This window comes from Paenibacillus sabuli, from assembly GCF_014705605.1.
GTDB lineage: Bacteria > Bacillota > Bacilli > Paenibacillales > Paenibacillaceae > Paenibacillus_D > Paenibacillus_D sabuli.
In genome coordinates, this window is the sequence record NZ_JACXIZ010000026.1 from 115343 (window position 1) to 157135 (window position 41793).

Sequence of the window (41793 nt, forward strand, 5' to 3'; positions counted from 1 at the left end):
AGACAAGCGACGTGCGCGTCAAGGACGGCGTCCCGCCTCGCGCCAGACAGGAGGCATGCGCCCGGTCTGACGGCGATTGTCCGTCATGCCGGGACACGCTCGCCGCGATGCGGTCGGGACGCTGGAAATTCGGGCCTTCTGATTCCGGCGCACTTGTGGTATGGTGTACAGGAGCAATCTACTGATGGAACGAAAGAGGAGACTTCATGACATTCGAAGAACTGGCGCTTAAGCCCGCCATTTTAAAAGCTCTTCGCGAAGAGCAGTATGTAACCCCGACCCCGATTCAGGAGCAGTCGATTCCCGCCGTGCTGGCGGGCAAGGATCTGCTCGGCTGTGCCCAGACGGGCACGGGCAAGACGGCGGCCTTCTCGCTGCCGATCGTACAGCTGCTCGGCGAGCGGCAAGGACGCAAGGGCGGCAAACGGCCGATCCGCGCGCTCATCCTGACCCCGACCCGGGAGCTGGCGATCCAGATCTATGACAACATCGAGGCCTATGCCCGTCACACGCCGTTGCGCAGCACGGTCATCGTCGGCGGCGTGCCGCAGCGGCCGCAGGAGCGCGCGCTGGCGATCGGCGCGGATATCCTGATCGCGACGCCCGGCCGGCTGCTCGACCTGATCAACCAGCAGTACGCCGACCTGCGGCAGGTCGAAATGCTCGTGCTCGACGAGGCCGACCGGATGCTGGACATGGGCTTCATCCACGACGTCAAGCGGATCATCGCCAAGGTGCCGGTGAAGCGGCAGACGCTGTTCTTCTCCGCGACGATGCCGTCGGAGATCGCCAAGCTGGCGCAGACGCTGCTCGTCGACCCGGTCAAGGTGGAGATCACGCCCGTGTCCTCGACGGCGGAGCGGATCGAGCAGTCGGTCTATCTGGTGGACAAGCCCAACAAGCAGAAGCTGCTCGGCGACCTGCTGAAGCAGGACGCGACGATCGTCTCGGCGCTCGTCTTCACCCGCACCAAGCACGGCGCGGACCGCGTGGCGCGGCTGCTCGGCCGCGTCGGCGTCACGGCGCAGGCGATCCACGGCAACAAGTCGCAGAATGCCCGGCAAGCGGCGCTCGCGAACTTCAAGAGCGGCAAGACGCGCGTGCTGGTGGCGACCGATATCGCCGCCCGCGGCATCGACATCGACGAGCTGTCGCATGTCATTAACTTCAATCTGCCCAACGTCCCGGAGACGTACGTGCATCGGATCGGCCGCACCGGCCGGGCCGGACTGAGCGGGATCGCGATCTCGTTCTGCGAGGCGGAGGAGCTGCCGTATCTCAAGGACATCGAGAAGCTGATCGGCAAAAAAGTCCCGCGTGTCGAGGACCATCCGTACCCGATGCAGTACCTCGGCGAAGCCCAGGAGGCGAAGATCGCGTCCAAGCAGCCGGAGGGACGCAGCCGGGGCGGCGCGGGCGGAGCGGCGCGCAGCGACGGGCAACCGCGCCGCCCGCGCTCGCGCCGCAAGCACTAATCGCCTGGCAAGCTCCCGGTGCCGGGACTCGGCATCACGGCGCAAGCCTGAGCAGCACGAATACGAGCGGCAACCGCTTCGGAATCGCGTATTCCGAGGCGGTTTTTTTGCTTTTGATTTTGTCCAGTCCAATTCAGCTGCGCGAATTCGACATGGTTTATGTTCAGAAAATGTCGAGAGCTTGCCGATAATATAAAATAAGCCATAAAATTCGACAAAATCTGGGAGATGGATGATGTGCAAGTAAAAATCGGGTCGCTTCAGGTCAAGCTAACGGGATTGATTGTCGTGTTGATGTTTTTGATTATTATGCTGCGTACCTTCGCGCTGGAGTTCGCGAAAAATTACGTCAGCGACATCATGTGGACGAACCTGATCTCCGGGGGCGTCAGCGTGCTGCTCAGCGCAGTCGGGGCTTATGTCCTGATTCGGCTGTTCATCAAAAAGCCGCTGAACGAGCTGCGTGCGCTGGCCGAGGCGTTCAAAGCGAATGACTTCACCAAGCGTACGCATCTTCGCACGCGGGACGAGTTCCAGCAGCTGGGCGAGTCGTATAATGAGCTAGCCGTGAAGATCGAAGGGCTGATGGGCCAAATCGAGCATTCGAGCCGGACGATCCTCGAGCAGTCGCAGGATGTGAAGCGGGCTTCCGCCGAAAGCGAGCAGACCTCCGCTCAAGTGATGGCAAGCATGCAGGAGATGGCCAGCGGCAGCGAGCAAATGCAGCACGAAATCAGCGCGATCGTCGAAACGGCAAATGCAATGGCGGCGGCCAGCACGCAGGCGGCCGCGCATGCGCAGACGATTCGGGCGGCGACCGGCGATGTGGTCGGGCTGGTGGACCGCGCCGGCGAGTCTGCGACCGTCACGACGCGCCATGCCGAAGACGTGAAGGTGCAGGCGGGGGAGATGGACGAGCAGATTCGTCTGTTGCTGCTCAAGTCCGGAGAGGTCGAGGAGATCACCGAGATGATCAATGGATTGGCGGAGCAGACCGGCCTGCTGGCGCTCAACGCTTCGATCGAAGCCGCGCGCGCGGGCGAGCACGGCCGCGGCTTCGGCGTCGTCGCGGGCGAGGTGAAGAAGCTGGCCGCTCAGTCGCGCGAGCGCGCGGAGTCGGTGCGCGCGCTCATCGTGGATGTGCAGGAGCAGGTCGGACGGATCTCGGCAGGCATGCAGGACAATCGCGCGACGGTCGAGCGCATGAGCGGCCTGGTGAGCGAGACGGAGCAGGCGGTGGCAGGCATCCGCGCCTCGACGCTGACGATGCAGGGACGCATCGAGGAGATCGGTGAATCGACCCACGCGCTGGCGACGGGCAACAGCGAGGTGCTCGATTCGACGACGAATATCGCCGGGGTGATCGAAGAGCTCACCGCCGGGATTAACCAGGTCAGCACGTCGGCGACGCAGCAGAATGCGATGATGCAGCAGATGATCGGACTCGCCGGCGCGCTGCGCGACGTGGCGGGCGACTTGGACGAGACGATGAGCGGGCTGCGACGCGGCAGCGCCGGGGCCCCGGCAGCCGCCGCGGCCGCCGCGGCCAAGCGGACAGGCAAGCCCGCGATGGCGTAGGCAGAGGGGCGGTGCCCATATGCTGACCGTGCGTGCTGCGAGAGCGCGGCATGGCGCAGCAAGTAGGCGCATGGATGCGGCATGAACGCGGCATGGTGTAGCATGAATGCATATGGATGTGGCATGAACGCGGCATGGCGCAGCATGAACGGTTGCAGACGCGGGCTGGCGGAGTGAGCTGGCGACGAGAGTGAGCTGTAACGGACAAGGGAGCCGCTTAGCGCTGTTTTTTGGCTCCCTTCAACTTTTAATGGACAAGAGAGACGCTTAGCGGGGATTTTGGTCCTTCTAGCTGGCGCAAATGACCGCTAAGCGTCGCTGGTGTCCGTTAGAGCCGCGCGGGTATCCAATTGATGCGCTAAGCGTCGCTGGTGACCGTTAGAGATCCCGCCCCCCGTTGGGGCCCTTTGCTCCGTCACCCTCCCTTGCCTCGCCGCCCCTTGCCTCGCCGCCCCTTGCCTTGCCGTCCCGCGCCTCGTCGTCCTGCGCCTCACCGTCCTGCGCCTCGCCTCACCGTCCCTTGCCTCGCCGTCTCGTCGTTTTTGTCCGCCTCGCTGTCTCGTCACCACGCGGTCCGTCAGCTCGCGTCCCCCTGCAGGTCTACGGCATCTTTGTTACAATAAGATGAATAACTTGCAACCATCAGGGAGGTAGAGAATGGAGCGAATTCCGCCATATCTTCACCGCGCGGAGGGCGAGCTATGGCTCACCGAGGACGAGCGGGACAATTTGAAAATGACGTATCGCATCAAGACTGTGCTGTTCGAGGAGCAGAGCGCCTTTCAGCATGTGATGGTGCTGGACTCGTATGATTTCGGCCCAATGCTCGTGCTGGACGGCGTCGTGCAGACGACGTCCAAGGACGGCTATATCTATAATGAAATGATCGCCCACGTGCCGCTCGCGCTGCATCCGGCGCCGCGCAAGGTGCTGATTATCGGCGGCGGCGACTGCGGCGTCGCCTGCGAGGCGGTCAAGTATGCGGAAATCACGCGTATCGACATGGTGGAGATCGACGAGACCGTCGTGCGGGCGAGCCGGCTGCACTTGCCCGAGGTGTCGGGCAGACTGTCGGATCCGCGGGTGCGCTACTGCTACGAGGACGGCGTGGCTTTCGCTGCGCGGGCCAAAGGCGAATACGACGTCATCATCGTCGATTCGTCCGATCCGATCGGACCGGCGGAGCAGTTGTTCGAGCTGCCCTTCTATCACAGTCTCCACGAGGCGCTGCGCAAGGACGGCCTCATGGTGTGTCAGAGCCAATCGCCGATCTTCCACAGCGAGATCATGCTGAAGACGTATCGCCGCGTCGGCAGCCTGTTCCCGCACATCCGGCTCTACACGGCCGTTGTGCCGACCTACCCGGGCGGTCTGTGGAGCTTCACACTGGGCGCGAAGCAGGAGCTGCCGGACCCGGATGAGATCCGTTTCGACAAGCAGGCCGGCTATGCCAACGAAGCCGTCCTGCGCCGCTGCTTCGCGCTGCCGGAGTTCTTGAGCGAGCTGCTGGAGGGCGCGGATCGGGAGGCGAGCCGGGACGGCGGACGTTGAGTTTTCGATGAGATCGCCATGCTATACTGGGTTCAAGATTAGCGGCAAGGGGAAGTGGGGGCGTGCGGCATAACGATCGACTGCGGGAGACGGTGGCAACCGGGTTGATTTTGTTGTTTTTTGCGGTGCTGGTAGCGGGGATTTTTTATCCTGCGACGGCTCGTCCGCAGACCCTGGCGGCGCAGCGCGGCGTGCTGGACTTGCGCGGCTGGGATTTTGCCCGGCAGGGATCGGTCCAGCTCAACGGCGAATGGACCTTCTATCAGGGGCAGATGCGCACAACGCTCGAAGAAGGCGGCGGCTCGGTTGCGGAGCAGCCGATCTATACGGAGGTGCCCGGCACATGGAACGGCGGCAGCGGAGCGGGGGATTTGCCAAGCAAGGGCAGCGGCACCTACCGCTTGCTGGTCCGACTGCCGGAGAGCGGACTCGAGCTGGGCCTGCAGGTGCCGAGCATTCGCATGGCTCATCGCCTGTACGTCAACGGACGGCTTGAGGGCGGCAGCGGCGTGCCGGCGACCGGACCGGATGCCTTCGAGCCGGGCAATACCCCGTACGATGCCTACTTTTACGCGCGCGAGGACCAGCTCGAGGTCGTCGTGCAGGTGGCGAATTACAACTTCATGAATGGCGGCATCGTGGGCGGGTTGACGCTCGGACTGACCGAGCGGATAGCCGAGCAGACGAATTGGCGGCTCGGCCTTGATATCGGATTGCTGCTGCTGCTGATTCTTTTCGGCATCTACCAGCTCGGGCTGTACGTGCTCGATCGCAACGACAAGGGGGATCTGTACAGCGGGCTGTTCATGCTGCTGCTCGCGCTCTATCACGCGCTCTATCATGAGAAGGTCGCGCAGCGCTTGTTGCCGGAGGCGCCATTCGAGCTGATGTACAAGCTCATGGAGGCGAGCCAGTTCGGCAGCCAGATCGTCTATATGCTCTTCATCGCGGCGGTAGCGCCGGCAGTTATGCCGCGGCGGCTAGTGCAACTGCTGCTGCTGCCGTTCTACGGGTATCTGGCGACGGTCCTGATCCTCCCCTATGGTATGCATACAGCCTTCAAATATCCGTTCGTCGCGTATCAGATGCTGCTATCGCTCGTCATGCTGGGTCGGATGGTGGAGCAGTTGGTGCGCGCCCCTCGTGCGAAGATAGACGAGACCGGGCGGCGGCGCGAGCAGCAGGAGCTGATCCTGCTGCTCGGGGCCGCGACCGCTCTGCTGGTCTATCTCGTGAATACGTCGATGTACTCGGAGAATCTGCTGCATTCCCAGCTCGGCACCCGGGTCGGGATCGTCGGCTTCGTCGCTTGTGCAGTGATCCTGCTGGCGCGGCGTCACTTCCACGCCTATGCCGAGGCCAGACGACTCTCCGCAGCGCTCATGCAGGCCAATGAGCTCAAGGACGAGCTGCTGCTGCGCACCTCGCACGAGCTCAAGACGCCGCTGCACGGCATGACCAATATGGCGTCCGCCATGCTGCAGGACGAGACCGGCGAGCTGTCTGCCCGGCAGCGCCAACGTCTGTGGCTGATCCAGGATACGTCGACGAAGCTGTCCATGCTGGTGCGCGACCTGATCGATCTGGCCCGGCTCAAGCACGACGATCTGCAGCTCCATTCGACTGCAGTCGATGCCGCCGTGGCGGCGGACATCGTGCTGGAGCTGCTGCGCTTCGAGCTCAGCGGCAAGCCGGTGCGCTTGCACAATGCGATTGCGCCGGGGACGCATGTGCAGGCCGACGAGAACCGGCTGCGTCAGATCCTGTACAACCTCGTGCACAATGCGATCAAGCACACGCGCGAGGGCAGTGTCGTCCTGCGCGCCGCCGACCGGGACGGTCGGATCACCTTGTACGTGGCCGATACCGGCGAGGGGATCGCGCCGGGGCGCCGCGAGGCGGTGTTCGCGTATCTCGAGCGCGAGCACGGGCATCGGGCCGCCGACGGCTACCCGGGGATGGGCGTCGGGCTGTATATTAGCCGGATGCTCGCCCAGCGCATGCACGGGTCGCTCGCGGTAGAGTGGTCGGAGCCGGGCATCGGGACGCGCATGGCGCTCACGCTCCCCGGCGCGGCTGTGGCCGCGTCGCCCCCCAAGGTCGAGCTCTTCCGGCCAAGACGACAGGCGCGCGAGCACCCGTTGCCGCTTGAGCTGGTCGAAGGCGAAGAAGCGGCTACGATCCTGGTGGTCGATGACGAGCCGTCGAACCTCTACGTCCTGCTGGCGCTGCTCCATGCCCAGCCGTACAACGTCGTGACGGCCTTGTCCGTCCGAGAGGCCATGGCGAAGCTGAAGACTTCGGGGCGGATCGACCTGGTCATTGTCGATGTGATGATGCCGGACGGCTCGGGGCTGGACTTGTGCCGCAGCCTGCGGCAGCAGTATTCTCTGGTCGACCTGCCGATTCTGATCGCCACAGTGAAGGATGCGCCGGAGGACATTGCGCTCGGCTTCCGGGCCGGAGCCAACGACTACGTGACCAAGCCATTTCAGGGAGAAGCGCTGCTGGCGCGCATCCACAATTTGTTGGAGCTGCAGGCGCATTTCCGGGATGCGGTGCGCCATGAGCTGGCCTTTCATCAGGCCCAGATCAAGCCGCATTTTTTGTACAATGCGCTAAGCAGCGTCATTTCGTTTTGCTACACCGACGGGGACAAGGCGGCCTATTTGCTGACGATGCTGAGCCAGTATTTGCGGTACTTGCTGGAGGTCGATCATACAGAGGCGGTCGCGACGTTGGAGCGGGAGCTCCTGCTGATCGAAGCCTATGTCGAGATCGAGCAGGCCCGCTTCGGAGACCGCATCGATTATTGGTCGGATATCGAATCCGGCCTGGAAGGGGCGCTCGTCCCGCCGTTATGCCTGCAGCCGTTCGTCGAGAATGCGATTCGGCACGGCTTGTTCGACAAGGAAGGGGCCGGTACGGTATCGCTGGTCATTCGCAAGCGGGGGGCGGAGATGGAAGTGAAGATTGCCGACGACGGGGCGGGTATTCCGCCATCGCGCCTGCAGCGGATACTGGCCGGCGAGCGGGACGCGGGCAGCCTGGGGATCGCCAATATTCGCAAGCGTCTGGAGACGCTGCCCGGGTCTTCGCTGTCGATTCGATCCGAGCTCGGCAGGGGGACGACGGTGACCTTGATGATTCCGTTGGAGAAGGGCATGGGGGGGCTGAGGGTTGTATAGAGCATGCATTGTCGAGGACGAGCAGCCGATCAACGATCTGATGAAGGTGCTGCTGGTCCGCAGCGGCGAATACGAGATTGTCGGAAGCTTCACGAGCCCGATCGAGGCGCTGAGCGCCATGGCGCAGCTGAAGCCGGATGTTGTGTTCGTCGATGTGGAGATGCCGCGGATGAGCGGACTGGAGCTGGCTCGGCGTCTGCAGGGCGAATCGCACCATTCGGAGATCGTATTCACGACCGCCCACGCGCAATATGCGCTCGGGGCCTTCGATGTCGCTGCGCTCGATTATATTCTGAAGCCGGTGACGCCGCAGGAGATCCGCCGCGTCACGGAGCGTCTGGGGAAGCGACGCAGCCGTCCGAGCGAAGCGGCTGCGCCGGCGCAGCCGCGCATTCGCTGCTTCGGCCCGTTCGAGGTGCGCAGCTCCAAGGGGGCGCTGGTCCGCTTTCGCACGCGCAAGGTGGAGGAAATGTTCGCTTATCTGCTCTGTCATCCGAATCGGACGATTCGAAAATGGGTCCTGATTGAGCTGCTCTGGCCGGAAGCGGACGAAGAGAAAGGCTCGCAGAGCTTGTATAACACCATCTACTTGCTCAAAAAGACGCTCAAAAGCAATGAGCTGGGGATGGAGCTGACGAAGCTCAACGACGGCTATGCGCTGGTGACCGGCGATGTGCGCTATGACGCGCTGGAATTGCAGCAAGGCGAGACGGGGCCGCTCGATGAGGAACAGGCGGAGCGGACCTGCGCGCTCTATCGGGGGCCTTTGTTCGAGGGCAAGCCATATCCGTGGAAGCTGGCGGCCGATCAGGCGTACAGCAACCGCTATGAAGAGCTGATGCAGGAGCAGATCGTCAGGCGCCTCGAGCGGGAGGATTGGAAGCGGGCGGCAGATCTGCTGGAAGCTTATCTGGCGCGGTTTCCGCTCGATGAGGAGCAGGCGGAGCGGCTCATCGACGTATATCTTGCCCAGGGCAGCCCGGACAAGGCCGCCGGGTACTATGCGCGGTTTTGCAGGCTGTATCGCCAGGAGCTCGAGCTGGAGCCGCCCGAGACGATTCGCCGCAAGGCGGCGTCCTCGCTTTAGCCGGCCCCTTCGCCAATGATTCTCATTGACAGGATCCATACAATGTTCATTTGTCAGCGCAGCCCTTCTAGAATATAATAATTATAAAGAAGGAATGAATATAAATGGTGAACTTCATGAGAGGAGGCGGCAGCTGTGAGGAATCGGGAACGGACGCACGGACCGGCGGCTCGCGCCAAAGCGGCCGAGGATTATCATCATGTCACGCATCGCAAGGAGCAGCGGACGTCGAAGAAGACGCTGTGGATTACGCTGCTGCTGACGTTGTTTTTTACGATCGTGGAGGTGGTGGGCGGGCTGCTCTCCGGCTCGCTCGCGCTGTTGTCGGACTCGGCCCATATGATCTCGGACGTGGTGGCGCTGAGTCTGAGCATGGCGGCGATCTATATGGCCGCGCGCCGGCCGAACCGAAAGTATACGTACGGCTTTTTGCGCTTCGAAATTATCGCATCGTTCCTCAACGGGCTGGCGCTGGTCGCGATCGCGGTCGGCATCTTCGTCGAGGCCGTGCGGCGCATGCTGCACCCGCAGGCGGTCGAGCTGCCGCTGATGCTGGCCGTCGCAGCGGTCGGCCTCGTCGTCAATGTCGTGCTGACGGCGGTGCTGAGCCGCAGCATGCGGGAGGAGAACAATCTGAATGTCCGCAGCGCGCTGTGGCACTTCATCGGCGATCTGCTGAGCTCGATCGGCATCATCGTATCCGGGCTGCTGATGCTCTGGACCGGGTGGGCGCTGCTCGATCCGATCGTGAGCGTCCTCGTCGGCGGCATCATTGCCGTCGGTGGTATGCGCATCGTTCGCGAGTCGTATCTGGTGCTGATGGAATCGGTGCCGGAGGCGTTCGACCTGGAGCGCATCCGCGGCGACATCGCCGGAGTGCCGGGCGTGCGGGATGTGCACGAGCTGCATCTGTGGGCGGTCTCGACCGACCACTACTCGCTGACCGGGCACGTGCTGGTCGGCAATGAGGCGCAGCCGTTCCTGCTGCTGGAGGAAATTAACCAGATGCTGCGGGAACGCTACGGTATCGGCCATTCGACGATTCAGATGGAGCACCCGTCCATTCACGATCACGGGGCCTACGGCCGGCAATTTGCAAGCGCGTCGTCATGACGCGCTTTTTTGTATGCGGAGCGCTTGGCCTGGCAGCGGTGCTGGGTAGCGTGTCGTGGCAGCGATGCTGGGTAGCGTGTCATGGTGTCATGGTAGTGTGTCTGGTGGCGGAGTCTGGGAGCGGCACTTGGTAGCGGCATTGCAATGGTACTGCAGTGGCATTGTAGTGGTGCTGCAATTGGTGCTGTGGCGCTGCGGTGGTGCTCGGTAGTACTGGCGAGATCATATTGCGGATGCACGCCGCAAGTGACCGCCGGAGGCAGGATTCATGCGGACTGCTCTTGTTCGTGCCACGAAGCGAACGCAAGCGGCTCTAACGGACAAGGGAGACGCTTAGCGGGGATTATGAGCCGTGCAGGTGGCGGAAATGACTGCTAAGCGTCGCTGGTGTCCATTAGAATCGCGTAGCGTTCAAATGATGCGTTAAGCGTCGCTGGTGTCCGGTAGAGCTGTCACCCCGCGCCAGCTCGTCCGGCCCCGCTCCCGTAGGTGGCTGAGACGGAATGTGGTACAATATACGAACGATTGAATACTCGGATTGGCAGGCGTGCCGGAGGCTGCGGAGCTTCGCGGACTCCGGTGCGCCACAAGCAGGAGGGATACACATGAGAACCATCGAACCCACTGAGGTGCAGCGCCGCATCGACCGCCTGCAGGGGCAGGAGCTCTATATTCACCTGGAGCAGACGACTGGTGCCTATGCGGCGCATCTGGACAGCACGAAGCATCCGGCGGCGACCTTTATCTCCAACGCTCGCATTCGTTATGCGCGCGGCTCGATCTCGGGCGGCGGGCCGTACCGGGTCGGGCTGAAGATGGCGCAGGGCTGGGTGTATTCGGAGGGCTTGACCCATTACGAAGAAGACGAGCAGCAGCGGCTGATCCTGGCCGGGCACGACCAGCAGGGCAAGCTCGTCGTGGCGCTGCAGCTCAGCCCGGAGCCGTTCGCATGACAGAGGAGAGGACTGCGCAGATGACAGACAAGCGAGAGCGGCACGTATTGGTCGTACTGCCCCATCCCGACGACGAGGCGTTCGGTGTGGCGGGCACGGTGGCCGGACATGCGCGGCGCGGCACGCCGGTCACGTATGCCTGCCTGACACTCGGCCAGATGGGCCGCAACATGGGCATCCCGCCCTTCGCGAGCCGCGTGACGCTGCCGGACATTCGGCGCCGCGAGCTGGAGGCGTCATGCCGTGCGCTCGGTATTGCAGATCTGCGGATGCCGGGCTTCCATGACAAGATGCTGGAATTCGAAGATCCGGCGCTGCTGGACGGGGCGATCGGAGGCTTGCTGCGCGAGCTGCAGCCTTCGCTCGTGCTGACCTTCTACCCGGGACATGCCGTGCATCCGGACCACGACGCATGCGGGGCCGCCGTCGTGCGGGCGGTCGCGGCGCTACCGGAGCGGGAGCGCCCGGTCGTGCACGCCGTCGCGATCGCCCGCGACCACGAGCGGGATATCGGTCCTCCGGACGTGATCGTGGATGTACGGGATACGCTGGGCCCTAAGCTGGCGGCGATCCGCGCACACCGCTCGCAGTTCCAGGCGGCCGAGCTGATGGGCACGGGGAGTTACACGGAGGAGGAATTGCAGGCGCGCTTCGGCACGGAGCGCTACTGGACGTACCGCTTCGGGCCGTGAGTGGGTCAAGCGGTGCGACAAGAGCCAGGCGGCGTCACTGGCCAAGCGCTGAGCAAGCCGAGCCGCGCAGCAAAAGCCGAGCCGTGCAGCAAGAGCATACAGTACCGCAAGCCAAGCGCTTCTGGGGAAAAGGCGCACATTCGACTACTATCATACTGAGGTGTACTCATGACAGACCATCCGCGCAAGCAGCATCGGCGCCATGACAATCAAGCGCAGCAGCGGCAACGGCCGGAGTCTAAGGCGCGACCATCGACCCAGCCGCAGGCCCGGCAATCCGGCGCAGTCTCATCGCGGCAGGGCAGACCAGACGGAGGCGCACCCCGGCAGGCTCGACCCAACGCTAGCATGTCGAGGCAGGGCCGCCCGGCAGGCGAGCGTGCCAAGACGACGCCCCACAGCCGTCCCGAAGCCAGGGATATCCGGGCGCAGGGCGGAGGCCGCGATAGGGACAATGGCGCTAACGGCAAGGACAGGGCCGGCCACCGTGCGCCCGGCCGCCGCTCGGATGGCGGCCGGACGTCTGATCGCGAGTCTGGCCCCCGCTCGGCCAGCCCTCGTGCAGCCGGTGATCTGTCCGATCAGCGTGGATCAGGCCATCGCGCGGCCAGCCGGCGTCCGGCCAGCGGGCCGTCTGCGCGCGGCGGTGCGCCGAACGCGCATGCCAGCGCCGAGGAGGTACGGCCGGGCGAACGCATCGTCGTCACGATCAAGCGGCTCGGCATCAACGGCGAGGGCGTCGGCTATTATCGGCGCAAGGCAGTCTTCGTCGGCGGGGCGCTGACGGGCGAGGTCGTGCGGGCGAGCGTCAGCGAGGTACGGCCGACTTATATCAAGGCCGAGCTGGACGAGATCGAGAAGCGCTCGTCGCAGCGCGCGGAGCCGCCGTGCCCGGTGTACGGGACATGCGGCGGCTGCCAACTGCAGCACCTGTCCTACGAAGGGCAACTGGAGGCGAAGACCGAGCTGGTGCGCGAAGCGCTGCGCCGCTATACCGGGCTGGATGAGCTGCCGGTGCGGCCGACGCTCGGCATGGCGCAGCCGTGGGACTATCGCAACAAAGCGCAACTGCAGCTCGAGCGGCAGGGCGGTACGCTGCTCGCGGGTCTGTACGAGACCGGCAGCCATGCCGTGGTCGACATTGGCGATTGCCCGATCCAGCATCCGCAGGTCAATGCGGCGGCGGCGCGGATCAAGGACGTACTGCAGCAGCTGCGCATACCGGTTCAAGGGGAGCGCGGCGCACGAACCGGCCAGGACGTCGTCAAGACGGTCGTCGTGCGCCACGGCCTGCGCTCGGACGAGCTGCAAGTGACGCTGGTCGCCTCCGGAGAGCGGCTGCCGCAGCGCGAGGCGCTCGTGCGGCGGCTGCGCGAGGCGCTGCCACAGGCTGTCGGCATCGCGCTCAACGTGCAGCCGCGGTCGACGCCGCTCGTGTTCGGCGAGCGCACGGTGACGCTGTGGGGGGCGGAGACGATGCGCGAGTCGCTGGGCGAGCTGTCGTTCACGCTGTCGCCGCGCGCCTTCTTTCAGCTCAATCCGCAGCAGACCGTGCGACTCTATGAAGAGGTGCGCGCCGCGGCGGGGCTGATCGGCCATGAGCTCGTCGTCGACGCATACAGCGGCACCGGCACGATCGCGCTGTGGCTGGCTCCGCATGCGAGAGAGGTGCGCGGCATCGAGACGATCCCCGAGGCCGTGCGCGATGCGCAGGCCGCGGCGGCGGGCAATGGGCTGACCAGTGCCAGCTTCCACGTCGGGGCCGCCGAGGAGCTGCTGCCGCGCTGGACGCGCGAAGGCGTGCGGCCGGACGTCATCGTCGCCGATCCGCCGCGCACCGGCCTGGACGCGCGTTTCCTGGAGGCGGTGCTGCAGACGCGGCCGCGCCGCTTCGTCTACGTCTCGTGCAACCCGTCCACGCTAGCCAAGGACTGCAAGGAGCTGCTGGACGGCGGCTACCGCATCGCCTCGGTGCAGCCGGTCGATATGTTCCCCCAGACGAGCCATGTGGAGGTAGTAATAGGAATGCAACGCAAAGATACCTAGAAATCCTTTGTTTCAGGCACTTTGCGCCGTTTACGACTTTTACGAAGGAAGGCCACGATTTCAAAAATAAGGTTCTGAAGGAAACAATTGAGGTTTTGGTCGTGCTGGATCTTGGTTGTGAGGTTCCGCTAAAGAAGGTGTGACGATCCATCAACTAAAATACTGGCTTAAAAAGTACCGCACCACGCAACCGAAACCCCGAACAAAACGGCGAACGAAACCCGTATCCGCATTCGTCCCGGTTGCCGTACTGGCTGACTCGGACGGTTAAAAGCCGATTGCCCTGAAACTCAGCGCAGTCGGCTTTTTTACGTTTAAGGGAGGAAATGAGATCGTCCTAGCAAATCAAAAGGGCGGTGTAGGCAAACCGACAACGGCTGTGAATTTGGGAATTGGTTTGGTAAAGGAAGGTAAACGGGTACTTCTAGTGGATGCGGATGAGCAAGGGAATTTGACAGATTTGAGGAACTGCTTTTTGTTGACAAAACAAATCTGACGTTATAGTATACCCATAGGGGTATAAGTAAAAGGAGGTTTTCACAATGGCGGAGATTAAGGCCAATCAGACGTTGGATTGCAAGGGACTCGCTTGCCCGATGCCGATCGTACGGACGAAGAAGGCGATGGAGCAACTGGAGGGCGGACACGTCATCGAGGTCCAGGCCACGGATCGCGGCTCGCTCGCGGATATGCAGGGCTGGGCCCGCAATACCGGCCATCAGTATCTGGGAACGATTGAAGCAGGCGGCGTGCTACGGCACTATATACGGAAGGCTAGCCCGAAGGAGATGAAGGACGAGGCGAAGCATCCGCAGACGGCGAGCGCTGCGACCCTGCAAAAGCGGTTGGCGGCAGGCGAAGCGCCGCAGGTGCTCGACGTTCGGGAGCCGGCGGAATATGCATTCGCACGCATACCCGGGGCGGTATCGATTCCACTGGGAGAGCTGGAGGAGCGCCGTGCAGAGCTGGACACCGATCGTACCCTTTATGTCATCTGCCGCTCCGGCACACGCAGCGATCTGGCCTGCCAATGGCTGGCGGCGCAAGGTTTTCGGGAGGTCCTGAATGTGACCGAGGGCATGATGGGGTGGGACGGACCGACGGAATCGCAATAACCGGAATAATAGCACGCATACGAAACGCAGACGAAAGGGGAATTCAAACGTGGAAAACGGAACGAGCCCGCCTCGCATGACAGCCGGGGAGCTGGCGCGCATGGTGCTGGCCAACGAGAAGCTGTTAATCCTCGATGTCCGCAATGAAGACGCGTTTGCGGAGTGGAAAGTGGAGGGCGAAGGCGTCGAATCGATCAACATTCCGTATTTCAACCTGCTGGACGGCGTCGAGGAAGCGCTGGGCCGCATCCCGGATGATCGGAAGCTGCTCGTCGTCTGCGCCAAGGAAGGCTCCTCGCAATTCGTAGCCGAGCAGCTCGTGCAGGCGGGACGGATGGATGTGCATTACCTGGAGGGCGGCATGAAGGCATGGAGCGAGCATCTGGAGCCGGTGAAGATCGGCGATCTGGGGGGTGGCGGAGCGCTGTATCAGTTCATCCGTCTCGGCAAGGGCTGCTTGTCGTACATGGTCATCTCGGGCGGCGAGGCCGCCGTGGTCGACGCGCTGCGGCTGACGGACGTATACGCGAACTTTGCCCAGGCGCATGGCGCGCGGATCAAGCACACGCTCGATACGCATCTGCACGCCGATCATATATCCGGCGGGCGCAAGCTTGCGGAGCAGAGCGGTGCGCAGTATTGGCTGCCGCCCAAGGATGCGGATGAGGTGACCTTTGACTATGAGCGTCTGGAGGACGGGCAATGGATCACAGTCGGCAGCACGACGATCCGGATTCAGCCGATCTACTCGCCGGGCCATACGATCGGGAGCACCTCGCTGCTCGTGGGCGGGCGCTATCTGCTGACGGGGGATATCCTGTTTATCGCCTCGATCGGCCGCCCCGACCTGGCCGGCAAGGCCGAGGATTGGGTGTCCGATCTGCGCGAGACGCTCTACAAGCGCTACCAGGCGCTCCCGCAGGAGCTGATTGTGCTGCCGGCCCACTTCGGCAGCACGACGGAGCTTGGCGAGGGAGGCAGGGTCATGGCGACGCTGTCGGAGCTCTATCGCAGCAATCCGGGTCTCAACATCGGCGAGGAAGCGGCATTTCGCCGCACAGTGGCCCATGACTTGCCGCCGCAGCCGAATGCGTATCAAGCGATCAGACAGACGAATATGGGCCGCATGACGCCCGATGAGGAACAGCAGCGCGAGATGGAGATCGGCCCCAATCGCTGCGCTGTCCACGATAAATGAAGGAGGCTTCCCAATATGGCGGACAAGTCAACAATTGTGTTGTTCAGCGGTGAGCTGGACAAAGCGATCGCAGCGTTTATTATAGCCAACGGCGCGGCAGCCTATGACCATGAGGTGACGATCTTTTTCACCTTTTGGGGACTCAATACGCTGCGCAAGGACGAGCTGGTCAAAACGAATAAGGGGCTGCTCGAAAAGGCCTTCGGCTGGATGATGCCGCGCGGGGCCGACAGGCTGGGCTTGTCCAAAATGAACTTCGGCGGACTCGGCCCGAAAATGATCAAGCATGTCATGAAAAAACACAATGCCCTGACGCTGCCGCAGCTGATCGAGCTGGCGCGGGAGCAAGGGGTCAGGCTCGTCGCCTGCACGATGACGATGGATCTGCTCGGGCTGCAGGAGGAAGAACTGGTTGACGGCCTGGAATATGCCGGCGTGGCGGCCTATCTGGGGGATGCCTCGAACGGCAAGGTCAACCTGTTTATTTAACTGCCCAGGTGGCGAGGAGTGTCGAACATGGACTATAATTATACGGATGCGATGAAGACGCGACTGCGCCGTGTCGAGGGACAGATCCGTGGTGTGCTGCGGCTCATGGAGGAAGGCAAGCCCTGCAAGGAGGTCGTAGCGCAGCTCTCGGCCGTGCGCAACGCCTCCGACAAAGCGATCGCCCACATTGTAGCGGAAAATCTGCAGCATTGTCTGACGGCCGAGCAGGCTGAAGGCCGCAAGGACGCTGCAGCCATGGTGCAGGAAGCGGTGCGGCTGCTGGTGAAGAGTCGCTGATAACCCGGGTATGAGGCTGGAGAGGACCAAGGAGGTTCAATTGGACAAGTCAAAAGCAATTTTAGTGCTGCTGGCGGCAAATTTGCTGGCAGTCGTGTACGTCGGCTATTCGCTCCACGGTGCTGTCCGAAATGGCCATGCCGAGCAGGATGCGGAAATCCGAAACCTGCAGCAGCAAGTCCAGCAGCTCGAGTCCGCTATTCTCAACGGAGTGCGTCAGGAGCTGACGGCCAGGGACGAGAAGGTGGAAGCACTCGATTACACCTGGAGCGCGGTCGATATCGCGCAGAAGTCGGCGCAGATCGGACTGGAGGTCGAGCTCCAGGAGGTGTCCGCCTCGGCGGAGATCGTGCTCACGCTCGCGCACGAGGAGATGACGGCGCCCATGGAAGCCGTGCTCGAGCCGCTGGGAGGGATGCGCTACGGAGCCGAGCTGGAGCTGTCTGTAGCGCACAATTACGAGCTGCGCGTCTGGGAGCGGAATGCGGATGGTCAGCGACAGATGAATGCCGCCTCGCTGCAACTGCCGCTCTACGACGAGCTGTACGCTCGTCGCGTGCAAGAGGCGAGCACGGGGACGAGCATCTCGGGCGAACGGCTCACAGCGGACGTGGCCTTTCAGCTCCAAGAGCCGGCGATACCGGGCACCGAGCTGGAGAAGGTGCTGCTGCGCATCACCAGAGACGGAGCGGTCTACGACGAAGTCGATCTAACAGCGCAGGCCACCTCGCAATCGGCGCGGAGCGCGGGGCTTGAGCAACAGTACAATTTGGCTCTTGCGGCGGGGGAGATCGATCCGTCTGTGACGCTGGAGCAATTCATAAGCGATCGGGAGGCCGCTTCCGATACGGACACACCCGCGTATGACGGACGCGCGCGATATACGGTCAGCTATACGCTCGACTATGCCAAGGATGCCCCCGAGCTGGGGCTGGATGCCGAGTCGGCGACCGAGCTCGGCTTCGAGTGGGTGCTGACGTTTGCGGACGGCTACGTCTGGCCTGAGGATTGACAGGCGCTTAGCGGGCATTTCAGCTGTATCCGAGGTCTTTGCAGCGCTCACAGCTTGCGCAGCTCGCTGAGTATCTCCAGCGGGTCCGGACGGGACATGAAGTCCGGGTTGACGTAGCGGCTGCGGACGATGCCGGTTTCGTCGATCATGAAGGTCGCCGGGACCGGCAGGATCCAGCGGGTCGTCGCGTTGTACTCGGCCAGGCTCATGCCGAATTGCTGCGACATGATCGACTGAATATAGTCCGGCACCTCGTACAGCAGATTGTACTTGGCCGCGACCAGGCCATGCGTATCGCTGAGCACCCGGAAGCGGAGCCCCTCCTTCTCTTGCTGGGACAAGGTGTTGTCCGGGCTCTGCGGACTGACCGCGATCAGCTTGGCGCCGAGCGCTTCGATTTCGGGCAGCGCTTTTTGATACGCGCGCAATTGCGTGCTGCAGAATGGGCACCAGCCGCCACGATAGAAGGTCAGCACGACCGGGCCTTGCGCCAGCTGCTCATTAAGATTGACCGGTGCGCCGAGCGCATCGTGCAGGGTAAAGTCCTTCGCCTTGGCGCCTTCTTCCAGTCCGAATGATACGCCGGACTGCTCCTGCTCGCGGATCGAGCGGAATAGCTCGCGATGGACGTCGGCCGGGGTATTGGCCAGGAACGCCTGCTTCGTTTGATGCAGGGCGGATTGCAAGGACATATGTATCTTCCTCTCTACTTTTGGATTAAACACTCCATTTTTATGGTACAAGCATACCTGTGAAATTTTGGAGTGTCAACTCCATTTTGGCCGCATGTCGGCAACGGCGAGCGCACACATCATGCGGACCCGTATCGGCAGTGGTAAGCGGCACAAAAAAACGCACAGCCGGATCAAGCGAGCTGTGCGCGGATATGCGCCAAAATCACATCGAGCCCGGCGGCGAGCGCTTCCGTGTCTCTGCGCACCTGCGTCAGCAGCAGGCCGCCCTGCAGCGCGGCCAGCAGCGCCAGCGCCAGCCGGTCGGGATTGGCGCCGGGCCGCAGCTCGCCGCGGGCCGCCATGGCCCGCAGTCCGGCGGCGATCGCGTGCTCCCAGCGGCCGAATGCCTCGGCCAGCTCGGCGCGAACCGCGGCATCGGTCTCCGAGAGCTCGCTGGCGAGGGAGCCGATCGGGCAGCCGCCCTGGCATTGCCGCTCGAGCTGGAGCTGTACGATCGCATCGCGCCACGCTTGCAGGCCCTCCAGTGTGTCCAGACGGCCGAAGAGCGGCTCCTGCGCGCCCAGCACTTGCTCGGTCTGGTAGGCCACGACAGCAGCGATGAGCGCCCGCTTCTCGCTGAAGTAGTGGTAGAGCTGCGAGGCGCTTACGCTCGCCTTGCGCTGGACGTCTTCCACGGATGTGCCGGCCACCCCATTGCCGAACATCAGCTCGGCCGCTGCGGCGACGATGCGCGCGCGCGTCTCTTTTCCCTTTTTCGTGAGCCGATTCGGCCCGTTGTTCGCTCCGTTGCTCGCTATGTTTTTCATATCGACAGTATAGCAAAAAAAGAAGGGTTCCATCCATCCGCAACCGGGTTTTTCTGCGCTCAGGCACGCGACCGGGCTGCGATGCAACCTGCTTCTTGCGGTGCGGACGGTTTACAAGCCCATCATCTGATGCTATATTGATCTCATATTATGAAATTATTGTTTTACATAGTGAAACCTTGATGCAAGGTAGCCGGACATTATTCAAAAAAAGAGGTGAGGCAGCATGACGGGTCCATTGGTAAACCGCCCCGACATTCGGCTGGCGATGCTGGGCATGGTGGAGGGCAACGGGCATCCGTATTCGTGGAGCGCGATCTTCAACGGCTACGAGCCGGAGGCGATGGCGCGCTGCCCGTATCCGGGCATCGTGCAATACCTGGCCAAAGAGCCCGCGGACGCATTCGGCATCCCGGGCGCGCGAGTGACGCATATCTGGACGGACGAGCCGGAGGACGCGATCCGCGTGTCCCGGGCGGCGCGGATCCCGCACGTCGTGCAGGCGCCCGAGGACGTCATCGGCCACGTCGATGCGGTGCTGATCGCGACCGATATCGGGAGCGAGCATGTCGCGCGCTGCCGCCCGTTCGTGGAGGCGGGGGTCCCGGTCTTCGTGGACAAGCCGCTCGCCGACAACGCGGCTGATCTGCGCCAGTTCGAGTCATGGCTGGCAGACGGCCGCCCGATCCTGTCGAGCAGCTGCATGCGGTACGCCAAGGAATTCCTGCCGTATCGCCTGTCGACGAGCAGCCTGGGCGCGCTCCGCTTCGCCACGATGACGATGGCGAAGTCGTGGAAGCGCTACGGCATTCACGCATTGGAGGGGCTGTACCCGATCCTCGGCAGCGGCTTCCGCACGGTGCGCAATACCGGCGCTCCCGGACGCGACATCGTCCATCTCACGCACGACGGCGGCGCGGATATCGTGATTGCGACGGTGACGGACATGGCAGGCGCCTTTGGCCATCTGCAGCTATGCGGCACGGACGCCGCCGTGCATGTGCCGTTCCAGGATACCTTCTACGCCTTCAAGGCGCAGCTCGCGGCATTCGTGGACTATCTGCGCACCGGCCGGCGGCCGTTCCCGCACGATGAGACGCGCGAGCTGGTGACGATGGTGATTGCGGGGCTGCAGAGCCGCGAGCAGGACGGACGCGTGGTCCGCCTGGATGAGTTACAAGTGACAAGCCGATGACTAGCCGAAAGGATGATGAGCGAGGATGAGCTATGCAATGCGCAAGAGTCGGGTGCTGGAGTTGCTGCGCAGAGGCGAGACTGTCGTCTGTACGAAATTGAATCTGGCCGATTCGCGAGCTGCGGAAATCGCGGCCCTCAGCGGCTTCGACTGTGTGTGGACTGACATGGAGCATGTCGCCAACGACTGGTCGGCGATCGAGCGCACGATACTGGCGGCGAAGGTGCACCAGACCGATACGATCGTGCGCGTGGCGCGCGGCGGCTACAGCGATTATGTGAGGCCGCTCGAGCTGGACGCCGCCGGCATCATGGTGCCGCATGTCATGAGCGCGGCCGATGCGGCCGAGGTGGTGCGGCACACCAAGTTCCATCCGCTCGGGCTGCGGCCCGTGGACGGCGGCAATGCGGACGGCGCCTACTGCATGGTAGGGCTAGACGACTATATGCGTCAGGCCAATGAAGAGCGCTTCACGATCATACAGATCGAGGATGTGGAGCCGCTGGAAGAGCTGGAAGCGATCGTATCGATGCCGGGCATCGACATCGTCTTTTTCGGCCCGGGCGACTTCAGCCAGTCGATCGGCTGTCCCGGCCAGATGGATCATCCGCTCCTGCTGGAGACGCGCCGCCGGATCGGCGAGCTGGCGGCGCGTCATGGCAAGTTCGCGGGCACGGTCGGCAGTGTGGACAACTTCGCGACGCTGGTCGGGGAGGGGTACCGCTTCATCAGCGTCGGCGCGGATGTGGTCGGGCTGGGGCAATATTATCAGGGCCTGATGCAGGGCCTGCGGCATGTCGCGTCTCCGGCCGACGCGGTCGGCGGTACCGGAGCGGTCAGCGAGCCGGGCGAGACGGCCAGGCCGGCACACCCTGGCGGCAACGGGGCGCCGGGGTCCACCGGCGGCGGCTTGTATAGCGGCCGCAGCGGCGAGGCAGAGGCATAAGCGATGTTGCGGCCCCGCCTTCTTCGATGCGCGCTAGAAGGCGCCGGTCACATGTTCCACGTGTGACCGGCGCCTTTTAGGAGCGATTCGCTTTCTGGCGCGTCACGGCCTGGTCTTTGCTACAGGCCGAGCCGATCCCAGATGCGGACCATCGTGGCGATGCTTTGCTCGCGCGTGTAGGTGCCTTTGGGGTCGAAGCGATTGGCGCTTACGCCGCCCATGATTGCTTTGGCGCTGACCGAGGCGACATGCGCGGCTGCCCAGTCGGCGATTTGGCCGCGATCTGCGTAATCGAGCGCTGCGGAGCTTGCCGGCTCATCCAGCGCTTCGAGCAGCAAGTCGAGGATTTTGGCCGCTTGCTCCCGCGTCAGCCGGCCGTCCGGCTGGAAGCGGCCGTCGCCGGTCCCGTTCACGATACCGAGCGCAGCCATCTTGCGGACGTCCGGATCGGACGTATCCGAGAACGGCGCCGCGGGCACGATCGCGCCTTGGACCCGCTCGTATAGCGTGACCGCCAGTCTGCTGAATTCCGCTCGTGTAATGGCGCGGGTATACTCCCCGTCCAGTCCGCTCGGCAGCAGCTCGAGCGCGGCAGCGCGTTCCACCTCGGCCCGCGCCCATGGCGAGGGCCGCTCATCCTTGGGGGCATCGCTCTCCCCTGGCCTGTCCGGTGCGTCTTCGGCACTGAAGAACGTCGTCGTGTAGCGCAGCGTGGCGGGCCGCCCGTCGGCGGTGGCCAGCCCGTTCACCGTGACCGTATACGCGCCCTCGTAGCGCGCGACGCCGTGCGGACGGAAGACGATTGCATTGCGCACCCCGTACCCGTCGGTATCGATATGGAAGTAGTCCGAGGCAAAGGACGTATCCGCCTGCGAGAATGTCCAGCGCTCGGCCTCGCCGCTCAGCGTGACCGTGACGGCGCTCGCGTCCGGCGCGGCGTACAGCGCGGGATTGAGCGTGATGCTCCATGGATAGTCGCCGTCAAAGATCTCGCTCGGAAAGGCCGCCCCGGCGGGATAGGCGATCGCCTCATAGGCCGGCTCCGCGGCAGAGGTGTCAAAGGCGTACATCGCGAACAGGTTGTCCGTCTGGCCGAGCCCGGTCGCGCCCATACTAGGATTGAGAGCCCAGCGCCGATGCCCCAGTCGGTCGATATTACGCGCATCCTCGTCGGCCATCCATCCGCGGAGGATCGCTTCGTACAGATTGGGATAGCCGTAGGCAATATTGCCCTGGCTCGTCCCCTTGTACGCCGCGTCGTAAAAATCCTCCGACATGCCCTCGGGTCTGGCCGGCGTATGACCGTAACCGGAGGCTGCCATCAGCACGGTGCCCTGCTGGGCGTAGGCCACATATTCGTCCAGCAGCCCGACCTCCGGCAGCCCTGCCAGGCTGCGCGCGAAGTTCAGCGCCGCCAGACCATTCTGCAAATACGCGGCGTCCAGCTTGCCCGCGGCATAGGGCGCGTCTGTGCTCGGCGCAGCGGCGTAGCCGGCCTGCGCCGAGCGGTCCAGTTCGCGGAAGCGGGCGGCGATCTCCGCCTTGCGCGCAGCGACATCGCTGCCGGCCGCGTCGGCCAGCACCTGGATCGAGGCTGCGTCGCCCTTCGCGTCAGCCAGCCTCTGGAGTGGGAGCGCGTCGCCTCCTGCGTCGGCCAGCACCTGGATCGAGGCTGCGTCACCCTTCGCGCTGGCCACGACCGTCGTCGCAGGCGCCGTGCCGATCAAGACAGCGGCGAGCAGCGCTGCCGCGGTTGTTTTGTACTGCTTCATTATATCCATCTCCCCCAATGTCTGTGGATTGCAAAGGCTCGCAATCCGGATTAATTAGCAAAATATGCTATTCGTCTCCATTATACGACAAATTTCGCGATGCAGGAGAGGAAAAATTTGCGCACGCGGGTGGAGCGTCCCCATCCGAAAATGATATGATGGAAACGGGGGATGCAGACATGTCCGATAAATCGAATGAAAAAGACGCATCCGTTTCCGGCGCTGATCAGCAGAAGGAAGCGAATCGCGAAAAAACGACGGCTTTGCTCAAAGCCGTTTATCAAAACGGAATAACGGCGCTTCGGCAATTTTTCCCCGAAGTCGCAGGGAAGGTGCTGAACCAGGAACGGTTCGGCCCAGTGTTTGTATTCCAGGTGAAGGACGAGGAGCAGCGGGTGTGCGCCTGCGGGTTTTTCCTGCAGGAGCTGGTCGCGCACTTCCAGTCGGGCAAGGATCCGGCACAGTGGATGGCGTCGTTTTACTTTGACCTGATGGATCAGGGAGAGGCCAGGCCGCTTCCCAAGCCGCCTGCCGGCGAAGAGGAGACGAAGGCGCTGATCGATAAGACGATCGTGCCGCATTGTATCGCTGCAGTACGCGAGGAGTTCGCGCCCGAGCAGGTGCGCGCGGGTCTGGGCATCGTGCCCAAGCAAGGGCCGGTGTTCGAGGCAGGCTTTCCGGGCATCAAGGATGGCAACAATGTCTGCGCGGTGCCGCTGCACGTCATGATGACGCATCACTTGCTGAACCGCGATCCTGCGGAGCTCGTCATCCAGGGGCTGCACAGCATCCGCGAGCAGCAAGCCGCCAAAAATGTCAAAATGGACTCGCCTAAAGGCTGAGGAAGGCCGCACAGGTGCAGGCCGCGAAAAATCAGGGCGCAATCAGGGCGCCCTGATTTTTTGCGCTGCGCTTTTTCCATCATGCATCGGCGATAGGAGATAGCAGGCGCGCAGGACTGCCTCCGTTCACGGGCGGCAGCTCTAACGGCCACCAGCAACGCTTAGCGCATCATATGGACGAATGCGCGATTCTAACGGCCACCAGCGCCGCTTAGCGGTCATTTGGTGTCACGAAGGGGCCGGTTTCACCCGCTAAGCGTCGCGCATGACCGTTACACGGTGAAGGGAGCCAAAAAATGGCGCTAAGCGGCTCCCATGTCCATTAGAATTCTTTACTGGTTCGTGTGAGCTTCGTATGAGCGCAGATTCCGCAGACCAGACAAGATTGGTCTGTGCAAATTGCGCCGCCTATCGCTGCGAATGCGATTATCTTGATTGAGCTTGACGTCGGCTCTGGAGTTTTTGTCGGGTACGATGCGAATGGCCGGGAGACTCAAGTCGTGGTAACGATTGATGAGCCCGCTATAGACGTCGATCAGGGTCACCTTGTCGGTCAGGGCGGTCGTATCGCCGCAGGCGGCGCAGTGATTCGATATGCCGGCTCACCCCTTGCTCGGCGAGCTTCCGATTGAGCAGCACGACCGTCGTATGTCCCCACAGCAGCTTGCGATCCGACCTGGCGCGAATCATCCGTGCCGCCTCGAAGAGCGTGTCGCCTTCGCCCGAGAGAAAAAAATGCTGATTCTGCATGCCTTTGGGCTGCTGGCTGGGGCTATATTCCGGTGAATGCGATCATTTTCCTGCCGCTGCTGGTCTGGCTGATCGCCGCCGACAAGCTCGGATCGCCTCCGGAAAACTAGGGCGCCGGGCCCGCTTCCGCATGCAGGAAAGGGTGGAGCCGGACGGCCCGAACGTGCTACGATGGGAGTAAGGGAGAGTGCATAGCCATGAAAACAATAGCGGTATTTTGCGGCTCGCGCGAGGGCGCTTCGCCGGTTTACAAGGAGGGCGCGCAGGCGCTGGGCCGCGCGCTGGCGGCGCGCGGCATCGGTCTCGTCTACGGCGGCTCGTGCGTCGGCTTGATGGGGGCGGTGGCGGATGCGCTGCTGGAGCAGGGCGGCGAGGTAATCGGCGTATTGCCGGGGTTCTTGCAGAGCAAGGAGATCGCGCACCGGGGATTGACCGAGTTGATCGTCGTCGACTCGATGCATGAGCGCAAGGCCAAGATGGCGGAGCTGGCGGACGGTTTTATCGCCATGCCGGGCGGGCCCGGGACGATGGAGGAATACTTCGAAATATTCACCTGGGCCCAGCTCGGCTTGCACCGCAAGCCATGCGGCCTATTGAACATCAACGGATATTATGACGGTCTGGTTGCAATGTTCGGGCATATGGCCGGCGAGGGCTTCATGCAGGAGCAGCATCGCGCGATGCTGCTGGCCGACACGACGCCCGAGGGCTTGCTTCACCAATTTGCGCATTACGATGCGCCGGCTGTCCGAACGTATCTGACGCCCGACCGTACGTGACAGCGGAGCGAAATCGACGCCGGAGCAGACTCGACGCCAGAGTGGAGCAGACGCTGGAGTGGAGCAGATGCGCGAGCTTTCCATAACCGCAGCAATAGAGTTAGAAAGTAACGCTATTGAGTGGGAGAACCCTCGACGCAGGGCATAGAAGTACGCCGCTCCCGAGCGGCGCAACTGTGCTATACTGGTTCCAAAAATAAAAGGGAGCCACTATGAATCGAATGACCATCGGGCTGTTTGCGCATGTCGATGCGGGCAAGACGACCTTTGCCGAGCAGCTCCTCTATCATACCCGAAGCATCCGCGAGCGGGGCCGGGTCGACCACAAGGACGCGCATCTCGACAGTCACGAGATCGAGCGCGCCCGCGGGATCACCGTCTTCGCCGATCAGGCGGCGATGACCTATCGCGATACGATCTACGATCTGATCGACACGCCGGGGCACGTCGACTTCTCGCCGGAGATGGAGCGGGCGGTGCGTGTGATGGACTGTGCGATCGTGATCGTCAGCGCCGTGGAGGGCGTGCAGGGACACACGGAGACGGTGTGGCAGCTGCTGCGCAAGCACGAGGTGCCGACCCTGCTGTTCATCAACAAAATCGACCGCGTCGGCGCCGAGGCGGAGGCCGTGCTGGAGGAGATCCGCACGCAGCTATCGGACGGCGTGGTGCGCATCGACGGGCAACTCGGCATACCCGCTGCCGAGCAGGACGCCGGCGTTCCGCAGTTCGGAGAAGCGCTGCTGGAGCAGCTCGCCGAGCGGGACGAGACGCTGCTGGAGGCCTACCTTGAGGGCGAGCGCAGCTCCGTCTATTGGCTGCAGGCGCTGCGCGAGCGCGTGGCGGACGGCCGCCTGTTCCCGTGCGCGAGCGGCTCCGCGCTGCAGGATATCGGGGTGACGGCCTTCCTGGCGCAGCTCCACCTGCTGGCGGCGCGCCGCTACGATGCGCAGTCCCCCTTCGGCGCACGGGTCTACAAGATCCGTCACGATGCGGCCGGCACGCGGCTGACGTATCTCAAGCTGCTGAGCGGCACGCTCAAGGTGCGCGACGAGCTGGTCTATCCGCGCATGACAGAGACGTCGGGTCCATCCCATATGTCTGGTCCATCCGAGATGTCCGGCGATGACGGCGCAGCAGCGCTCATGCGGGAAAAAGCGACGCGCCTGCTGCGCGCGCACGGCACCCGGCTGCAGCCGGTGGAGCAGGCGGTCGCGGGCGAGCTGGTCGCTGTCGTCGGCCTCTCGGCCGCTCCGGCCGGGCTCGGGCTCGGCAGCTGTGCGGACCGCCCGGATTACGAGCTGACACCGGCTCTGACCTCGCGCGTCGCCTACGATTCGGCGCTGCCGGCCAAGGACGTGCTGGCGGCGTTTCGCCTCCTGGAGGCGGAGGACCCGTCGCTGAATGTCGTGTGGGAGGAGTCGCTGCAGGAGCTGCACATCCATGTGATGGGGACGATCCAGCTGGAGGTGCTGCAGCCGCTCGTGCGGGAGCGCTTCGGCTACGAAGTGACGTTCGAGGAGCCGGCGATCCTCTACAAGGAGACGATCGGGGGAGCGGTGATCGGCTACGGCCACTTCGAGCCGCTGCGTCACTATGCCGAGGTCCACTTGCGGCTGGAGCCGGGCGCGCGCGGCAGCGGTCTGACCTTCCGCAGCGACTGCCACGTGCACGAGCTGAGCGCAGCGCATCAGCGGCTCGTGGAGGCGCATCTGCGGGAGCGCGACCACCACGGCCTGCTGACGGGCATGCCGCTGACCGACGTGCGGGTGACGCTGCTGCGCGGTGCCGCGCATCACGAGCACACGCACGGCGGCGACTTCCGCGAGGCGACGTTCCGCGCGCTGCGCCAGGGACTGGAGCAAGCGGACAACGTGCTGCTGGAGCCGGTCTACGCCTTCAAGCTGCGTGTCGAGCTGGACCATCTGGGCAAGGTGCTCTCCGACATCCAGCGTGCGGCGGGGTGCTTCGAGCCACCGGAGACGAGCGCGGGGCATGCCATCGTCCGGGGGACGGCCCCGGTGGCGACCTTCATGGACTACGGCGCCGAGCTGGCGGCGCACACCGGCGGCAAGGGCGCCCTGCAGCTTCGCCTCGCCGGCTATGCGCCCTGCCACAACGCCGAGGCGGTCATCGCGCGCCGGAGCTACCGCAAGGAGGCCGATCCGCTCTACACCTCCTCCTCGATCTTCTGCGCCAAGGGGAGCGGCTACTCGGTGCCGTGGGACGAGGCAGAACGCTATATGCATCTGCGATAGGCAATCATGCTGAGCCCGCGCGATCATGGTTCGCGCGGGCCAATCCGCCCGGAAGGGGGGCGACGAATCGCAGACTGTCGTAGCAGCACCCGTCAGATTGCTGACCGCCGCAGCAGCACGTAGCAGCACGGAGCGGCAGGCAGCAGCACGTAGCAGCGCGGAGCGGCACGCAGGCGAGCGATTACGACCGTTCGTTGCCGGGCGAAGGCGGGGCGGCGGCTTCGCGCCGATAGGCGGCCGGCGAGACGCCGAGCACGGACTTGAAGTCCTTGATGAAATGGGCCTGGTCGTAATAGCCGAGCTGCAGCGCCAGCTCCGCCCAATGCCCGGCCTCGCCGCGCTCGAGCTGCAGCGCTGCCTCCTGCAGGCGAAAGCGCTTGATCACCCACTTCGGCGTCACGCCGACCGTCCTGCGGAATAGCCGCTGCAGCTGACGAATCGAGAGCCCGTAGCGCGCGGATAGCTGCTCCACGCCCAGCATATGCGGGTCGCGCATCGTCTCTTGGACGATCCGCTCTGCGAGCTCGGCACGGGAATCGCGCTGCGGCAGCTTCGCGCCGAGCAGGCGCTCGGCCGTCTCGGCCCGCGCCGCATCGCCGTCCGCATCCAGCACCGCGTCTGCCCATGCAGCGGCCTCCGTGCCGAACACGACGCTTGCCGGCGCCGTCGCTCCGGTCAGCCGGGCGACGTCCTGTCGCCAGAAGGGATAGAAGCCGCCCGCGCGGAACTTGACGCCCAGCACGTGACCGGCGCCGCGCAGCTCGCGCACGAACGGCCGCTGCGGGACGCCGTAGACGAGCCCGCGTCGGCCGTGCTCGTCCTGCTCGAAGGCGAGGTGCACATTCGGATAGGACAGCACCGTCTGCGTATACGGCGTATCGGGCGGCACGTCATAGCCCAGCGCCCAGTAGTGCTCGACGAATGGCTCCAGTCCCGGCCCTGGCTCGAAGCGAGCGAGCGAGAACTTGTCGCGCCCGGCGTCCGCGTGGACGATGCCGCGCGTTGAATTGCTCTGCTTTTCCTTCATTGGCCGATAGTCCCTCCTGCTCGCTTGATTTTGCGCGCCGTCGCCTTTTTACAAGACGCAGCCGGACAGCATGTCTATAATCGAAGCGTAGCAGATGCGCAGCCGGTGCGCAATTGGGGGGCGGCCGCGCAGGCTAAGCACGATCAAGACGAACGGAGGAGATGACGATGAATCATTTCAATCAATCGGCCGGCGCGACGGGCCAATACACGACCAACGGCAAGCCGCATGGCGCGACCGCGCTGACGCCGTTCCTGGCGGTTGGCGACCCGGCTGCCGCCATTGCCTTCTATGAGCGGGTCTTCGGCGCCAGGGCCAAGGGAGTGACCGAATTTGAAGTAAATGGCGCCAGCATGATCGTGCACGCGGATCTCGATTTTGGCGACGGCTTCCTGCAGCTGGGGGCGGCCAATCCCGCCTACAAGCTCGTTTTGCCGCCCGGCGACGGACAAGCCTGCTATTCCCTGAGCATCTACGTGCCCGATGTGGACCGGACGCTGGCGCTTGCGGTTGAGGCCGGCGCCACGGTGCGCGAGCCGGCGGCGAATTTCGTGAGCGGGGATCGTTACGCCAGCATCCTCGACCCGGTCGGCGTGCGCTGGTCGATCATGACGCGCGTGGAAGATCTCTCCGACGAGGAGAGCGCCCGCCGTGTCGAGGAATGGAGCCGGTCGCAGCAGCAATCTTAGACTGCAGGCGCATGACGCGTTCGACTGCTCGCCGTCATGCAGCGCATCCGGAGTGTGTTTGGAGAGCGCGTCCGGGGCACGCCTGAGGCACGTCTGGAGACTTAGCGTCCTGTGTGGAGACTTAGTAGCGGTCTGCTCAAGACGCAGCGCTTTTTTATAAAAACCTGTCGGAGGCCACCGGGCGCTCTGGCAGGTTTTTTTCGTTTGACAAAGCGCCTCACCGTTTGTTGTCACGATTTGTTCACAGAATCGCTGCCGGATGACTCCAATAGGTCATTATATTCCGCGCTTGTCTTTCTTTACAATGAAACGGTCCGAACCAAAAAGCTCCAAAAACACAATTATGGGAGGGGAGATTGATGCGCGAGCAGCAATCCGGCTCCAGGAAGAAACGTACCCCCGAAGAGATCCAATTTTTCAAACGGCGTTCGCATCGGCGCATGCTCGATATGCAGCATCATGTGCTGGTCTGCAACGGCGGCTGCTGCCAGCGTCGCGAATCAGAACCAGTGATTCGGGCGCTGCGCGAGGAGGTCGCCGCACAAGATCTGGAGGAGCAGGTCCGCGTCACCGCCAGCGCCCAATGCATCGGCCGCTGTTCGGATGCTTGCGCGCTGGTGGTCTATCCGGAAGCGACCTGGTATCGCGGCATGACGGCAGCGCGCGTGCCGCGCTTGACCCGGGAGCACTTGCGGCATGGCCGCTCAATCGACGAGTGGACGAGCTACGCGATGGTGGACGGTCGGTTGCAGCGTTCGGAAGCGTACGTCGTCGATTTTGAAGAATGAAATGGTGATGGGAGAGGAAAACGTGAACATCAAGACGAGGCAATCGATATGGGGACTGACGCTCGCGCTCGGACTGCTGCTGCTTATTGCGGCAGGCTGCGGCAGCGGCACAGAGCAGGCGAGCGGCAATCAGCAAGCGAACGGGACGCAGCAGGGGCAGGGCAGCGGCGCAGGCTCGGAGCCAGGCGGACAGGTCGGAACGGACTCCGGTGACAGTGCGGCGGGAGAGGCGGGCTCGGGCAGTGGCGAAGCGGCGGCCCCGCCGTCTGACATCACGGTGACGGATTCGGACGAGAAGGCACATACCTTCGCGAAGACGCCGGAACAGGTGGTTATTCTTGGCAGCTACCCGGCCAGTATGTTCCAGGCGCTCGGACTATCCGACCTCGTGGTGGCCGTCGACGACTTCACGAAGGATTCAACCGCATGGCCGCCGTTCGTGACGAGCCTGCCCAGCGTCGGCAGCAGCAAGACGCCGGACATGGAGCAGATCCTGACGCTGGGGGCCGATGCGGTGCTGGCGAGCTACATCGATCCGGATGTTGCGACGAAGCTGGAGGAAGCAGGCGTGCCGGTGCTGAGCATCTATGGGTACAAGACCGAGCTGATTCCGGTCGAGCTGCGCACGCTGGGCCGCTTGTTCGGCGCGGAGGAACGGGCGGAGGCGTATGCGGCGTCTATCGAGTCGCACTGGGCGCTGATTGAATCACGGGCGGCCGATCTCGAGGAGACGGACAAGCCGACCGTCTACTGGGAATCGAGCTCTGGCGCGTATCGTACATTCTCCGGCGGGACCGGGGCCGACCCGCTGATCCGGATGGCTGGCGGCATCAACATCGCCGGCGAGGAGCCGGTATCCAATCCGCAGGTCAGCGCCGAGTGGCTGGTCGAAAAAAATCCCGACGTCATCATCAAATATGCCAGCTCCACGGATCTTGGCTTCCATGGCGGCAACGAAGCGAACCTGAAGGACATTCGCGAGGAGATCGTCTCGCGCCCGGGCTTTGACCAGATCAATGCCGTCCAGAACGGTCGCGTCTACCTGATCTCCAACAAAATTACGAGCGATCCGCTCGGACCGGTGGGGCTGACGTACCTGGCGAAGTGGCTGCATCCGGAGCGATACGACGATCTCGACCCGACGGCGCTGTTCCAGGATATCCTGGAGACCTATTACGGGGAACCGTACAAGGGCGAATGGGTGTACGAATGACGAAGCATGGCGGCGGCGTGCAGGATGCCGCTGCGATCGGCGAACTGCACCGCAAGCATGCCGGGCGCAAGCTGCTCGTGCTGCTCGTGCTGGCGGCGCTGACGGTGCTGGCGGTCTTGGGCGCGGCGACGCTCGGCTCGGCCTCGCTCGGAATCGGCGACGTCGTGCACGTTATCCTCGTGAAGCTGGGGCTGGCCGGCGGCAGCGTCGATGCCTTGGGCAACGCAATTGTATGGGAGCTGCGACTGCCGCGCATCCTGCTGGCGCTGGTGACCGGCCTGGCGCTGGCCGGCTCGGGCACAGTGATGCAAGGCGTGCTGCGCAATCCGCTCGTGTCGCCGTTCACGCTGGGGCTATCGAGCGCGGCGGCGTTCGGCGCCTCGGTGGCGATCATTGCAGGCGCGAGCCTGCCGGGCAATCTGCGCTACTGGATTATCGGCAGCGCCTTTTTCTTCGGGATGGCTACGGTGTTGTTCATCTACTTCGTCGCCTCGCTCAAGGGCAGCGGCAAGGCGACCTACCTGCTGAGCGGAGTGGCGATCAGCTACGTCTTCTCCGCTGGCGTATCGGTGATGAAGTATGTCTCCGACCACGAGGCGCTGCGTGAGATTGTCGTCTGGCTGATGGGTGGGCTGTGGGGCGCGAGCTGGCATGTGGTAGCCATCCTGCTGCCGCTGGTGGTCGGTATTCTGCTCGTGCTCCTGGCCAATGCCTGGAATCTCAACGTCATGGCCGGCGGCGAGGAAGTGGCCGCCAGCATGGGCGTGCACGTGAAGCGGCTGCGGCTGCTCGTCCTCGTGCTGGCGACGCTGGCGGCGTCTGCGACGATTGCGTTTACCGGCATCATCGGCTTCATCGGCCTCATGGCGCCGCATATCTGCCGCATGTTGGTCGGCGGCGACAATCGCTACCTGATCCCGTGCTCGGCCTTGATGGGGGCGGTGCTGCTGATCGTTTCCGACACAATCGGCCGCACCGTCATTGCGCCTACCGAGATCCCCGTCGGCATCATTACTTCGTTTATCGGCGTGCCGTTTTTTATGTACTTGCTGATCCGGCAGCGCCGGCAGTGGTGGGGGTGAGGGACGGATGAAGATCGTGGCAGACAAGGTGCGCTTCGCCTACGGACAGACCCAGGTGCTGCGCGAAGTCTCGGTGGAGGTGCGCGAGGGCGAGGTGCTCGGCATCATCGGCCCCAACGGCTCGGGCAAAAGCACGCTGTTGCGCTGCATGGGCGGCATCTATGTCCCTGCCGGCGGCGAGGTGCGCATCGACGGCGCGCGGTTGCCGTCCATGGCGCGGCGCGCACGCGCGAAGCAGATCGGCTACGTGCCGCAGACGTCAGGCGAAGAACAGCCCTTCACCGTGCTCGATCTGGTGCTCATGGGCAGGCGGCCGCATGTCAGCTGGGGGCTGGGCAGCCGGGACGTGGCGATTGCGGCCGCGGTCCTGGGCGAGCTCGGCATGACACACCTGGCCGGACGTTACCTGAACGAGCTGAGCGGCGGGCAACGGCAAAAGGCCCACATTGCCCGCGCGCTGGCGCAGGAGCCGGCCATCCTGCTGCTCGACGAGCCGACCTCGGCGCTCGACATCCGGCACCAGCTGGAGGTGCTGGAATTCGTGCGGCGGGCGGCGCGGCGAGACGGGCGCACGATCGTCCTGGTGATGCACGAGCTCTCGATCGCCGCGCGCTACTCCGACCGCCTGGCGCTGCTCAGCGACGGCCGGCTGCACGCGGCCGGTACGCCCGAGGAAGTGCTGACCGAGCAGGCGCTGCAAGAGGTATATGGCGTGGAAGCGCAGGTGAGGCCGGGCGAATACGGGCTCGAGGTCGTGCCGATCCGGCCGCTGCACGAGCCGGAGGCGGCAGTCGGCGGAGCCGCGCGTTGAGCCGATGCCAGGAAGAAGACTTGCGCTGCGCTTGCCGACGCGCTGCGCCCATTTGAGCGCTCGCTCGAATCTTGAACGTTTGGGCCGAATAAGGAAGGGCTGTCGCGCCTATGGTGAAACCGTAGGCACGGCGGTCCTTTTTGACGTCGTTCATTTTGTTTCACCAGCCGCATCATGTACAATAGAAGGAATAACAGGCCAGCGACAGAACGGAGCCAGCGCGATGGGCAAACTCGGCATGCGTACGAAAGCGAACCTTATATTGGGCGTTGCGGGCGTCGGCATTCTGGCGACGTATCCTTTTTCGCACACGTTTGGCGGCGGGCTCTTGTTCGCCGCCTTCAGTGCGGCGACGATCGGCGGGCTCGCCGACTCGTTCGCCGTCAGCGCGCTGTTCGGCCATCCGCTGCGCATCCCGTGGCCGCGCTGGATGGGCACGCGCATCATTGCCCGTCAGCGCGAGCGGCTGATCGGCGAGCTGACGGACTTGGTCGAGCGCGAGCTGTTGACGGTGGAGCACGTCAGCCGCACCCTGCGGGACATTCCGGTGGCCGATCTGCTGCTGGGCGATCTGCGTCAGCCGCAGCGGGCGGAGGAACTCGGCACGCTCGCGGCCGGGCTGGCCGCCGATCTGCTGCAGCGGGTGGATGCGGAGGAACTCGCGACCGGGCTGCAGCGCTATGCGAACCGACACGCCGACGCGCTGCAGGCGTCCGACCTGCTGGCCGACCTGCTGGAGTGGAGCCTGCGGGCCGGCGCTGACGATGCGATCGTGCGCTTCGCTACGCGTCATCTGGCCGAGCTGGCCGGATCGGCTCCGATCCGGTCGATCATTCGCGAATTCGCGGCGGCCGTGGTCCTCGGCTACGAGGCGGGCAAGCCACAGCGCCGGTTCGTCGATCGGCTGGCCGGACTGGATGCGGACACGATCAGCGCCAAGGTCCAGGACTGGCTCGCGCGCTTCCTGCGCGAATTCGGCGCGCCGGGTCATTCGGGCGGCGCCCGGCTCAAGGCGCAGCTGGGCACGCTGGCGGTGCGGCTGCGCGAGGACGAGGCGCTGCGGGCGCAGGTGGAGCGGTACAAGGTGCGGCTGCTCGCCCAGGCGAGCGTCAAGCTGTCGCTGCCGGAGCTGCTCGCGCGCAAGCTCGCCGAGCTGCGCGAGCGGCTGGACGGCGGCGCGGACGGCAGCCAGGCGCATCGCTGGCTGACCGGCCAGATTCGCCGCGGCATCGAATGGCTCGCCGCCAGCGAGACGTGGCGGACCCGGCTCGATACCGAGCTCAAGCGACAGCTAGAGGGCTGGGTCGAGCGCAATCATGCGAAGATCGGGGCGCTCGTCCAAGACAAGCTCGGCGCGCTGTCCGAGCAGGAGCTGATTGCATTCGTCAAGGACAAGGCGCACCGCGATCTCCAGTACATTCGCCTCAACGGCATGATCGTCGGCGCGCTGGTCGGCATCGCGCTCGATCTGTCCACGGCGTGGCTCGGGGAGGGGCGGCTATGAGCGAGCGAGAGAAGAGGGAGCACGTGCGCAGGAAGGCTAGGCGTGAGGACCGGGAGGACAATCGCGCCGGGGCGCAGTACGAGAGCGACGGCAATCCGGCCGGAAGCGATGGCGGTAAGGCCGAGAGTCGGCAGCGGGCACATGGCAAAAGCATGCGGCGCATGGCGAATCTCAGCCTGCTGCTGCTGGCGCTGCTGTTCGCCGGCTCCGCAATTCTGCTGCAGCTCTACCCCGGACGCTGGTGGGCGCAGCTGCTGCTATATACGGCCGAGGCGGGGCTGGTCGGCGCACTGGCCGATCTGTTCGCGGTGACGGTGCTCTTCCGCAGTCCGCTCGGCATGCGCTGGATCCCTCACACGGGCATCCTGCCGCGCAATCGCGACAAGCTGGTCGACGGCATCGTGCGCATGGTCGAGGAGCAGCTGCTCGCCAAGGACTTCCTGCGCGAGCGGCTCGGCCGGCTGTCACTCGTGCGCCAGGCGATCGACTGGGCGGACAGCCGGCAGGGGCTCGATGCGCTCGCCTCGCAGGGCTGGCGCGTCGCCATGGATCTACTGCGCCGCGCCGATCTGGGTCAGCTCGCCGAGCAGCTCGACGGCCATGCCCGCGAAGCGCTGCGCCGCGCCGATCTGACGCGCTACAGCGGCATCGCGCTGTCCTGGCTGCTGCGCCACAACGATGTGCAGAAGTGGATCGGCCAGCTCATCGGCTATGCGGCCGAACGGATGGCGCAGGAGGAGATGCGCCGGGCGATTGCGGACATGCTCGAGCAGGAAGCGCAAAAACAGCTGGCCTATGACGGCTCGCTCGGCAGCTGGTTCAAGGGAGCGCTGTTTGGCTTGGCGGAGACCCTGGACGCCGTCAATCTGGAGGAGGCGGCGGATACGCTGCACCGCGACCTCCAGCGCTTCATGGCGGAGCTGCAGGAGCCGTCGCATCCGCTGCGGGTGCAGCTGGAACAGAGCCTGCACGACCTGGCCGGCCACTTGCGGACCAGTGCCGACGCGGCGGCTGCGATCGAGCGCTGGAAGCAGGAGCTGGCCGAGCAGCTCTCGCTGCAGCCGGCGATCCTGTCGCTGCTCCAATCGATGGCGGGCATGCTGACCTCGCCCGAGGGCATCCGGTATATCGCGGACGGCGACCGGGCGCTGCAGCCGGAGGCGATCCGCTCGTGGATGGATCGGCTGCTGCTGGCGAATTGGGCGGCCTTCAAGGCCGACGAGCGGGCCCAGCGCAATGTGGAATCGTTCCTGCAGCAGCTGCTGGCGCGTATGCTGGAGAGCGGCCACGCCGCGATCGGCCGGGTCGTGCGCGGCGCATTGGACGGCTTCACGGAGGCGCGGCTGGTCGATCTCATCGAGCGCCGCGTCGATCCGGATCTGCAGCGCATTCGGCTCAACGGCGCACTTCTGGGCGCCTCCGCGGGCGCGCTGATCTATCTGCTGCTGCACGGGGTATACGATCCGCTGCTGCGGGCGCTGGGGGCGTGAGGGGCGCGGCTCGCTAAGGCATAGCTCCGCGAGCGGCGCGCGGAGGCATGCCTTAGCGCGCGGATTCGAGGAGCGGGGCGAGCAGGCCGATCGAGCCAGCCGATCAAGCTAGTCGGTCGAGCTAGTCGATCGAGCCAGCCAATCAAGCCAGGCCGTTCAAGTAGGCTGGTCGAGGCGGCCTGCTCGACCGCCTGGCTGTAACGGACATGAGCGACGCTTAGCGGGGATAATGGGCCGGGTAGCTGGCGGAATTGACCGCTAAGCGTCGCTGGTGACCGTTAGAGCTGCTGCATGCCGCGATGATGTGATGATAATGACGCAATAATGCAATGGCGCAATAATGCAACGCCCCAATGACGCAATCCGGCATCGCCCGCCCTCGGAAATTGTCGAAAGGCATATTGCAACCGTCCGCCAATGACGTTATTCTACTAAAATGGGACATTACCATCGACGTTCTTCTACGTGATTCTACCTAAATGGAGCAGCAAATGTAGAACGTGCAAAAGAACAATGCCAAGCCAGAGTAGTCCTGTATTCCAATCCATTCCAATTGAATTCCATTCAATGCATGCCAACCCGATGCATTGCAACCTAAAGGAGGCGTCGTGCGTGGATCCGATTATCACGCCGGACAAGCTGCGGGCGGTGCCGGAGCTGTCGTATCTGACAGCGACCAACGTCGCGCGCTACCGGGCGGTCATGACCTATTGCTATACCGAATACCAGCGGCTCAAATACTGGCTGCGGCCGGAGGAAGTGCATGCGGGCGTGCTCGCCTGGGGCGTGCTGGACGGCTATACGCTGGAGCAGTGCATGTCCGATCTGGAGAGCCTGAAGAGCTGGGGCAATCTGGCCTCCCGCCACGACGGGGGCCGGGCGCTGTCCGTGGAAGAATACATGCGCAAGAAGAGCCAGTACATGCTGACGCAATACGCGATCGAGATCGAGCGCATGCTGGAGGCGCTGGAGCAGGTGAAGGGCTACGGCGGCTCGCTGGAGACGACATACTTCGACACGATCACCTCATGCATTCACGAGGTGCGGCTGCGGGCGCTGGAGTTCGAGCCGGGGGAGGCGCTGAGCCACTGGGAGCAGCTCTACGAAGCGTTCAAGACGATGCACGAGAACGCCGCCGACTTCATCGCCAGCATCCACTCGATCCAGGCCGAGGAGATGATGGCGACGGAGGGCTTCCTCGCGCTCAAGGACAACCTCGTGCATTACCTGCAGCACTTCGTCAAGGGGCTGCAGCGCAGCGCCTACAAGATCGAAGGCCAGCTGCAGCGGATCGGCGACGGGCTGCGGGACGCCTACGTGCAGAAGGTCATCGAGGGCGAGCTCGCCAAGCCGCGCCTGGAGGCGGGCAAGTCGGCCGAGGAGCTGGAGCAGGAGCTGCAGCAGGGCTGGGCCAATCTGCAGCGCTGGTTCGTCGGCGACGCGCTGGAGCCGAGCGAGCTGACGCTGCTGGAGCGGGCGACCAAGGACGCGATTGCCAAGGTGGTGCGCAGCGCGGTCCGGCTGCAGGAGCGGCGGCGCGGCGGGGTGAGCCGGCGTCGGGATCTGGAGACGCTGGCGCGGCGATTTGCGCAGCTGGAGCAGGTGGAGGACGCGCACCGGCTGGCGGCGTACGCCTTCGGCCTGTTCGCGACGCGGCATATGCAGGGCCAGGACGAGCGCGGCACGGAGCGCGCGGATGTGTCGAGCTGGGACGAGGCGCCCAATGTGCGGCTCATTCGCTCGCGCAGCCGCCGCCGCATCGGCCGCACGGCCGCCGAGCCGATGCGCAGTCACGCTGCGAGCCGGGCGGCCTATCGCGAGCAGGTGCAGCGGCAGCTGGAGGAGGAGCGCCAATTCGTAAGGCGGATGCAGGCCCTGGGGAGCGTGCGCATCGGCGAGATGCCGGTGCTGCGCATGCACGAACGGCTGCGGCTGCTGCAGTGGATCGGACGCTGCACGGCCGCGGCCTCGCGGTCGTTTGAGACGGCGGACGGGCATCGCATCACGCTGAGCGTCCCCGAGGACGCGCGCGACGTCGCGGTGCTGCGCAGCGAGGACGGCGAGCTGACGATGCGCAATTACGGCCTCGAGGTCGCAGCCGGACAGGAGGCGAGCACGCATGGCTAGAGGCGGCACGACCTCCTATACGCTGCGCCGCATGCGCGCGAGCCGCAAGGCGGACGGCGAGCACTGGCACGAGCGGCGGCGGGCGAGCGCGCATGCGCTGCTCAATCGGCACTGGATCACCAAGGACGAGGACCCGGAGCTGTTCTACGCGATTCGCGACCAGTATCAGGAGCTGCGCGACTGGTTCGCGGAGTATGCCGGATTCTCGCTCATCCTGACGCGCACGATGGCCAAGCTGGACAAGTCGCCGGTCGCCGCCGCGCCGTGGATGGGCATCGCCGAATTTCGCGAGCCGCGCGATTATGCCTTGTTCACCTATGCGCTGTGGTACCTGGAGAACAAGACGGAGCTGGACCAGTTCGTGCTGACGGATATCATCGAACAGGTGAGCGAGCAGCTCGTGGCGGTCGGGCTGACGATGGACTGGGAGAACTATGGCCACCGCATGTCGATGGTGCGCGCGCTCAAGAAGCTGCGTCAGCTCGGGGTGCTGCGCCACATCGACGGCGACGAGGGCGAGTGGGCGCGCGACGACAGTCGCACCAAGAATGTGCTGTACGAGTGCGCGCCGACGGCGCGCTATGTGCTGCGCCACTTCCCGCGCGAGCTGGAGGCCTATGAGACGATCGAGGCCCATCAGGAGCAGACCGTGTATTCGGAGACGACCGACGGCGAGCTGCGCCGCCGGCGGCACCGCGTCTATCGGCGATTGCTGCTCGAGCCGGCTGTAGCCGACCGCGAGTGGGCGCAGGACGAATTGTTCTACGTGCAGACACAGCGCCGCTCGATCATGGATCAGCTGCAGTTCATGCTCGGCCTGGAGGGCAGCCGCTATCGCGAGGGCCTGTACTTCTACCATCCCGAGCCCAGCGGAGAATGCACGCTTTTTCCGACGGCGGCGGCCGTCTCGGATCTCGCGCTGCTGCTGGCGGGCGAGCTGCGGCGCCGTCTCGGCGAGCGCGACTGGCACGTGACGGAGCAGGGGACGGTGGAGCTGAGCGCGACCGATCTGGAGGGGCTGCTGTATCAGATGAAGGAACGCTACGGCGACTATTGGAGCAAGGAGCACCGCAGCATGGGGCTGGGCGAGCTCGCGGCCGCGCTGACGGGGCATATGGCGGAGTGGGGCCTGGGCGCATGGCGATCGGGCGAGGGCGGCGAGCAGTTCGTCGTCTCGGCCGCGCTCTCGCGGTGGAATGCAGACTATGCCTGGGATGACGGGGAGGTCGGAGCGCGATGAGCGTCTATCCGACTGCCAAGGAAGCGAGGACTGAGATGGACACGACCAATACGACGACGGACAGGTCGAGCACAGAGACGGCTGCTGCGCGTGCTGCGACGGACAAGGCGAGGACGGAAATGGCCGCTGCGGAAGCTGAGATGGATCGCACGGCGTCGGGGACAGCCGGGGCTGCAGAGACGACCTTCGAGCGCCCGTCAGACGAGCGCCCGGAGGCCGGCCGGGAGGCGCGCGAGCGCTGGCAGATGCACCGGGCGGGCATCCTGAACTTCTGGTTCTACGAGGAGGAGGAATTCGAGCTGGAGCAGGGGCGGCTCGTGCTGCGCGGCACCAACGGCGCCGGCAAGTCGGTGACGATGCAGAGCCTGATCCCGCTCGTGCTCGACGGGGACAAGCATCCGAACCGGCTCGATCCGTTCGGCTCGCGCGACCGCAAGATCGAATATTATCTGCTCGGCGACAAGGAGGAGCACAGCGACCGCACCGGCTATCTGTGGCTGGAGTTCCACCATCCGGTCAAGGGCATCTACAAGACGATCGGCATCGGTCTGCGCGCCCGGCGCGGCGCTTCGCAGGTCGGCTTCTGGGGCTTCGTGCTGGAGGATGGCCGCCGCATCGGCCGCGACTTCTGGCTGTATGACCGGGTGCTCCTGGAGGAGGGGCAGGGCAAATACCCGCTCGACCGCAAAGGGCTGACCGAGGCGATCGGGGCCGGCGGCCAGGTCGTGCAGGAGCAGCGCGGCTACCGGGACCTGGTCAACCGGGCGCTGTTCGGCTATCACGACCGCGAGGCGTATGTCGATCTGCTCAATCTGCTCATCCAGCTGCGCAGTCCGAAGCTGTCCAAGGACGTGAAGCCGACGGCGATCTACGACATCCTGGTGCGGGCGCTGCCGCCGCTGCACGAGGAGGAGCTGCGGCCGCTCTCCGAGGTGATGGAGGACATGGATCAGCTCGCCGACCGGCTGGAGGAGCTGAAGCTGCACCGCGTCGAGCTGGAGCGCTTGAGCCGTAGCTATGAACAATACAACCGGCACCTGCTGTACCGCAGCGGGGAGCGTCTGCTGCAGGCGCACGGCGAGCGCCAGGAGGCGCAGCGCGAGCTGTCGCGGCTGAGCGGAGAGCTGCGCGCAGCCGCTGAGGGGCGCGAGCAGATCGCGGCGGCGCAGACCGCCAATCAGGAGCAGACGGTCGCCGCCGACTCGGAGCTGGAGCTGCTCGGCCGCAGCGAAGCGATGGAGAAGCAGCACGAGCTCGAGCAGACCGAGCAGGCGCTGCGCGAGACGGAGACGTATGCCGAGCAGGCGCAGCAGCGGCTGACGGCGGCGCTGCGCGGCTGCGAGTCGGCGGAGCTGGCCGCGGACAAGGCGCGCAAGCTCCAGGCCGAGCTGCTGGAGATGCAGCGCGACGGCCTGGAGGAGCTGGACGGCCTGGCCGCCGAGCTGGAGCTGGCCGATCACGGCGTCTACACGCGCTACTGGAGCCCGGAGCCGCCGGAGGACACGGCCTTCGTCCAGGCGTGGCGGCGCGATGTGGGGGCGCACCGCGCCGCGCTCGCGGGCGCGGCCGAGCTGGCCGAGCGCGAGCGCGAGGCGGGCCGGCTGGTGGCGGAGTTCGACCGGCAGCTCGGGGAGCTGCGCGCCGAGCGCGACGAGGCCGAGCTGGCGATGCGCACAGCGGCGGAGGCGGCCGAGACCGCGCTCTACGCCTGGAAGGAGCGGCTGCTCGTCTGGCGCGAGGGGCTGGCCGAGCTGCGCCTGCGCGAGGCGCAGCTGCAGGCGCTGCAGGCGGCGAGCGGCGCGCTCGGCTACGAGCAGCAACGACTGGAGGCGGTGCGCGAGCCGGTGCGGCAGGCGGCCGAGCAAGGGCGCGAGCGCCGGCTGCGGGCGCGGCTCGAGCTGGAGCAGCGCGTGCGCGAGCGCGAGGCCGAGCGTGAGGCGCTGCAGGCCGAGCGCGATGCCTGGGCGCGCAGCCGCGAGCCGGAG

32 protein-coding genes and 3 pseudogenes are annotated in these 41793 nt (G+C 64.5%); 30 read left to right on the top strand and 5 right to left on the bottom strand.

Going from position 1 to position 41793, the window contains the following annotated elements:
* Window positions 1-206: 206 nt before the first annotated feature.
* From IDH44_RS15765 to IDH44_RS15835, 15 genes and pseudogenes are all read left to right on the top strand, one after another.
* Window positions 207-1475 carry a DEAD/DEAH box helicase gene (locus IDH44_RS15765; protein WP_190919257.1) on the top strand — a complete coding sequence of 423 codons (1269 nt, stop codon included), beginning with the start codon at window positions 207-209 and terminating at the stop codon, window positions 1473-1475.
* A 237-nt stretch (window positions 1476-1712) separates the two neighbouring features.
* On the top strand, window positions 1713-3053 hold the full coding sequence (locus tag IDH44_RS15770; protein ID WP_190919258.1) for a methyl-accepting chemotaxis protein: 1341 nt from the start codon (window positions 1713-1715) through the stop codon (window positions 3051-3053).
* Window positions 3054-3710: 657 nt separating this feature from the next.
* A complete protein-coding gene (gene speE, locus IDH44_RS15775; protein ID WP_190919260.1) occupies window positions 3711-4604 on the top strand; it encodes a polyamine aminopropyltransferase in 894 nt (297 codons plus the stop codon).
* Window positions 4605-4666: 62 nt separating this feature from the next.
* Window positions 4667-7792 (top strand): ATP-binding protein, encoded by a 3126-nt coding sequence (locus IDH44_RS15780; RefSeq protein ID WP_190919262.1) that lies wholly within the window; start codon window positions 4667-4669, stop codon window positions 7790-7792.
* Window positions 7785-8879, top strand: a complete 1095-nt coding sequence (locus IDH44_RS15785; RefSeq protein WP_223869717.1) for a response regulator — start codon at window positions 7785-7787, stop codon at window positions 8877-8879. Before IDH44_RS15780 ends, IDH44_RS15785 begins: the two co-directional genes overlap by 8 nt.
* Window positions 8880-9014: 135 nt before the next feature.
* Window positions 9015-9992, top strand: a complete 978-nt coding sequence (locus tag IDH44_RS15790) for a cation diffusion facilitator family transporter (protein ID WP_190919263.1) — start codon at window positions 9015-9017, stop codon at window positions 9990-9992.
* Window positions 9993-10597: 605 nt separating this feature from the next.
* Entirely contained in the window at window positions 10598-10945 is a 348-nt protein-coding gene (locus tag IDH44_RS15795; protein WP_190919265.1) for a YojF family protein, read from the top strand.
* A gap of 20 nt (window positions 10946-10965) precedes the next feature.
* Window positions 10966-11637 carry a bacillithiol biosynthesis deacetylase BshB2 gene (gene bshB2, locus IDH44_RS15800; RefSeq protein WP_190919267.1) on the top strand — a complete coding sequence of 224 codons (672 nt, stop codon included), beginning with the start codon at window positions 10966-10968 and terminating at the stop codon, window positions 11635-11637.
* Between the two features lie 168 nt (window positions 11638-11805).
* Entirely contained in the window at window positions 11806-13683 is a 1878-nt protein-coding gene (gene rlmD / locus IDH44_RS15805) for a 23S rRNA (uracil(1939)-C(5))-methyltransferase RlmD (protein ID WP_397326790.1), read from the top strand.
* A 283-nt stretch (window positions 13684-13966) separates the two neighbouring features.
* Window positions 13967-14140, top strand: a pseudogene (locus tag IDH44_RS15810) (ParA family protein); the annotation flags it as partial.
* Window positions 14141-14225: 85 nt separating this feature from the next.
* A complete protein-coding gene (locus IDH44_RS15815; protein WP_190919269.1) occupies window positions 14226-14798 on the top strand; it encodes a sulfurtransferase TusA family protein in 573 nt (190 codons plus the stop codon).
* Window positions 14799-14874: 76 nt separating this feature from the next.
* A complete protein-coding gene (locus IDH44_RS15820; protein WP_190919318.1) occupies window positions 14875-15996 on the top strand; it encodes an MBL fold metallo-hydrolase in 1122 nt (373 codons plus the stop codon).
* 15 nt (window positions 15997-16011) lie between these two features.
* Complete coding sequence (locus IDH44_RS15825) at window positions 16012-16485, top strand: DsrE/DsrF/DrsH-like family protein (protein ID WP_190919271.1); 474 nt, start codon at window positions 16012-16014, stop codon at window positions 16483-16485.
* Window positions 16486-16512: 27 nt separating this feature from the next.
* A complete protein-coding gene (locus IDH44_RS15830) occupies window positions 16513-16782 on the top strand; it encodes a metal-sensitive transcriptional regulator (RefSeq protein ID WP_190919273.1) in 270 nt (89 codons plus the stop codon).
* A 40-nt stretch (window positions 16783-16822) separates the two neighbouring features.
* Window positions 16823-17794 carry a hypothetical protein gene (locus IDH44_RS15835; protein ID WP_190919275.1) on the top strand — a complete coding sequence of 324 codons (972 nt, stop codon included), beginning with the start codon at window positions 16823-16825 and terminating at the stop codon, window positions 17792-17794.
* 47 nt (window positions 17795-17841) lie between these two features.
* On the opposite strand, the gene IDH44_RS15840 is transcribed toward IDH44_RS15835, so the two are convergent.
* Window positions 17842-18486 (bottom strand): peroxiredoxin-like family protein, encoded by a 645-nt coding sequence (locus IDH44_RS15840; protein WP_190919277.1) that lies wholly within the window; start codon window positions 18484-18486, stop codon window positions 17842-17844.
* 173 nt (window positions 18487-18659) lie between these two features.
* Window positions 18660-19295: a TetR/AcrR family transcriptional regulator gene (locus IDH44_RS15845; protein ID WP_223869718.1), complete on the bottom strand. Its 636-nt coding sequence runs from the start codon at window positions 19293-19295 to the stop codon at window positions 18660-18662.
* 226 nt (window positions 19296-19521) lie between these two features.
* Here IDH44_RS15845 and IDH44_RS15850 point away from each other — a divergent pair, with 226 nt between their 5' ends.
* Together IDH44_RS15850 and IDH44_RS15855 are read left to right on the top strand one after the other, a co-directional pair.
* Entirely contained in the window at window positions 19522-20490 is a 969-nt protein-coding gene (locus tag IDH44_RS15850; protein WP_190919280.1) for a Gfo/Idh/MocA family oxidoreductase, read from the top strand.
* A gap of 25 nt (window positions 20491-20515) precedes the next feature.
* Window positions 20516-21436 (top strand): HpcH/HpaI aldolase family protein, encoded by a 921-nt coding sequence (locus IDH44_RS15855; protein WP_223869719.1) that lies wholly within the window; start codon window positions 20516-20518, stop codon window positions 21434-21436.
* Window positions 21437-21555: 119 nt separating this feature from the next.
* On the opposite strand, the gene IDH44_RS15860 is transcribed toward IDH44_RS15855, so the two are convergent.
* Window positions 21556-23208: a CAP and S-layer homology domain-containing protein gene (locus tag IDH44_RS15860; protein ID WP_190919282.1), complete on the bottom strand. Its 1653-nt coding sequence runs from the start codon at window positions 23206-23208 to the stop codon at window positions 21556-21558.
* A gap of 179 nt (window positions 23209-23387) precedes the next feature.
* Between IDH44_RS15860 and IDH44_RS15865 the strand changes: the two genes are divergently transcribed.
* Window positions 23388-24050: a hypothetical protein gene (locus IDH44_RS15865; RefSeq protein WP_190919284.1), complete on the top strand. Its 663-nt coding sequence runs from the start codon at window positions 23388-23390 to the stop codon at window positions 24048-24050.
* A 522-nt stretch (window positions 24051-24572) separates the two neighbouring features.
* On the opposite strand, the pseudogene IDH44_RS15870 reads toward IDH44_RS15865, so the two are convergent.
* Window positions 24573-24815, bottom strand: a pseudogene (locus IDH44_RS15870) (Ger(x)C family spore germination protein); the annotation flags it as partial.
* A gap of 182 nt (window positions 24816-24997) precedes the next feature.
* Between IDH44_RS15870 and IDH44_RS15875 the strand changes: the two are divergent.
* Both IDH44_RS15875 and IDH44_RS15880 read left to right on the top strand, forming a co-directional pair.
* Window positions 24998-25579: an LOG family protein gene (locus tag IDH44_RS15875; RefSeq protein ID WP_190919288.1), complete on the top strand. Its 582-nt coding sequence runs from the start codon at window positions 24998-25000 to the stop codon at window positions 25577-25579.
* A 212-nt stretch (window positions 25580-25791) separates the two neighbouring features.
* Window positions 25792-27837, top strand: a complete 2046-nt coding sequence (locus tag IDH44_RS15880; protein WP_190919290.1) for a GTP-binding protein — start codon at window positions 25792-25794, stop codon at window positions 27835-27837.
* Window positions 27838-28018: 181 nt separating this feature from the next.
* Here IDH44_RS15880 and IDH44_RS15885 read toward each other — a convergent pair whose 3' ends face one another.
* The gene (locus tag IDH44_RS15885) at window positions 28019-28864 is read right to left on the bottom strand and encodes a helix-turn-helix domain-containing protein (protein ID WP_190919292.1); all 846 of its coding nucleotides are present in this window, start codon (window positions 28862-28864) and stop codon (window positions 28019-28021) included.
* Window positions 28865-29031: 167 nt separating this feature from the next.
* Between IDH44_RS15885 and IDH44_RS15890 the strand changes: the two genes are divergently transcribed.
* The 10 genes and pseudogenes from IDH44_RS15890 to IDH44_RS15935 all read left to right on the top strand — a co-directional run.
* Window positions 29032-29553, top strand: a complete 522-nt coding sequence (locus IDH44_RS15890) for a VOC family protein (RefSeq protein WP_190919294.1) — start codon at window positions 29032-29034, stop codon at window positions 29551-29553.
* A gap of 359 nt (window positions 29554-29912) precedes the next feature.
* Window positions 29913-30341 (top strand): (2Fe-2S) ferredoxin domain-containing protein, encoded by a 429-nt coding sequence (locus IDH44_RS15895; protein WP_190919296.1) that lies wholly within the window; start codon window positions 29913-29915, stop codon window positions 30339-30341.
* Window positions 30342-30363: 22 nt separating this feature from the next.
* Entirely contained in the window at window positions 30364-31554 is a 1191-nt protein-coding gene (locus IDH44_RS15900) for an ABC transporter substrate-binding protein (RefSeq protein WP_190919298.1), read from the top strand.
* Complete coding sequence (locus tag IDH44_RS15905) at window positions 31551-32636, top strand: FecCD family ABC transporter permease (RefSeq protein ID WP_223869721.1); 1086 nt, start codon at window positions 31551-31553, stop codon at window positions 32634-32636. The genes IDH44_RS15900 and IDH44_RS15905 overlap by 4 nt, the downstream gene beginning before the upstream one ends.
* A gap of 7 nt (window positions 32637-32643) precedes the next feature.
* Window positions 32644-33447, top strand: coding sequence for an ABC transporter ATP-binding protein (locus IDH44_RS15910; RefSeq protein ID WP_190919302.1), 804 nt, complete (start codon window positions 32644-32646; stop codon window positions 33445-33447).
* A gap of 223 nt (window positions 33448-33670) precedes the next feature.
* Complete coding sequence (locus IDH44_RS15915; RefSeq protein WP_190919304.1) at window positions 33671-34951, top strand: DUF445 domain-containing protein; 1281 nt, start codon at window positions 33671-33673, stop codon at window positions 34949-34951.
* A complete protein-coding gene (locus IDH44_RS15920; RefSeq protein ID WP_190919306.1) occupies window positions 34948-36441 on the top strand; it encodes a DUF445 domain-containing protein in 1494 nt (497 codons plus the stop codon). The genes IDH44_RS15915 and IDH44_RS15920 overlap by 4 nt, the downstream gene beginning before the upstream one ends.
* A 612-nt stretch (window positions 36442-37053) precedes the next feature.
* Window positions 37054-38568, top strand: a complete 1515-nt coding sequence (locus IDH44_RS15925) for a TIGR02677 family protein (RefSeq protein ID WP_190919307.1) — start codon at window positions 37054-37056, stop codon at window positions 38566-38568.
* Window positions 38561-39808, top strand: coding sequence for a TIGR02678 family protein (locus IDH44_RS15930; protein ID WP_190919309.1), 1248 nt, complete (start codon window positions 38561-38563; stop codon window positions 39806-39808). The genes IDH44_RS15925 and IDH44_RS15930 overlap by 8 nt, the downstream gene beginning before the upstream one ends.
* A pseudogene (locus tag IDH44_RS15935) lies at window positions 39805-41793 on the top strand (hypothetical protein); the annotation flags it as partial. The gene IDH44_RS15930 and the pseudogene IDH44_RS15935, both read left to right, overlap by 4 nt.

Bases quoted from the DNA above. Each gene is read 5' to 3' on its own strand.
- IDH44_RS15765 (WP_190919257.1), top strand. From the start codon at position 207: ATGACATTCGAAGAACTGGCGCTTAAGCCCGCCATTTTAAAAGCTCTT.
- speE (WP_190919260.1), top strand. From the start codon at position 3,711: ATGGAGCGAATTCCGCCATATCTTCACCGCGCGGAGGGCGAGCTATGG.
- IDH44_RS15795 (WP_190919265.1), top strand. From the start codon at position 10,598: ATGAGAACCATCGAACCCACTGAGGTGCAGCGCCGCATCGACCGCCTG.
- bshB2 (WP_190919267.1), top strand. From the start codon at position 10,966: ATGACAGACAAGCGAGAGCGGCACGTATTGGTCGTACTGCCCCATCCC.
- rlmD (WP_397326790.1), top strand. From the start codon at position 11,806: ATGACAGACCATCCGCGCAAGCAGCATCGGCGCCATGACAATCAAGCG.
- IDH44_RS15815 (WP_190919269.1), top strand. From the start codon at position 14,226: ATGGCGGAGATTAAGGCCAATCAGACGTTGGATTGCAAGGGACTCGCT.
- IDH44_RS15820 (WP_190919318.1), top strand. From the start codon at position 14,875: ATGACAGCCGGGGAGCTGGCGCGCATGGTGCTGGCCAACGAGAAGCTG.
- IDH44_RS15825 (WP_190919271.1), top strand. From the start codon at position 16,012: ATGGCGGACAAGTCAACAATTGTGTTGTTCAGCGGTGAGCTGGACAAA.
- IDH44_RS15830 (WP_190919273.1), top strand. From the start codon at position 16,513: ATGGACTATAATTATACGGATGCGATGAAGACGCGACTGCGCCGTGTC.
- IDH44_RS15840 (WP_190919277.1), bottom strand. From the start codon at position 18,486: ATGTCCTTGCAATCCGCCCTGCATCAAACGAAGCAGGCGTTCCTGGCC.
- IDH44_RS15845 (WP_223869718.1), bottom strand. From the start codon at position 19,295: ATGAAAAACATAGCGAGCAACGGAGCGAACAACGGGCCGAATCGGCTC.
- IDH44_RS15850 (WP_190919280.1), top strand. From the start codon at position 19,522: ATGACGGGTCCATTGGTAAACCGCCCCGACATTCGGCTGGCGATGCTG.
- IDH44_RS15855 (WP_223869719.1), top strand. From the start codon at position 20,516: ATGAGCTATGCAATGCGCAAGAGTCGGGTGCTGGAGTTGCTGCGCAGA.
- IDH44_RS15860 (WP_190919282.1), bottom strand. From the start codon at position 23,208: ATGAAGCAGTACAAAACAACCGCGGCAGCGCTGCTCGCCGCTGTCTTG.
- IDH44_RS15865 (WP_190919284.1), top strand. From the start codon at position 23,388: ATGTCCGATAAATCGAATGAAAAAGACGCATCCGTTTCCGGCGCTGAT.
- IDH44_RS15875 (WP_190919288.1), top strand. From the start codon at position 24,998: ATGAAAACAATAGCGGTATTTTGCGGCTCGCGCGAGGGCGCTTCGCCG.
- IDH44_RS15880 (WP_190919290.1), top strand. From the start codon at position 25,792: ATGAATCGAATGACCATCGGGCTGTTTGCGCATGTCGATGCGGGCAAG.
- IDH44_RS15885 (WP_190919292.1), bottom strand. From the start codon at position 28,864: ATGAAGGAAAAGCAGAGCAATTCAACGCGCGGCATCGTCCACGCGGAC.
- IDH44_RS15890 (WP_190919294.1), top strand. From the start codon at position 29,032: ATGAATCATTTCAATCAATCGGCCGGCGCGACGGGCCAATACACGACC.
- IDH44_RS15895 (WP_190919296.1), top strand. From the start codon at position 29,913: ATGCGCGAGCAGCAATCCGGCTCCAGGAAGAAACGTACCCCCGAAGAG.
- IDH44_RS15905 (WP_223869721.1), top strand. From the start codon at position 31,551: ATGACGAAGCATGGCGGCGGCGTGCAGGATGCCGCTGCGATCGGCGAA.
- IDH44_RS15910 (WP_190919302.1), top strand. From the start codon at position 32,644: ATGAAGATCGTGGCAGACAAGGTGCGCTTCGCCTACGGACAGACCCAG.
- IDH44_RS15915 (WP_190919304.1), top strand. From the start codon at position 33,671: ATGGGCAAACTCGGCATGCGTACGAAAGCGAACCTTATATTGGGCGTT.
- IDH44_RS15920 (WP_190919306.1), top strand. From the start codon at position 34,948: ATGAGCGAGCGAGAGAAGAGGGAGCACGTGCGCAGGAAGGCTAGGCGT.
- IDH44_RS15930 (WP_190919309.1), top strand. From the start codon at position 38,561: ATGGCTAGAGGCGGCACGACCTCCTATACGCTGCGCCGCATGCGCGCG.